Annotated in this window: 51 protein-coding genes; 43 read left to right on the forward strand and 8 right to left on the reverse strand. The window is 50.3% G+C overall.

What is annotated here, in order from left to right:
- Positions 1-197: 197 nt before the first annotated feature.
- From EDM55_RS23905 to EDM55_RS23915, 3 genes are read left to right on the forward strand one after another with little or no spacing between them, the layout of a single operon-like run.
- Complete coding sequence (locus EDM55_RS23905; protein WP_183191745.1) at positions 198-929, forward strand: fumarylacetoacetate hydrolase family protein; 732 nt, start codon at positions 198-200, stop codon at positions 927-929.
- Between the two features lie 17 nt (positions 930-946).
- Positions 947-1,741, forward strand: coding sequence for a cyclase family protein (locus tag EDM55_RS23910; RefSeq protein WP_246071066.1), 795 nt, complete (start codon positions 947-949; stop codon positions 1,739-1,741).
- A 24-nt stretch (positions 1,742-1,765) separates the two neighbouring features.
- The gene (locus EDM55_RS23915) at positions 1,766-2,308 is read left to right on the forward strand and encodes an NADPH-dependent FMN reductase (protein ID WP_122961539.1); all 543 of its coding nucleotides are present in this window, start codon (positions 1,766-1,768) and stop codon (positions 2,306-2,308) included.
- A 166-nt stretch (positions 2,309-2,474) separates the two neighbouring features.
- Here EDM55_RS23915 and EDM55_RS30015 read toward each other — a convergent pair whose 3' ends face one another.
- The gene (locus tag EDM55_RS30015; RefSeq protein WP_141295737.1) at positions 2,475-2,681 is read right to left on the reverse strand and encodes a hypothetical protein; all 207 of its coding nucleotides are present in this window, start codon (positions 2,679-2,681) and stop codon (positions 2,475-2,477) included.
- A gap of 222 nt (positions 2,682-2,903) precedes the next feature.
- Between EDM55_RS30015 and EDM55_RS23920 the strand changes: the two genes are divergently transcribed.
- The 4 genes from EDM55_RS23920 (at position 2,904) to EDM55_RS23935 (ending at position 6,026) form a co-directional block, all read left to right on the forward strand.
- A complete protein-coding gene (locus EDM55_RS23920; protein WP_092277093.1) occupies positions 2,904-3,239 on the forward strand; it encodes a hypothetical protein in 336 nt (111 codons plus the stop codon).
- A gap of 5 nt (positions 3,240-3,244) precedes the next feature.
- Positions 3,245-4,192: an LLM class flavin-dependent oxidoreductase gene (locus EDM55_RS23925; RefSeq protein ID WP_092277096.1), complete on the forward strand. Its 948-nt coding sequence runs from the start codon at positions 3,245-3,247 to the stop codon at positions 4,190-4,192.
- A gap of 168 nt (positions 4,193-4,360) precedes the next feature.
- Positions 4,361-4,774: a RidA family protein gene (locus tag EDM55_RS23930; RefSeq protein ID WP_122961540.1), complete on the forward strand. Its 414-nt coding sequence runs from the start codon at positions 4,361-4,363 to the stop codon at positions 4,772-4,774.
- Positions 4,775-4,844: 70 nt separating this feature from the next.
- The gene (locus EDM55_RS23935) at positions 4,845-6,026 is read left to right on the forward strand and encodes an MFS transporter (protein ID WP_122961541.1); all 1,182 of its coding nucleotides are present in this window, start codon (positions 4,845-4,847) and stop codon (positions 6,024-6,026) included.
- A gap of 2 nt (positions 6,027-6,028) precedes the next feature.
- On the opposite strand, the gene EDM55_RS23940 is transcribed toward EDM55_RS23935, so the two are convergent.
- Entirely contained in the window at positions 6,029-6,973 is a 945-nt protein-coding gene (locus tag EDM55_RS23940; RefSeq protein WP_122961542.1) for a helix-turn-helix transcriptional regulator, read from the reverse strand.
- Between the two features lie 144 nt (positions 6,974-7,117).
- Here EDM55_RS23940 and EDM55_RS23945 point away from each other — a divergent pair, with 144 nt between their 5' ends.
- Positions 7,118-7,987 (forward strand): SDR family oxidoreductase, encoded by an 870-nt coding sequence (locus tag EDM55_RS23945; protein WP_122961557.1) that lies wholly within the window; start codon positions 7,118-7,120, stop codon positions 7,985-7,987.
- Between the two features lie 160 nt (positions 7,988-8,147).
- Positions 8,148-9,314, forward strand: a complete 1,167-nt coding sequence (locus EDM55_RS23950) for a GGDEF domain-containing protein (protein WP_122961543.1) — start codon at positions 8,148-8,150, stop codon at positions 9,312-9,314.
- A 122-nt stretch (positions 9,315-9,436) separates the two neighbouring features.
- Here the strand turns inward: EDM55_RS23950 and EDM55_RS30650 are convergent, their stop codons facing one another.
- The 5 genes from EDM55_RS30650 to EDM55_RS23980 are packed head-to-tail and all read right to left on the reverse strand — an operon-like array spanning position 9,437 to position 15,451.
- A complete protein-coding gene (locus EDM55_RS30650; RefSeq protein ID WP_246071067.1) occupies positions 9,437-10,306 on the reverse strand; it encodes a methyl-accepting chemotaxis protein in 870 nt (289 codons plus the stop codon).
- Positions 10,266-11,501, reverse strand: a complete 1,236-nt coding sequence (locus EDM55_RS23965; RefSeq protein WP_246071068.1) for a benzoate/H(+) symporter BenE family transporter — start codon at positions 11,499-11,501, stop codon at positions 10,266-10,268. The genes EDM55_RS30650 and EDM55_RS23965 overlap by 41 nt, the downstream gene beginning before the upstream one ends.
- Before the next feature lie 23 nt (positions 11,502-11,524).
- Positions 11,525-12,994 carry a sigma-54-dependent transcriptional regulator gene (locus EDM55_RS23970; protein WP_122961546.1) on the reverse strand — a complete coding sequence of 490 codons (1,470 nt, stop codon included), beginning with the start codon at positions 12,992-12,994 and terminating at the stop codon, positions 11,525-11,527.
- Entirely contained in the window at positions 12,963-14,291 is a 1,329-nt protein-coding gene (locus EDM55_RS23975) for an ATP-binding protein (protein ID WP_122961547.1), read from the reverse strand. Before EDM55_RS23975 ends, EDM55_RS23970 begins: the two co-directional genes overlap by 32 nt.
- A gap of 11 nt (positions 14,292-14,302) precedes the next feature.
- On the reverse strand, positions 14,303-15,451 hold the full coding sequence (locus tag EDM55_RS23980) for an iron-containing alcohol dehydrogenase (RefSeq protein ID WP_092277119.1): 1,149 nt from the start codon (positions 15,449-15,451) through the stop codon (positions 14,303-14,305).
- A gap of 254 nt (positions 15,452-15,705) precedes the next feature.
- Here EDM55_RS23980 and adhP point away from each other — a divergent pair, with 254 nt between their 5' ends.
- From adhP to EDM55_RS24095, 23 genes are all read left to right on the forward strand, one after another.
- Positions 15,706-16,719 carry an alcohol dehydrogenase AdhP gene (gene adhP / locus EDM55_RS23985; RefSeq protein ID WP_092277122.1) on the forward strand — a complete coding sequence of 338 codons (1,014 nt, stop codon included), beginning with the start codon at positions 15,706-15,708 and terminating at the stop codon, positions 16,717-16,719.
- A 225-nt stretch (positions 16,720-16,944) separates the two neighbouring features.
- Positions 16,945-18,483 carry a class I adenylate-forming enzyme family protein gene (locus EDM55_RS23990; RefSeq protein WP_092277125.1) on the forward strand — a complete coding sequence of 513 codons (1,539 nt, stop codon included), beginning with the start codon at positions 16,945-16,947 and terminating at the stop codon, positions 18,481-18,483.
- A gap of 16 nt (positions 18,484-18,499) precedes the next feature.
- Complete coding sequence (locus EDM55_RS23995) at positions 18,500-19,264, forward strand: response regulator transcription factor (protein ID WP_092277128.1); 765 nt, start codon at positions 18,500-18,502, stop codon at positions 19,262-19,264.
- A gap of 116 nt (positions 19,265-19,380) precedes the next feature.
- A complete protein-coding gene (locus tag EDM55_RS24000; protein WP_122961548.1) occupies positions 19,381-20,487 on the forward strand; it encodes an XdhC family protein in 1,107 nt (368 codons plus the stop codon).
- A gap of 23 nt (positions 20,488-20,510) precedes the next feature.
- Positions 20,511-20,642, forward strand: coding sequence for an NTP transferase domain-containing protein (locus EDM55_RS31490; protein WP_139228132.1), 132 nt, complete (start codon positions 20,511-20,513; stop codon positions 20,640-20,642).
- Positions 20,643-20,836: 194 nt separating this feature from the next.
- Complete coding sequence (locus EDM55_RS24010; RefSeq protein WP_246071069.1) at positions 20,837-23,263, forward strand: xanthine dehydrogenase family protein molybdopterin-binding subunit; 2,427 nt, start codon at positions 20,837-20,839, stop codon at positions 23,261-23,263.
- Positions 23,260-23,715: an SRPBCC family protein gene (locus EDM55_RS24015; RefSeq protein WP_092277137.1), complete on the forward strand. Its 456-nt coding sequence runs from the start codon at positions 23,260-23,262 to the stop codon at positions 23,713-23,715. The genes EDM55_RS24010 and EDM55_RS24015 overlap by 4 nt, the downstream gene beginning before the upstream one ends.
- Positions 23,716-23,738: 23 nt before the next feature.
- Positions 23,739-24,623 carry an FAD binding domain-containing protein gene (locus tag EDM55_RS24020; RefSeq protein WP_092277140.1) on the forward strand — a complete coding sequence of 295 codons (885 nt, stop codon included), beginning with the start codon at positions 23,739-23,741 and terminating at the stop codon, positions 24,621-24,623.
- A gap of 35 nt (positions 24,624-24,658) precedes the next feature.
- The gene (locus EDM55_RS24025) at positions 24,659-25,174 is read left to right on the forward strand and encodes a (2Fe-2S)-binding protein (RefSeq protein WP_092277215.1); all 516 of its coding nucleotides are present in this window, start codon (positions 24,659-24,661) and stop codon (positions 25,172-25,174) included.
- Complete coding sequence (locus tag EDM55_RS24030) at positions 25,122-26,681, forward strand: class I adenylate-forming enzyme family protein (protein ID WP_122961549.1); 1,560 nt, start codon at positions 25,122-25,124, stop codon at positions 26,679-26,681. The genes EDM55_RS24025 and EDM55_RS24030 overlap by 53 nt, the downstream gene beginning before the upstream one ends.
- Positions 26,681-27,490: an enoyl-CoA hydratase/isomerase family protein gene (locus EDM55_RS24035; RefSeq protein ID WP_092277145.1), complete on the forward strand. Its 810-nt coding sequence runs from the start codon at positions 26,681-26,683 to the stop codon at positions 27,488-27,490. Before EDM55_RS24030 ends, EDM55_RS24035 begins: the two co-directional genes overlap by 1 nt.
- 102 nt (positions 27,491-27,592) lie before the next feature.
- A complete protein-coding gene (locus EDM55_RS24040) occupies positions 27,593-28,933 on the forward strand; it encodes an MFS transporter (RefSeq protein ID WP_246071070.1) in 1,341 nt (446 codons plus the stop codon).
- Positions 28,934-28,969: 36 nt separating this feature from the next.
- Entirely contained in the window at positions 28,970-30,436 is a 1,467-nt protein-coding gene (locus EDM55_RS24045) for an aldehyde dehydrogenase family protein (RefSeq protein WP_092277152.1), read from the forward strand.
- A 25-nt stretch (positions 30,437-30,461) separates the two neighbouring features.
- Positions 30,462-31,610: an iron-containing alcohol dehydrogenase family protein gene (locus tag EDM55_RS24050; RefSeq protein WP_122961550.1), complete on the forward strand. Its 1,149-nt coding sequence runs from the start codon at positions 30,462-30,464 to the stop codon at positions 31,608-31,610.
- 33 nt (positions 31,611-31,643) lie between these two features.
- Complete coding sequence (locus EDM55_RS24055; protein ID WP_092277158.1) at positions 31,644-32,498, forward strand: R2-like ligand-binding oxidase; 855 nt, start codon at positions 31,644-31,646, stop codon at positions 32,496-32,498.
- 18 nt (positions 32,499-32,516) lie between these two features.
- On the forward strand, positions 32,517-33,866 hold the full coding sequence (locus EDM55_RS24060) for a UbiD family decarboxylase (protein WP_092277161.1): 1,350 nt from the start codon (positions 32,517-32,519) through the stop codon (positions 33,864-33,866).
- Positions 33,867-34,226: 360 nt separating this feature from the next.
- Positions 34,227-34,715 (forward strand): tripartite tricarboxylate transporter TctB family protein, encoded by a 489-nt coding sequence (locus EDM55_RS24065; protein WP_092277165.1) that lies wholly within the window; start codon positions 34,227-34,229, stop codon positions 34,713-34,715.
- Between the two features lie 36 nt (positions 34,716-34,751).
- On the forward strand, positions 34,752-36,251 hold the full coding sequence (locus EDM55_RS24070; protein ID WP_122961559.1) for a tripartite tricarboxylate transporter permease: 1,500 nt from the start codon (positions 34,752-34,754) through the stop codon (positions 36,249-36,251).
- A 52-nt stretch (positions 36,252-36,303) separates the two neighbouring features.
- A complete protein-coding gene (locus EDM55_RS24075) occupies positions 36,304-37,323 on the forward strand; it encodes a tripartite tricarboxylate transporter substrate binding protein (protein WP_246071071.1) in 1,020 nt (339 codons plus the stop codon).
- A gap of 160 nt (positions 37,324-37,483) precedes the next feature.
- Positions 37,484-39,403 carry a PAS domain S-box protein gene (locus tag EDM55_RS24080; RefSeq protein WP_170184465.1) on the forward strand — a complete coding sequence of 640 codons (1,920 nt, stop codon included), beginning with the start codon at positions 37,484-37,486 and terminating at the stop codon, positions 39,401-39,403.
- 80 nt (positions 39,404-39,483) lie between these two features.
- Positions 39,484-40,794 carry a transcriptional regulator gene (locus tag EDM55_RS24085; RefSeq protein ID WP_092277171.1) on the forward strand — a complete coding sequence of 437 codons (1,311 nt, stop codon included), beginning with the start codon at positions 39,484-39,486 and terminating at the stop codon, positions 40,792-40,794.
- A 107-nt stretch (positions 40,795-40,901) separates the two neighbouring features.
- On the forward strand, positions 40,902-42,281 hold the full coding sequence (locus tag EDM55_RS24090; RefSeq protein ID WP_092277174.1) for a YfcC family protein: 1,380 nt from the start codon (positions 40,902-40,904) through the stop codon (positions 42,279-42,281).
- Between the two features lie 29 nt (positions 42,282-42,310).
- Positions 42,311-43,429 (forward strand): mandelate racemase/muconate lactonizing enzyme family protein, encoded by a 1,119-nt coding sequence (locus tag EDM55_RS24095; RefSeq protein WP_092277177.1) that lies wholly within the window; start codon positions 42,311-42,313, stop codon positions 43,427-43,429.
- A 97-nt stretch (positions 43,430-43,526) separates the two neighbouring features.
- Here the strand turns inward: EDM55_RS24095 and EDM55_RS24100 are convergent, their stop codons facing one another.
- Positions 43,527-44,435 (reverse strand): ArsR/SmtB family transcription factor, encoded by a 909-nt coding sequence (locus EDM55_RS24100; protein ID WP_092277180.1) that lies wholly within the window; start codon positions 44,433-44,435, stop codon positions 43,527-43,529.
- Positions 44,436-44,569: 134 nt separating this feature from the next.
- On the opposite strand from EDM55_RS24100, the gene EDM55_RS24105 reads away from it, so the two are divergent.
- From EDM55_RS24105 to EDM55_RS24155, 11 genes are all read left to right on the forward strand, one after another.
- Positions 44,570-45,616: a zinc-binding dehydrogenase gene (locus tag EDM55_RS24105; RefSeq protein WP_122961552.1), complete on the forward strand. Its 1,047-nt coding sequence runs from the start codon at positions 44,570-44,572 to the stop codon at positions 45,614-45,616.
- Positions 45,617-45,662: 46 nt separating this feature from the next.
- A complete protein-coding gene (locus tag EDM55_RS24110) occupies positions 45,663-46,199 on the forward strand; it encodes a cysteine hydrolase family protein (protein ID WP_122961553.1) in 537 nt (178 codons plus the stop codon).
- A gap of 144 nt (positions 46,200-46,343) precedes the next feature.
- Positions 46,344-47,168, forward strand: coding sequence for a helix-turn-helix transcriptional regulator (locus tag EDM55_RS24115; protein ID WP_170184466.1), 825 nt, complete (start codon positions 46,344-46,346; stop codon positions 47,166-47,168).
- A gap of 116 nt (positions 47,169-47,284) precedes the next feature.
- Positions 47,285-48,571, forward strand: a complete 1,287-nt coding sequence (locus tag EDM55_RS24120) for an MDR family MFS transporter (protein WP_170184467.1) — start codon at positions 47,285-47,287, stop codon at positions 48,569-48,571.
- A gap of 1 nt (position 48,572) precedes the next feature.
- Entirely contained in the window at positions 48,573-49,688 is a 1,116-nt protein-coding gene (locus EDM55_RS24125; RefSeq protein WP_092277194.1) for an aminopeptidase, read from the forward strand.
- A 36-nt stretch (positions 49,689-49,724) separates the two neighbouring features.
- Positions 49,725-50,309, forward strand: coding sequence for a hypothetical protein (locus EDM55_RS24130; RefSeq protein WP_122961554.1), 585 nt, complete (start codon positions 49,725-49,727; stop codon positions 50,307-50,309).
- A 220-nt stretch (positions 50,310-50,529) separates the two neighbouring features.
- On the forward strand, positions 50,530-51,306 hold the full coding sequence (locus tag EDM55_RS24135) for a DeoR/GlpR family DNA-binding transcription regulator (RefSeq protein WP_258957982.1): 777 nt from the start codon (positions 50,530-50,532) through the stop codon (positions 51,304-51,306).
- Between the two features lie 44 nt (positions 51,307-51,350).
- On the forward strand, positions 51,351-51,626 hold the full coding sequence (locus EDM55_RS24140) for a PTS sugar transporter subunit IIB (RefSeq protein ID WP_092277528.1): 276 nt from the start codon (positions 51,351-51,353) through the stop codon (positions 51,624-51,626).
- A 27-nt stretch (positions 51,627-51,653) separates the two neighbouring features.
- On the forward strand, positions 51,654-52,985 hold the full coding sequence (locus tag EDM55_RS24145; protein WP_122961555.1) for a PTS galactitol transporter subunit IIC: 1,332 nt from the start codon (positions 51,654-51,656) through the stop codon (positions 52,983-52,985).
- A gap of 37 nt (positions 52,986-53,022) precedes the next feature.
- On the forward strand, positions 53,023-53,856 hold the full coding sequence (locus tag EDM55_RS24150; RefSeq protein ID WP_092277534.1) for a BtpA/SgcQ family protein: 834 nt from the start codon (positions 53,023-53,025) through the stop codon (positions 53,854-53,856).
- Positions 53,853-54,449 (forward strand): beta/alpha barrel domain-containing protein, encoded by a 597-nt coding sequence (locus EDM55_RS24155; RefSeq protein ID WP_170184468.1) that lies wholly within the window; start codon positions 53,853-53,855, stop codon positions 54,447-54,449. The genes EDM55_RS24150 and EDM55_RS24155 overlap by 4 nt, the downstream gene beginning before the upstream one ends.
- The last annotated feature ends 583 nt before the right edge of the window (positions 54,450-55,032 follow it).

Raw genomic sequence — 55,032 nt, forward strand, 5'->3', positions numbered from 1 at the left:
GACCAACCAAGACGGTGTAGCCAAGCTAGCTGACTACGCTCTGTTATGCTAAGATGGGAATAACTCATGATTGATTCTCCTGTGTAAATGTGGTGTGGTAACTTCATTTTACACGAATCAATCATGGGCCATTTTTTTGCCTAAGCGTAGGTGTCGCACTTCATATTACAATCCGTCACTCCACACCAGCCGAAGAAGTGCGAAAGAATGACATTGGAGAGATTTTCTTTTCTTTAAATGACGTAACAGTGAAGGTGCCTCTTCAGCCGGTTTCCATTCGGGATACTTTAAATTCTGAGGTTCATTTTAAAAACTCACTAGAAGTGGTAGGGATTTCCGAACTTCCCGCCTTATTTTATGAACGCCCTTATTATTACCGAACGAGCCATACGTCCATCGCTGGGCATGAAGATGTAATTCCTTGGCCAAGTTTTGGAGAACGACTGGACTTTGAGCTTGAATTTGCTGCCATTGTCGGGAAAAAGGGAATCAATATATCTGCGGAAACTGCCCATGAATACATCATGGGGTATACCATCTTCAACGATATCAGCATACGTGACTATCAGCGCAAGGATATGTCAACGTCAATGGGACCTTCCAAGTGTAAAAATTTTTCTCATGGCAATATCCTCGGCCCCTGCATCGTCACAAGTGATGAACTAGACCCTTCCAATATACGACTTCAGGCACGTATAAATGGGGAGGATTGGTCGGATTCACGAAGTTCAGATATGCATTACTCTTTCGCCCAACTCATAGAGTTTATTTCAAAAGAAGAAACCTTGTATCCTGGTGAAATCATTTGCTCAGGGACTATGGCCTTCGGATGTGGCTTAGAAATAAATCGATACTTAAAATCTAACGATATCATAGAACTCGAAGTGGATGGGATCGGCATCTTACGAAATCAAATCATCAAATTTTAAATGGGGGTACAACTTATATGGAGACCTTCTTCAGAGGATCAAAAAAAGTGACGCTTATCGACTTAAGTGATTGTTTAAGTAACAAAACAAGCTCATTTGAACCAAATGCCCATAAAATTGACTATCTTACTCACGAGCAAAGCTTAACAGTCAGCAACAAACTGTTCGGTCTTGAGAAAGAAGATTGGCCAGAAGGACATGGATGGGCTGCTGAAAATGTAACTCTTTCTACTCATTCCGGTACCCACGTAGACGCTCCCTATCATTATGGTCCCACCTCTGGAGGAGAGGCTGCAAAAACCATCGATCAAGTCCCGCTTCAATGGTGTTTTGGCAACGGAGTCGTCTTAAATATGACACATAAAAAAGCCGGGGAAAGTATCACGGATGAAGATGTACTGCATGAGCTGCAAAGAATCGAGTATGAAATTAAACCTTACGACATTATTCTGATTCGCACGGATACATCAAAAAACTTTAGTCAGCCCGGATATGATAAAATGCACGCTGGTCTAAGCCGTAATGCGACTCAACTTTTGGTAGAAAAAGGGGTACGCTTGATCGGAATTGATGCCTGGGGTTTAGATCGACCGTTTGATGTCATGACGGCAGAGGCGAAGAGAGGCAACCGGGAGCAATTGTGGGAATCGCATTTCTATTGGAAGGAACGCGAATACCTACAAATAGAGCGATTGGCGAATCTGGAATTAATCCCGGTTCCTTTTGGTTTTACAGTAATCGCGTTTCCGGTAAAAATTGAAGGGGCAAGCGCCGGTTGGAGTCGCGTAGTAGCTGTTCTAGAAGAAGGATAAACAGAGAATTGGGTTCGGATAAGAATGAAATTACTGGGGATTTCCGGTAGCTTAACGGGTTCGAAAACTCTGGTTACTGTAAAAAAGGTGTTAGAGGAAGTTGGCAGGAAAGATCCAGAAATAGAAACCGTATTACTAGATATAAAGCAGTATGATATTCAATTTTGTGATGGCAGGGATCCTATTCAATATTCCGGGGACACTCGTAGCGTCATTGATATCGTTTGTTCCGCTGATTTTTATGTGATTGGTACACCCATTTTTCAAGCGTCACTCTCGGGGGCTCTCAAAAACCTTTTTGATTTAATTCCTGTTCAAACTTTTCGAAATAAAGTGATAGGATTTGTCGCAACCGGCGGAACTTACCAACACTACTTGGTCATTGAGAATCAGTTAAAACCAATTGCAGGTTATTTTCGTTCGTTTGTCGCACCGAGTTATGTTTATGCACATAATGAACATTTCAATAAAAACAATGAGATTATTGATCAAGATGTAGTCAACAGAATTTCATATTTAGCTGAAGAACTCATATTTATGCAAAGAGCATTAGGTAGGATCAGGTGACGAAGAGGGCAGTAATCATCGGCAGTCATGCCCGGTGGTAAGTGCGTCTACAGTCTTCACACACTGGTGTATGATGGCAAAAATTATTCCATCCGACGGGTTGGTAAGGCGAACCACTAAAGCAGCCGTCATTTGTTCATCCTTGAAAACATGACCCTTGGCCATTTCACAGTTTTGTCCATCGATTTTCCACCCGGTGCCAATACACACCCACGTATTTCATTCCTGCTGTAGATGAGATCGTCCTCGGAGAAGAAGTACACCCTCGCTGCCCAACCTTCTGTTCTTCCTTGCTTAATTGACGGAAATAGGCCGTCTCGTCAAAGGTACGTTTTCGACGATAGGTCAATACCCCTATGATTGTACGTTGCATCGAAAGCATCCTTTCTGGATAAGATTACTTACAATGTTTGTTGTCTGGACGAGCGGGGAATACTGATTCCATTCTGCTAAACCAGGAACGATCGGCCTAAGCGCGAGGCTTAGGTCTTTTTTTGAATTATCACCGTCCACCCATACACCTATCATGGTTCAATTCGAATCAAAAGCCAGATTTAGTGTTATTACATAGGAGTTATGAAGGGAGTCAATTACTTTGAATGTTGAATTGTTTAAGGATTTGATTAAGGATGAGCGGGGCAATTATTACGTAGCAGTCCACAAGGAAGGTAATGAGCTGACTTTGGTTAATGCGATGCTAGAGCGGTCTTACGAAGATTTATTGGAGTTTAATGAGGAATTCAAACAAAAGTATGCAGAGTACGAGCACCAGTTCATTGGCAAAATCATCATGGATAAGGTGCGGCACGACGTCGTATTCGCTTCCAAAGAGGACGGTCATGGCCGAATGCATGATTTGGGTAAGGTAATGAGCGAATACAGGGTTACGTTTATCGATATGATTGAATTTTACCGAAATCCTCGGACATGACGCCTATGACAGCGAAACCGATTAAACTTAGTGTTTTGGATTTGGTCCCCGTTTTTGATGAGGTCGATGCAACCTTCGCACTGGGACAAGCTGTAGAGCTGGCTCAAGCAGCCGAAAGACTGGGATATTTCCGTTATTGGGTGGCGGAACATCATGATATGCCAGGGCTGGCATGCACCTCAACGGATGTGCTTCTATCGCATATCGGTGCAAAAACACAGAGCATTCGTATCGGATCCGGGGCATTGCTGCTGCCGCATTATAAGCCTCTTAAAGTTGCAGAATCCTTTCATTTACTCGCTAGCTTGTACCCGGGACGAGTAGATCTTGGTTTAGGAAGGGCGCCCGGTGGTTCTGCTGAAGTCAGCCTCGCTCTCAGTGACAACTTTCTTGAAAATGTCTGGAAAATGCCAGAATTGCTCCGAGGAGTTTCCGAGTTATTGCAGGGGAGCTATGAATACGAAGGACGTCGGATTACCGCCCGCCCAACTCCATCCGTATCGCCCGAACTGTGGCTGCTAGGGACTAATAAGAAGAGCGCGGCTTATGCAGCTGAGTTTGGAACAGGTTATGTTTTTGGCCAGTTTATGAGCGACGTAGCCGGGGAGGAAGTATTAAGAGCTTACCGCGAAGCGTTTACTCCGTCAGCTCTTTCCCCTGTACCGCGAGCAATCGTTGCCGTTGGTGTCGTTTGCGGGGAAACAGTGGAGGAGGCAGAGAGGCTGGCATCCTCGGGTACAGCTTTGTTTCAACAAGAAGCTTCCGCAGGGGAAAGGGCTCCGCTTTCGGAGCGTAAGCTGCTGATAGGCACGCCTGAGAGCCTAAAGAAAAAACTCGAACAGTTATCTCACGTGTATGGCGTTGATGAATTCATTGTCGTTACGATGATTCCCGACTATCGGAAACGGTTGCGTTCTTTTGAGCTGCTTGCCCATACATGCTCAATGGCTTAATTCGTTTTATTATTACAGCAGGAAATCGTGAGCAAAAGCCCGGATGATTGCCGGGCTTTTGTGCATCCACCGACACTTCCTGCAGTTTGGGGGCAGGATTCCGCTCCCGCTATGTGTAATTATTTCCTGCTATAACAAAACCACAGACGTAACGAGGAGGGAAAGCGCATGTCATACCCTGAAAAGAAAGTCACTTTTACTCATCCAGAGACGATGCCCAAAGGTTTCGGATATTCCCATGTAGTGGAAGCAACTGGAGGCAGAACGATCTACATTTCCGGACAAGTCTCTTTGAACCAAGAGGGCCAGGTCGTCGGGGAAGGAGATCTGGCCGCACAGACGAAGCAGGTCTTTGAAAATATCAAAGCGGCCCTGGAAGCGGTAGATTCCCGTTTCGAAGACGTCGTGAAGCTGACAATTTTCATGACGGACATTACGCAGATTCCAGTCGTCCGGGAGGTTCGTGACACCTACGTGAACACGCTCACTCCTCCAGCCAGCTCAGCCGTTGAGGTGAGCAGGCTCATAAAGGAAGAGTTTCTCATCGAAATCGAAGCCATTGCTGTGGCGAATGCACGCTGACCGGTTGGGGGAAACTACTGGAAAGATGTGGTAGTAAACACGGTACGAAAAGAAGGCAGGGAAAATCAACATGTCAGCGACGTATAAAAAGGTGTTTTGGGCATCCGGATTCGGGTGGATGTTCGATGCGATGGATGTAGCACTTTTATCCTTTATTATGGTAGCACTACGACAGGAATGGGGATTGTCCGGTGAACAAGCAGGCTTGCTTGGGACCGGCAATACCATCGGAATGGCGATCGGGGCGGTGGCTGGCGGATACCTGGCAGATCGGGTCGGACGCAAGCCTGTATTTATGCTGACGCTGCTGTTGTTCGGGGCTGCCTCTCTGGCGAGTGCATTTGCCACAGGCTTTTCGCTCATGCTCCTGTTCCGCTTCCTGATTGGTCTTGGTCTGGGGGCGGAGCTGCCGGTAGCTTCTACCTTGGTGAATGAGTTTGCCCCTCCGGAAAAGCGCGGCCGCACAGTGGTCCTGCTGGAGAGCTTCTGGGCCGTAGGCTGGATACTGGCGGCCATTATATCCTACTTCGTCATCCCTGTTTACGGCTGGCGGGTAGCTGTCATCATCGGGGCCTTGCCGATGGTGTACGCCTGGTACATTCGCCGCAACGTTCCGGAGTCGCCGAAGTTTCATCAGCGTGAGGAACGTGTTCCTTTAAAAGAATTGCTCACCTCCCACAAACGGGAGACGATTACGCTGTGGATCGTCTGGTTTGCCATTACGTTCTCGTATTACGGCATGTTTCTCTGGATGCCCTCGGTGCTGGTCGACAAGGGCTTTACGATGATCAAGAGCTTTCAGTACGTCCTGATCATGACGCTGGCCCAGCTTCCCGGCTATTTCGCCGCTGCCTATCTGGTGGAGAGATGGGGAAGAAAGTACACATTGGCGACGTTTCTGTTTATGACGGGCGTCATGGCGTTTGCTTTTGGGGGCAGCACCGGTACGGGAGGGCTTCTGCTGACGGGAGCCTTGCTCTCCTTCTTTAACCTAGGGGCATGGGGTGCTTTGTACGCGTACACGCCGGAGAATTACCCGACTCCTTTGCGGGCAACCGGAGCAGGCTTTGCCTCGGGTGTCGGCAGGATTGGCAGCATCATCGCTCCTTACCTGGTAGGGCATTATTCGGCGCTTCATTATAGCTACACGTTCATTTTCAGCCTGTTTACAGTGGTCCTGTTGGTGGGGACAGTTGTCTTGCTTGTGATGGGACGAGAAACACGCGAGAAGCGAGTGACGAGTATCGCGTAAGGCTAGTAAAGGGCTAGAATGGCAGTCGCTTCGGCAATGACCCTGGCCTTCAGCTCCTCGGGGTGAATCGCCTTCATGCTTGCTCCATAGGAAAGCACCATTTCACAGGCAGACTCCAAAGTATGAAATTGTACATCGGCATCCACCCATTCGCTATCGACAGGATGGGTGGATTTTATTTGGACGTAACGCTCCTGCTTTAGGCGATCGAGTGACGATTCCCGGATACGTATTTGCGCTGGATAGCGCGGCAAGCTGGCTTGGAAGGCAGCGGTCGATTGCTCCCAGTACAGGCTCAGATCAAAGTCTTCTGGTCTGACAAAGGATTCCTCCAGAATCTTGGCCTCGACAAGCCGGGAAATGCGGTATGTCCGCAAATTATCCTCTACCTGCGCGACGAAATACCACGTGCTGCGCTTGGCGACGAGACCGAGTGGACGAACCGTTCGTTCCACCGTTTCCGTCCCCCTCCCGTACCGAATAAAAAGGACGCGCTCCTGCCACACAGCTTCCTGTACCGTGGACAGGCAGGGAAACGTCTCTGTCGATTGATGCCAGCCTGCACCGTCAATATGGATGCGCTGACGGACGTACTCAGCATTTCGCCTGCTCGTCTCAGGTGTAGCAGCCAACAGCTTTTGCCAGGCGGCTTCAAAGCTTTCCCGCATTCCGAGGTCACCTAAAGGCATTGTAGGGGACACGAGCAGCAAAGACTGGAGTTCACTTTCCTTTAAGCCCGTCAGATCGGTGCGATAACCCTCGGACAGAGCCCAGCCGCCGTTGGTCCCACGCTCCGCATAGACGGGTACGCCTGCCATGCAGAGCGCTTCCATGTCCCGATGAATGGTCCGTTCAGATACCTCCAATTTTTCTGCGAGATCCCTTGCTGTCATCCGTCCATGGTTTTGCAGCAGCAACAGGATCGAGACTAATCGATCAGCTCGCATAAAAGCCCTCCGTTCGTTTGCCATTTCCTCTCCATCGTATCTTACCGAATATGACAGCCGTTGTCATATTGGAACCGATACAATAGCGGTAAGTATTGCAGGGATTCATTTATCCAAAGGAGTGACAAACCCATGAGCCATTCAATCGAGACCATGCAGGGAAAAGTGGCAGTCGTAGCAGGCGGAACGAGAGGAGCGGGCAGAGGCATCGCCGTCATGCTGGGTGAAGCAGGTGCGACCGTCTACGTGACAGGCCGCAGTGTGAGAGGGAACCCATCGGATTTGGGCCGAGTGGAGACCATCGAAGATACGGCGGAAATGGTGACCTCAGCAGGGGGAGTGGGAATACCGGTACGCGTCGATCACTCGCAAGAATCCGAGGTAGTCGGCCTGTTTGAGCGAATCAAATCAGAGCAGGACGGTCAGCTGGATCTGTTAGTCAACGACATTTGGGGAGGAGAGTCTCTGACAGAATGGGGAAAGCCTTTCTGGGAGTGCTCTTTGGACAAAGGAATTCTGATGCAGGAGCGGGCGATTCATACGCATATGATCACGAGCTATTACGCTGCGCCGCTCATGATTGAACGAAAGAGTGGTTTAATCATTGAGATCACAGACGGGACAGACTATCGTTACCGTGGCAATCTGCCCTACAGTCTCGCAAAAATCTCGGTGATTCATCTGGCGCAGGCGATGGCGGAGGATTTGCGCCCGCATGGTATTGCTGCGGTGGCATTGACTCCAGGCTTTCTGCGCTCGGAAGAAATGCTCGATTATTTTGGAGTGACCGAAGAGACGTGGAAGGAAGCGGCAAAACAAGATCCCCACTTTCTGATGTCAGAGACGCCAGACTATATCGGGCGCGCTGTTGTCGCACTCGCTACCGACCCACAAATAATGAACAGGTCCGGGAAAGCCTTCAGTACATGGGGGCTGTCCGACGAGTTTCCCTTTACGGATCGGGATGGAAGCCGGCCGCATTGGGGGAATTACGCAAAAGAACAGGGATTTTAAGGAACCAATAAGCAAGGAAGAGCCCCTCAGAAGGGGTTCTTTGCTTTTGCAAAAAATCTATGATTTCTGGTAACTTTTTTATTTCCTACTGATTTCGTCTCTTTTTTTTTGATATACTCATGATGGTTTTAGCTCATGAGGCAGGAATGGTGAAGCCCTGATGGATTTTTTTCTCGATATGAAAACGATCATCCTTTCTTTGGTTGTTGGCCATTTGTTTACTGTTATCTTGATCAGCGCGTACTGGCGAAACCACAAAAAGGACGCAAAGATCAACGCCTTTTTCTTTGCCAAATGTACGCAGGCTCTAGCATGGCTGTTTTTAGTACTGCGTGGGGGAGTGCCAGATGCGATTAGCATCTCGTTTGCGAACTCCTTTTTGTTTGTAGGGGCTGCATTAGAGACGATCGCTGTTCTCATGCTGCTGCAAGCGTTTAACCCGATTACCCGGAAAATATATGGAATATTGACTGCATGGAATATGATTGGTTTTCATCTGATCATTCTCTTCTTCAACGAGGAATACATCCGAATCGCCTTTGCTTCTTTGGGAACGGCATTGTTTATTTTTATTCCCACGTACAAGCTTTTCAAAGAGAGTGGGTCCTCCCTGCTGATGAAAATTATAGGCTCTCTTTATCTTTTGGTCATAGTGGCTCTTTTGGGAAGATCGGTGGCAGCCGTTTTGTCTGGGAGCTCGATGGGACTTTTCACGCCTGGACTCTCTCAGACACTCTCCTTTTTGTCATTGTATCTGGTGATGATCCTAGGAAACACAGGCTATGTTCTCCTGTTGAAGGAGCAGTCTGATCGTGATTTGGTCCGATTAGCCAGTCTGGATGATTTGACCGGAGTCTTAAATCGCCGAACATTTATTTATCGAGCCAGAAAATGCATCGAGCTTTGCGCCAAGAGGAAGGCTCCGATTACACTGCTGCTTTTCGATGTGGATCACTTCAAGCAAATCAATGACACCTACGGACACGTCGCCGGTGACTACGTCCTGCAGGATTTGACCCAGAAGATCATGCGGCAGCTAGCCCCCGACGACTTATTCGGCAGGTACGGCGGTGACGAGTTCGCCATTATTTTACCAGGACAAGACGAGCTAAAATCATCCCGATTGGTCGAACGAATCAGGGAGGCAGCATTCGAAATGAGCGATGCGAATGTAACAGTACACTACACTTTGAGCGTGGGGATGCTAACAGTAGTACCCGATCGTCAGACCGAGCTGGAGTCGCTGTATCTTTCGTGTGACAAGGCGTTGTATCAGGCGAAGCGAAATGGACGCAACGGAATAGCTCACGCTGTGAGCGAAGCATAAGCATAGATGGAATCTTCGAAAAGATAGCCGTTCCATCCTGCAATCCTTTACCTGGGATACTGATTCTACAGATGCGATACTCTCCCTTCTAGTCAATGAACTGGCAAGCATCTCCTCGTACATTATGCTTGTTCCGCTTTTTGGGATAGTCTTGTTGCCAGAACAGAAAGGGAACTGGTAGTAGCGGCGATTTCCTGTATAGAACGAAGGATAACGTCCAGATCCTTTTTGTTTGCCTCAAACATAGAAATATAGTTGTCTACTTCCAAACTTGTTGCTGTCAAACCGGTTTTCACTTCGTTGACTTCCTTTGCCGTTTGAACAGTCGCTTCTTTCATGACCGAAAGTTTCAGCCTTATTTCCTCCATATTGGAGGTGCTTTCTTCCACTAATTGATTAATATCCTTGTTGGTTTGTTTGGTTTCTTCGGCAAGTTTTCTCACTTCATGTGCAACAACGGAGAAGCCCCTTCCGTGTTCGCCTGCTCTAGCGGCTTCAATAGAGGCGTTTAAAGCTAGTAAGTTGGTCTGGTTTGCAATATTCTCGATGTCTTTGGACATGGCGATGACTCTTGACAAAACACTGGAAAGCTCATTCACCTTTTCAACTGAATGGATCGCCTCTTGTTGAAGGGCAACCATTTTGTCTTCCATTTGATTGATTTTACTGAGACTATATGACGTCAAATTGTTCAAATTGTTGCTGCTTTTCATTGTCATTTCTGTATCTTGCATTAATTTTAAAGCTTTGTCATTCGTAGAGCTGGAAGCGCTCTCCGTATGTTTTACGGATTCGGCAAGTTCTTGGCTGAGGGTCCATTCCCTTGGCAGAGGGCATCGAGTCAAACGAAGACTTTGATTACCTGAAAAAGCAGGGTTTTCAGTTGTTTCAAGGCTACCTCTTTGGAAAGCCCGCTCCTGCGACTTTGCAATCGTTTCGAATGAGAGATTATTATGGATGATTTCCTTTCCTAGCCACCCACTTGCGAACATCACCAGACAGCAGCAAATTGGCAATCACACCCGCAACCAATCCCCAGAAGGCCGCGCCGATCCCCGCGATTGAAATACCGGAGATCGTGACGAGAAAGGTAATGAGGGCACTTTCTCTTTGCGACACGTCGCTCATCGCCGAGGCAAGACTGGAGCTGAGAGAGGCAAACAGTGCGAGGCCGGCGATGACCGCGATCAGTTCCTTGGGAAAGGCGGAGAATACCGAGGCGATGGTCGCTCCGAACATGCTGAAAACGAGATAAAACGCTCCGCATGCAATTCCGGCAATATAGCGCTTGGACGGATCAGGATGGGCTTCTTTTCCTGTGCAGATCGCAGCAGTAATGGCGGCAAGATTAATCCCGTGCGCACCAAAGGGGGCAAGTACGATCGAAGCGACCCCTGTCGTCGTAATGAGCGGGCTGGCAGGCGTATTGTAGCCGTCCGCTTGAAGGACGCCGATACCGGGAGCGTTTTGCGAAGCCATCGTCACGATGCACAGCGGAATTCCCAGACCGATGATGGCATCCAGGGAAAAGGTAGGCAAGGTGAAGATCGGCTGCACGAGAGCGACCTGGATGCCTCCCAGTTCAAAGCGATTCAGCAAGAAGGCGGCGATCAGCCCGACCAGCAGCGAAAAGACGACGGCGTATCGCGGCATCCAGCGCTTTGCCAGGAGATAGCAAACAATCATAGGCAATGCCAAAGCAGGCAGCTCTTGCAAGGATACGAAGACCTGCACGCCAAAGGAAAGCAGGATTCCAGCGAGCATCGCCGTGGTAATCGATGGTGGAACGTATCGCATGATCGTAGAGAAAAGGCCGGATACTCCAAGCAGCGTGATGATCACGGCAGAGAAGAGATAGGCTCCGATCGCGTCAGAGAACGGATAGACAGACAAGCTGGTGACGAGCAGAACGGCACCCGGTGTCGACCAAGCCGTAATGACGGGAGTCCGATACCGAATGCTGAGTACAATCGCCGTCAGGCCGCTGCCGATGGAAATCGCCCAGATCCAAGAGGATAGCAGTGCGTCACTCATGTTGGCTGCCTTGGCTGCCTGAAAGACGATTAATAGAGGTCCCGCATAAGAGACCATGGTGGCGATCAAGCCCACGATAAGGGCAGAGACGGAAAAGTCGGCAGGAATCCTTTTGAAAGGAGAAAAAGACCCATGCTGTTGATGAGAGCTCACGAAAAAATGCCTCCTGATGAGGGTCAGCTCGAGCTGTTGCCGGAACCCTTTTCATTTAAAATGTAGCGAATGGTGCGCTTGGTGATATTGAGCTTTTTGCTGAGCAGCTGGCGATCACCCTTTGTTTCGGTCAGCCCTTTTTCTATAATCGCCCGGCCGATTTCTCCTTCCAGCAGCTTGATCCGCCTGAGCAGATATTCAAAATCGAAGCCGTCGAGAGAAGTGACGTTTCGAGTGATCGCTTCGACAAAACGCTCGCACTCCCGATCAATTTGCTGGGTGAGCGCCAGTGGGGGCTCTTGTACAGGAGAAGGAGAGTGGCTACTCTGGATCGCCTTTTTGTGCAGACTCGCCGGCAAATGCTCTGCCCGCATGGTCTCGCACTCGTGGAGAGCAAGCGTCTGATTAAGCACGTTAATGAGCTGCCGCACATTGCCAGGCCAGTCGTAGCCTTGCAGCAGCTCCAGGGCTTCCTGGTCGATTTCACTTACCTTGCCATTTCGTTTTTGCATATAAGCGTATGCGATCGTCGGGATATCGGCTGCTCGTTCACGGAGAGGGGGAATGGACAGCTTGATTCCTTCAAGTCGATACAAAAGGTCCCGGCGAAAGCGGTTCAGCTCGACCTCGTGCTCCAGATCGCGGTTGGTAGCCGAAATAAATCGAATGTTGCTCTGCCCGACATGCTCTGCGCCAATCCGCATGAACTCACCGGTCTCCAAGGTGCGCAGCAGCTTCACCTGGATGGAGGAGGGAGCTTCTCCGATTTCATCGAGAAATAAAGTCCCGTTGTGGGCGAGCTCGAACAGTCCCTTCCTTGCTTTGAGAGCACCGGTAAAAGCCCCTTTTTCGTAACCGAACAGCTCGCTCTCCAGCAAGGTTTCAGGAACCGCCCCGCAGTTAAACGCAACGAACGGCTGCAAAGAACGTGAGCTGGCACCGTGCAGAAACCGGGCCATCAGCTCTTTTCCTGTGCCAGTTTCGCCTTCGATCAGGATGTGGATCGCTTTTTTTGCCAGCTTTTTTGCGATCGCCATGACCTTTGCCATCGGGCTATCCGGGGCGTACAGGATCCCGTACTGGGCAGCTTCCCGCGATAGCTCGCTTTCTTCCACGGTAGACGACTCCAAAACGGCATCAATGATACGCTCGAGGTCGTCCAGGTCGTCAAAAGGCTTTTCCAAATAGTCCTTGGCTCCCCATTGCATCGCGGTGATTGCGGACTTGATCGTGCTGTAGCCGGTCATGATCAGGACCTCGCAGGAGGGGAAGACTGCCTTGATCCGTTTGAGCAGATCCAAGCCATTGGCATCCGGCAGCTTTAAATCGACCAGAGCGGCATGGAAGCCCTCCGTTTGGACCTGCAAGAGGTTTTCTACCTCTTTGCCCGTATTCGCCACGGTGACCTCGCAGTTTTTTTGGCGGAGAAAGTAGGTAAAAAAGGAAGTGACCTCTGTTTCGTCATCCACGATCAGTATCCGTTTTTTCTCCATTTCGCGCCTCCTCTCGTAAAAGCGGCAGCAGCAGGGTGAACTGACTGTACTCGTTTTCTTCACTCTCGACCATCAGCTTTCCTCCATGGGCTTCGGCAATTCCCAGACTGACAGATAAGCCGAGGCCAGTTCCTTTCGTCCTCTCCTTGGTAGAGTAGAAGGGTTGAAAGATTTGCGGCAGCTGCTCTCCCGAGATTCCTTCGCCGTTGTCATAGACAGACAGTCCTACATAGGCATGAGCTTCGTCCTCAAGCAAAAAAGAGCGCAGCTCGATGCAGGGATTCTCTCGACCTGCTAATGCATCCCGCGCGTTGAGCAGCAGATTGATCACGATTTGCTCGATTTGGTGCCGGCTCCCGTGAAACTGCAGCGGTGGTTGTGTCAAATGCTTGGTGACCGTCAAGCCCGATACGGAGAGCTGATAGCCGATCAGCCCGAGTGCGTCTTCTACTACTTCATCTATCGAAATGGTAGAGAACACATACTCTTCCTGCCGGGAGAAGGTAAGCAGGTTTTGAATGATTTTTTTGCAGCGCACGCCGCATTGGTAAATGTCATTCATTAAAGGAGCTGTCGGTGTTGCTTTCATTTCCCGAAGGAGCAGCTGGGAGTTTCCGAGAATAGCGGTTAGCGGACTATTCAGCTCGTGAGCGATCCCTGCAGCCATTTCCCCAATGGCGGCCATCTTGGCGGATTGGACCAGCTGTGCTTCGATTTTGATCTTCTCGCTCACGTCCTGAAAGAGCAAGATATTTTCGACCGATACCCCCACGTGACTGGCAATCAGCGAAAAGAGCTCGGCATCCTGACTATCACTATCTGCTGACTGCTCAGCTTTCTGCAGCAGGGTAAGATAGCCAAATGCCTGATTGCGCTGACTGTGCAGCGGCACGGACAGAGCGTGATAGTCAGGGAACATCGCTTCAAGCATGTCCTTCAAAAAGCCTTTCAAAGGGTGGGTGGGCTGTTCGACGAATTCCGGGACAACGCTCGTATGTGTATGGCACTGCCATTGCCCATCCTCCTGCGATGCCAGATAGGAAGAGAGATGTCCTCCTTTTGTCAGGGTAAGCACAAAACGGGCAAACGGGAGAATCTGCGTAAGCTGGCTCGCGATGTAGATGCTGGTCTCCGGCCAAGAGGCATTGATTGAAAGCTGCGTCAGCTGGTTGATGACGGCCAGCTGCCTGTTCTTCTTTTTCATTTCCTCCACGAGGTAGGTCAGCTCGGTGTAATAGCTTTTCCGAGAGGATTGGATGCCGGTCAGCTTCTCGAGAATTTCCTGTTTGTTTTGCATAGGCACTCCTCCTACAGAGCTTGACGGAAAAGGGTAGCGACATCCTGTGCATTCATGTCGCGAGGATTCGTGGTCATGCAGACGTCGAGCAGGGCGTGTGCACTCAACAGCTCAATTTGATCGGGGACGAGCCCGATAGCAGACAAAGATTCGGGACAATCCAGATCCCGTGACAGCTCCTTTACTGCTTTCAGGGCCAGTCGGGAGGATTCTGGAAGGCTCAACCCCGCCGTGCTTTCCCCGAGGCATTCGGCGATGTGCCTGTACTTTTCGGGGGCTGCGATAAAGTTGTATTCGAGCACATGGGGCAGCAGGATGGCATTGACCTCGCCATGCGGCGCATCGAGAAAGCCTCCCAGCTGATGGGACATGGCGTGGACGGCACCGAGGATCGCATTGGAAAAGGCGATTCCTGCCTGCAGGCTTGCCATCGCCATCGCCTGCTTCGCCTCCTCGTTGTACTGACTGGCAACGGAAGGGCGCAAATGCTTGGCGATCAGACGCATCGCCTGCAGGGAATGGACTTCGGTCAAGGGGGTAGCGGCGAGAGAAATATAAGATTCGATGGCATGCGTCAAAACGTCCATGCCTGTATTTGCCGTGAGCTGCCTGTCCTTTGTCATCAGTGTTTGTGGATCGATGATAGCGATGTCAGGGATCAGAGATTTGGATATGATGGCCATTTTTACTTTTCTTGCACTGTCTACAATGATGGAAAATTGCGAAACCTCTGATCCGGATCCAGCGGTAGTTGGAACCATGACCATGGGAGGAAGCGGGTGAGTGATCTTGTCTACGCCTTCATAATCGACGATGCTGCCGTCATTGGTCCCGAGTAGCGCAATCGCCTTAGCTGCATCGATCGCGCTGCCGCCGCCTACCCCGAGGATGGCGTCGCATTCCAGCGCCCGATACTCGGCGACACCTGCGTGAATTTCGTAATCCTTGGGATTGGCAGTCACGTTGGTCCACAAGTGGTACGCGAGCTTTTGCTGACTGAGAATCTGCATGATTCGCTCGACCCAACCCGCGTTTACGACACCTGAATCGCTGACGAGAAAGACGCGTGTCGCTCCCAGCCTGCGCAAGCTTTCGCCGATCTGAGCAATGGACTGGTTGCCAAAGATGATTTCCGGTGTCATGAATTTGGAAATTTGCATGCATTCGTCCCCCTTTTTCCACTAACTAGTAATACCGCAAAGGTGAACAAATCCCTCTTCTGGCCAAAAGGTTGGCAAATGGGCCGATTTTTCGGCTAGTCTGGCCGAAAGAATGGCTCGCTTTCAGGAGAGGGGCGTCAAAAGATAGGGAAAATAAAGCGCTTTCAGTTTGGCATGACGCTTGCTATAAAGAATGGCATCACACAAATCCATGCGGCTCATGCCGAAAGTGGGAATAAGGGAGGAAATAAGGGATGAAGGCAGCGGTAGTCAACGAGTTTCAAAAAAAGCTGGAGCTGAAGGAAGTAGCGGTGCCTGAAGTAGGGTATGGGGAAGTCCTGGTCAAAATCAAGACGTGCGGGGTGTGTCATACCGACCTGCACGCAGCCCATGGGGACTGGCCTGTGAAACCGAAGCTGCCCTTGATTCCAGGGCACGAAGGAGTTGGGGTAGTCGAAAAGCTGGGTGAAGGCGTTACTTCTTTGAAGCTGGGAGATCGGGTAGGGATTCCGTGGCTGTTCTCTGCATGCGGGGAATGCGACTACTGCCTGACTGGCTGGGAAACGCTTTGCCAACAGCAGCAAAACGGAGGCTATTCCGTGGATGGCGCCTACGCTGAATACTGCGTGGCACCTGCAGCCTACGTGGCGCGTATCCCAAGCGAGCTCAGTGACGTGGATGCAGCTCCGATCCTGTGCGCAGGCGTGACCACGTACAAAGCGCTGAAGGTCGCAAACGTGAAGCCAGGGGAATGGGTGGCCATCTACGGAATCGGCGGCCTGGGACACGTCGCGCTCCAGTACGCAAAAGCGATGGGGTATAACGTAGTCGCAGTCGATATCCACAAAGAAAAGCTGGACCTGGCAAAAGAACTCGGCGCCGATGTAACCGTAAACAGCAGCGAGGTAGATCCGGTGGAAGCGATCCAAGAGAAGGTCGGCGGTGTACACGGAGCGGTCAGTGTGGCCGTTACCAAAAAAGCGTTCGAGCAAGCGTACAAATCCGTCAGACGCGGGGGCTCCCTCGTTGTCGTGGGATTGCCAAATGCCGAGCTGCCGATCCCGATTTTCGATACCGTTTTAAACGGCGTAACGGTAAAAGGCTCGATCGTCGGTACGCGTAAAGACATGCAGGAAGCGCTGGACTTCGCTGCCCGCGGCAAAGTGCGCGCGATCATCGAGACACAGCCGCTCGACAAGATCAATGAAGTATTGGAGCGAATGGAAAAAGGCCAAATCAACGGTCGGGTTGTTTTAACGATGGAGTAGGAAATCAATCAATTAAGGCTGTCACGCTGGTAGAGACCAGGCGTTGGCAGCCTTTTTGCATCGTTCATCCTGCACGGATTTGACGTATTCATCATGATCATATTTCAAAAGTGGAGATATCAAAAAAACGAAAACGAGCTACCTGCACCTATAGTATGATTTTTCAAAAAACAAGATTTTGATACCATAATAGAGAGTCGGACAGACGATTTAGGGGTGATTGGATTGAATCTCGGTACGGTTTTTGATTGTGCGGTAAGTCGGTACCCGTTCCATGTCGCTCTCGTCGAGAATAACGAGCGATACACATTTGATGAAATAAACGAGGAAGTAAATCGGTTGGCGACTTCCATGTTGAAGCTCGGTGTAGCTAGAAGAGACCGAGTGATGATGCTACTCAAAAACAGGAAAGAAGCTGTATGTATGTTTTGGGCGACTCAAAAGCTCGGGGCGATATTTACCCCGATCAGTATGAGGCTATCGCCAGAGGATACCCAGTATTGCATCAACGATTCAGAGCCCAAAGTCGTCGTATATGAGAGCAATAGCCGTCGGGCGGTGATGGCTGCGAAATTTAGTGAGCGCCCCATTTTTATCGGGTTGGAACAAGGAGAGGGGGATCTTTCCTATGCCGACTTGGTGAAGAGAGGGACGCATCCGTTTGAAAGTGTAGGGGTGGACGATGAGGATATCGCTATCATGCTGTACACGTCGGGAACTACTGGATTTCCAAAAGGGGTGCCTCGTTCCCATAAGAATGAATACGCTTCCACGATCGCGCACATCATTCAAAATTCATATGCAACCTTCGATAGCACACTGGGCGTGATGCCTTTATACCACACGATGGGAATGCGTTCTTTGTTGGCCATGTGCGTGTTGAACGGGAAATACGTGCTGGCTCCAAGCTGGGATCCTCACTCTGCACTCACGCTGATTGAAAAAGAACGGATTAGCTGCTTATACATGATTCCCCGGCTGTACCATGAGTTACTGGAAGATTCATCTAGTTCCCAATCAGATCTGTCGGCACTCAAGAAGATCGGCTATGCGGGCGCTCCAATGTCAGAAGCGTTGATCACGAAGTGTTTTCAGCGAATACAGCCAAAACATTTCGTCAATCATTACGGCAGTACCGAAATCTATACTTTCACTACTTGCTCCACACTGGACAAAAAGCCTGGTTGTGCTGGTAAGCCAGGCATTCATCAACGAGTAAAGCTGGTCACACCTGATCCTTCGGGCGGTTCTACTCCGCAAGACGAGGTACCTGCTGGTCAGGTGGGGGAGATCATCATTCATGCCGGCTCGGACGAAGCGTTCAAAGGATATTGGAATCGGCCTGACGCTACACGAAAGGCCATCCGAAACCAATGGTACTTCACAGGAGATCTTGGGAAGTTCGATGAAGATGGGGATTTGTACATTGTGGGCAGAATTGACGACATGCTGATTTCAGGAGGGGAGAACATTTCACCGATAGAGGTAGAAAAGGTGCTTTCCAGTCACCCGAAAGTAGCAGAAGCAGTTGTGATCGGGCAGGAGGACGATAGATGGGGCCAGATTGTTGTTGCATTCATCGTTCCCCTCGATCCGGCGGTAACGGTGCAGGAGCTCGACCAATACTGCAAACATCACGCGAAGCTATCCAATACAAAACGACCACGGAAGTACCTGTTTGTCGACGAACTTCCGAGGAATGCTTCTGGAAAGATTATTCGACGAGAGCTTTCCAACGGTCTGACAGGAAGAAACGACGCATGAGAAAGAGGCGATAATTTTGTCTGGACTGCTCATTATCGATGATGAAATAGAAAGCAGTGAAGATATCCGATCGATTCTTATGGGAAGCCAGTACAATTACCTTCCAATTTATGAATGTGATAGTGCGCAAAAAGGATTGGGACTTGTTCGTAACTATCACCCGAACATGGTGATACTCGATTTGTCATTGCCTGATTTGGACGGGATCGAATGCGGTAAGATGATCCTGGAACAAAGTCCGCATATTCCCGTCGTCGTTCTCACGCATATCCAGATGTTCGAGGTAGTACAAGCCGTCATCAACGCGGGTTTTTCAGGGTATCTGTTAAAGCCGGTTTCGAAGATAGAGTTCCTTGGCACCTTAAACCGGCTATTGATACCGCAGCTGTTTAAGGAAACCCAGTCGGTGAGAAAACCAGGCGTTTCCCAAGAACCGGTTGAGATCGATTTCGGAAATCCGATTCAGAGCGCCATCCACTACATTCATAGCCAATATCACGAGCCAATCACTCTGAATGATGTCGCAGACCGCGTCTATCTCAGCGGGTCCCATTTTAGCCGATTATTTAAAGCGGAAATGAGGATCACATTTATCGAGTACTTGACCAAGCATAGGGTGGAGCAGGCAAAAAAACTGTTGAAAATGACATCGCTACCCATTGAGGTCATTGCAAACAACGCTGGTTTTACCAACGCTGGTTACTTCGCGACCACTTTCAAGCGTTTGGAAAATATAACCCCGAGTGAATACCGGCAGATGTTTTCCAGTCTTCTTTCCTAAAGGGAAGATTGAGCAAAAATGTGGAAACGAGATTGGAAAAAATGTAAAACCGCACAATTCAAAATATTCCTATGATAGAAGCATGCACTTCCAAGATTTGAGGTGATACAGAATTGATGGAGATCTATGAAGGGTTGAAGCACTGCCTGGAAAACAAGCAACGAGCAGTCCTAGCGACAATCATTGAAGTAGACGGGTCCACCTACAGGCGTGAAGGGGCGAGCTGTTTCATTACAGAAGACGGCAAAGTGCTGGGGACCGTGAGTGCTGGGTGCGTCGAAGGGGATTTGTTTGAGCATGCTAGGGACGTTCTCGAATCGGGAAGAGCGCGAACGCAGCATTATGATTTCCGGTCGGAGGAAGATTTGCTCTGGGGCATGGGAGTAGGCTGCAATGGCGCTATGAAGATTCTTCTGCAGCCATTTGATCCCGTTCGATACCCTGCATACACCAATCATGTGTTCCAGATGTATGAGAAGAAAGTCTTCTGTCGGAAGGAGTTTATTGTAGGTATCGTAATTGATACGGCTGATCCTTCCACACATCAAATTGGAACCCCTTACATTTTTGAACAAGATGAGCGAAGTACGCCGAGGATACGCAATGGATCCAGGGGGCTCGTCCATTGGGAGTTGAAAGATGTTCAAGTCACCCTGTACGTGGAGACGGTTCAGCCTCGCCCCATGCTAGTGGTATATGGAGCGGGTCCGGATGCAATCCCACTGGTTCAGGGAGCGAGCAGGCTCGGATGGCATGTGACGCTCATTGATCATCGAGAGCATGCACTCTGCCATCAGGCCTTTGCATCAGCAGACCGATTGCAGCTAATCAGTCGAGAGGATTACGGGAATCTTTACGTGGACGAGAATGCGTATGTCGTAGTGATGACTCACAATTACCTGCTGGATGCAAAGGTAGTGAAAAGAATGATTGACTCTACGATCCCTTATCTGGGCGTACTCGGTCCACGCAAAAGAATCGAGCGGATTCTCCAGGAAATCCACACAGAACAGAAAAGGCCTATAGTCGTTGATTTTGCAAAACTGCATGCACCGATCGGATTGGATATCGGAGCTGATTCACCCGAGGAAATCGCCTTGAGCATCTTGGCAGAGCTCACAAGCTGCCGGAATCGGCGAGGTGGCCAGTCCCTGAGATTACGCAACGAACCGCTGCATGAGCGACACGAGTTTGTCTCAGAGAAGGTACTGGCACAAAGGTGAATTCTAGAGTCGGGATTGTCATAATGGCTGCAGGTTTTTCTAAGAGGATGGGCTGCCAGAAATTGCTCTTGCCCTATGGACCCCAAAGCCTGTTGAGGCACGTAGTTAAAAAAAGGGTTGAATACAACAGCAAGCGAGGCCGTTGTTGTACTTAATTCTCAGTTTGAAGATTTGTTTAGTGAGATATCGAATTTGCCTATCTGGGTAATCGACCCGTTGACGGTGGACTTGTGTTGCTGGCAGATCAGCCGGGAATCGAGCCAGCCGTCCTAGAAGTGGTGATTGACCGGTTTGGACAGACAGAAAAAGGAATCGTTCAAGCAGCAATCCAGTTTGGAGGGAGCGGCAAGTGAACAAGCAGCATATTGGCAAACCGATGGCGCGAGTAGAGGATGCGCGGCTGACGTCTGGGCAAGGCAGCTTTATCGAGGATATGAACCCGCTGCCCAACATCCATCACGCCGCCATCCTGCGCAGCCCTTATCCCCATGCCCGCATCAAGGCGATTCGCACGGAACAGGCCGAACAGATGCCTGGCGTGAAAGGAATCGTGACGGGCAAAGATGTGGTGGAGTTGACCCATCCGTTTCCAGTAGGGGTAACCGCTCCGGTCAAGTATTACTCCTTGGCGGTAGACAAAGTCCGCTATGTAGGAGAGCCAGTGGCCGTTGTCGTGGCGAAAAACAGGTATCTCGCAGAAGATGCGCTGGAGCGGATTGAAGTGGAGTACGAACCACTCCCTGCCGTCGTCGATATCGAGACGTCCCTTCTTGCGGACAGTCCCATTCTTCACGACGAGGTAGGCTCCAACATCGCCAACCACCGCACATTCTCGTATGGAGACCCCGACAAGGCTTTCCGCGAGGCGGAGCTTGTGGTGAAGCACAAATTCATGTTTCCCAAATACAGCGCCACACCAGTGGAGACGTACGGAGTCATCGCCCACTATCAATCAAGCAGCGACAGCCTGACGATCTGGTCTAATTTCCACGGTCCGTTCACCTTGCAATCGGTCATGGCGGCAGCTTTGCGGATCAACAGCAACCAGCTGCGAATCATGATCCCCAAGGATGTGGGGGGAAGCTACGGAATCAAGTCGGGGGTATATCCCTACATGGTGCTGATGGGGGTCGTCTCGAAAAAGGTAGGCTTGCCCGTGAAGTGGATCGAGGATCGCCAGGAACATCTGATGGCGAGCTCGAGCGGAACGGACAGGGTGACCTGGATCGAGGCAGCCGTGAAGCGAGATGGGACCGTGACTGGCTTGCGGATGAAAATGGTGGATAGCGTCGGGGCTTATGTCCGGGCACCTGAGCCAGCTTGTCTGTACCGGACGCACTCCAACAGCACCGGCGCCTATCGGATCGAGCATCTTGCCATGGAAACCATCGCGGTCATGACCAACAAAAGTCCGACCGGGCTGATCCGGGGCTACGGCGGGCAGCAGATGTACTTTCCGTTGGAGCGGATCATGCACATGGTGGCGACGAAGCTGGGGCTGGACCCGGCTGAGGTCCTGCGGCGGAATTTGATAGCCAAAGAGGAATTCCCGTATCAGACACCGTCGGGTGGAATTTACGACAGCGGTGACTATCGGCAGGCGTTTGAAAAGCTGATGAGCATGGCGAAGTACGAGGAGTTTCGAGAGCGTCAGGCAAAAGCCAGACAGGAAGGCAGATATTTGGGGATCGGTTTGGCTTGCATCGTCGAACCATCCGGCTCCAACATGGGCTACATCACTGTCGCATTGACCCCGGAAGAGCGGGGAAGGTCGTTGCCAAAGTCAGGGTGCGCGGAAGGTGCCACAGTCTCGATTGATCCGATGGGCGGCATCAGTGTCCGAATCAGCACGGCCCCTACTGGGCAAGGTCATGAAACCGTCTCGGCTCAGATCGTGGGAGAAGTGCTTGGAGTGGACCCGCGAACGGTCAAGGTGATCGCGGAGATGGATACGCTGACCAGCCCATGGTCGGTAGCCTCGGGCAGCTACTCCAGCCGCTTTGGCCCTATCGGATCGAGCGCCGTTTATCAGGCGGCGGGAAAAGTCCGGGAAAAGCTGCTTCGGATCGCAGCCGATCAACTGGGGCGCTCGCCTGATGAACTGGTCATGGAAACGGGCAAGGTTGTGGTGCGAGACGACCCAACCAAACAAATCTCGCTCAAGCGGCTTGTCGGTTCCGCCCACTGGAACCCGCAAGGATTGCCGGCGGGAACGGAGCCAGGCATTCACGAGACCGCCTTTTACACGATTCCGACTGCGCTGCCTCCCGATGAAAACGATTTGATCAATGGTTCGGCCACCTACGGATTTGTCGCCGATGCGGTCACAGTCGAAGTCGATCCCGCGACCGGCGATGTGCAAATCCTGGACTATTTCACCATCCATGACGCAGGCGTGCTCCTGAATCCTCTTATCGCCGACGGCCAGATCATGGGCGGGTTGGCGCACGGATTGGGCGGCGCGCTTTACGAGGAGCTGGCCTACGACAAGAACGGTCAGTTTCTGGCAGGGAGCTTTATGGATTACCTGTGTCCGACAGCTACAGAGATTCCAAAGGTGACCATCGCACACATCGAGACGCCATCGCCATTGACGCCTCTCGGGGCAAAGGGCTTGGGAGAAGGCAATACGATGAGTGCGCCAGTAGTGATCGCCAATGCGGTTGCAGACGCCATTTCCCCATACGGTGTCACGATCGACACGCTGCCCTTGTCGCCAAACCGGATCTGGTCATGGATACAACAAGCGAAGAGCAAAGAGGAGGAATTGGTATGAACGGAAATGGATCTGTCGAGCTGAATGCCTCGGTCGAGCAAGTATGGGCAAAAATCCTCGATCCCGAGGTGCTGGCCGAGTGCATCATGGGGTGCAAGGAATTGGTGCTGCTAGAGGATGGGAAGTACCGCGCCGACCTGGCAGTAGGAGTTGCCGCGGTGAAAGGAAAGTATGACGCGACGATTCAGCTGACCGATGTGGAAGAGCTGAAAAGCTACAAACTGATCGTACGCGGAGAGGGGGCCCCGGGCTTTGTAGAAGCAGAAGGCCTAATCGAACTGATCCCGGCAGAAGAGGGAACCACCACACTCACCTATGCGTATCAAGCAGAGGTCGGGGGGAAGGTAGCGTCGATCGGCCAGCGGATGCTTGGCGGGGTCGCAAAGCTGTTGATCTCAGACTTTTTCAAAAAGATGAAAAAACAAGTGGAAAATGAACAAAAAACAGCCTGACATCAGATGCGGAGGGGTTTGAGGTGAAACCGGCAGCTTTTGATTATCTTCGTCCCTCCAATGTGGAGGAGGCGTGTCAACTGTTATTGGAGTACGGGGAGGAAGGAAAGCTGATCGCTGGCGGACAAAGTTTGCTTCCGATTCTCAACATGCGGCTATCCACTCCTGAGTTCCTCATTGACATTAGCGGATTGCAAGAATTGAAGTACATCCACTCGGAAGGGGATTGGCTGAACATCGGGGCATTGACACGGCAGCGAGATGTAGAGAGATCGGCCTTGGTGAAGGAAGCGGCACCGCTCCTGTCGGAGGCACTGCCGTACATCGGGCACATGCAGACACGCAATCGCGGGACGTTCGGCGGCAGCCTGGTCCATGCCGACCCGACCGCTGAGATTCCCTTGTCACTTTTGGCATTGAACGCGTCGGTCGTCGTTCAAAGCGCAGAGGGGGCCAGGGAGGTCGAGCTGAACGATTTTTTCATCACGTATTTGACGACGGACATCATGCCTGGAGAGATTTTGCGGGAAGTGAAGATTCCTGTGGGGTCGATTCCCATGGGCTACTCGTTCCAAGAGTACAGCAGAAAACACGGAGATTTCGCGCTGGTGGCGGCAGCATGCGTATTGGATACCGACGAACAAAATCGGATCACGGGGGTCAGACTCACGCTGGGCGGAGTAGATGCTGTTCCGGTGCTCGCAGCGGATGCAGCGGACTTGCTCATCGGTGAAAAACTGACAGACACCCTGCTGCAGGAAGCCAGCCGCGCAGCCTCCGCACACGTCGATCCCGAGGGTGACCTGCACGCTTCGCGGGAATACCGCCTCCATCTCGCGCAGGTGTTTGCTGCAAAGGTAATGGAAACCGCATACAACCGCGCAGTAGCAAAGGGGGGGACAGCGTGATCAAGGTAAATCGGAACGAATGGTTCAACCTCCGTATGCAAGTAAACGGCAAGCGCTATGAGGAGCGTGTCGAACCGCGGAAGCTGCTGAGCGACTTTTTGCGGGAGGATTGCGGCCTGACTGGGACTCACGTCGGCTGCGAGCATGGCGTCTGTGGCGCATGTACGGTGCTGGTGGACGGCAGCGCCGTCCGCAGCTGCCTGATGTTTGCCATTCAGGCGGAGGGAGCGGAAATCACGACGGTGGAGGGACTCGCCCAAGGCGGCATACCTCATCCTCTGCAAGATGCGTTTTCCGAGTGCCATGCCCTGCAATGCGGTTTTTGTACACCGGGAATTCTGATGTCCTCTGTGGAGTTTTTGGAGACCCATTCCAATCCAGGTACAGAAGAGATCAAAGACATGCTCTCGGGTCATTTGTGCAGGTGCACGGGGTACAAGGGAATTGTAGAAGCTGTGCAGAGAGTGGTACACAGACAGAAGGAAGGTGAAGAAGCGAGTGGATCTGGGGACGCTGTTTCAATTTGCAGTCGAACGACACCCGCAGTTTGAAGCATTGGTGCAGGGCGACAAACGCCTCACGTACGAAGAGCTGAATCAGGAGGTGGACCGGGCGGCATCTGGTCTGCAGGCTCTCGGTATCAAACGGCGCGACCGCGTGGTACTCGTCCTGAAAAATCGGATGGAAATGGTCATCCTGTACTGGGCCATCCAAAAAATCGGTGCCGTGTTCACGCCGATCAATTTCCGGCTGACGTCGGAAGAGATTGAATATTGCGTCAATGATGCCCAGGCGAAAGCAGTCATCTATGAACCGGTCAGCGAAAGTGCTGTCCTGCAGGCAGTAGGCGGGGTGCAAACGCTGAAGATCGCCGTGCTGGGGGCGAGGGGGGCGGATGTCAGCTACGAAGACTTGCTGACCAAAGGCAGCGGCGAGGTGAAGCTGGAGGCAGGGAATGGCGATGACTACTGCCTGATGCTGTACACGTCGGGAACGACGGGGAAGCCCAAGGGCGTGCCTCGCACTCATCGCAATGAGTACAGCGCGGCGGTAGCGCACATCATTCAAAATCATTACTCCGTCCAGGAAAGCACGATTGGCGTCATGCCCTTGTACCACACGATGGGCATGCGTTCCCTCCTCTCGATCGCCTTCCTGAACGGAAAGCTGGTCATGACACCCGATTACGATGCTCGACTGGTCCTCGAGCATCTGGACAAAGAAAAGATCACGTGTGTCTATCTGGTGCCTACCATTTTTCATGATCTAGTATACCATTCCGATTTTGCCAAGTATAACCTGTCTGCGTTAAAAAAGTTGGGCTACGCAGGCGCCGCCATGACGAAGGCGTTGACCGAGGAGATCATCGCCAAGCTTCAGCCGGTGGTTTTCGTCAACCACTACGGTTCGTCGGAGGTGTATACCTTCTCCATCTGCAATTATTTGGATCGCAAGCCAGGTTGTGCAGGCAAGCCTGGATTCCACCAGCGGCTTCGTGTCGTGGTGGCGGATCCGGAGGGCGGCTCTGGGCCTGACGATGTCTTGCCACCCGGTGTTCCCGGAGAAATCATTGTCGACCTGCGCTCTCAGGAAGCCTTTCAAGGTTACTGGAATCGTCCCGACGCCACAGGCAAGGCACTTCGTGAGGGCTGGTATTTTACCGGTGACATGGGCGCGATAGATGAAGATGGGGATTTGTATGTCTTGGGGCGCGTGGACGACATGATCATCTCCGGGGGAGAAAACATCCATCCACTGGAAGTGGAAGATGTCATCGCCAAGCATCCAAAGGTAGCGGAGGTCGCCGTCGTCGGCTTGCCGGATGTACGGTGGGGGGAAATTGTGACAGCGTTTGTCGTGCCCAAGGACCCCCGATTGACGCAGGAGGAGCTGGACGAATACTGCAAGCAATGCAGCTTCCTGTCCAACTTCAAGCGTCCCAGAAAGTACGTGCTAGTCGAATCCATTCCGAAGAGTCCGGTGGGAAAAATCCTGCGGCGGATGCTGCGGGATGGCCAATATGAAGCAGGATTGACAAAAAAGGAGAGTGTATCGTAATGGACAAACACACACAAGCAGGCGCAACGCTTAACCAATGGGATCATCTTCGCGTTGAAAAGAACCTTGAGAAGAAAACGGCGACGATCGTTCTGGACCGCCCGGAAAAAATGAATACGCTCAGCTTTATCGCCCGTTCGCAGCTGAATCAGATTTTCCAGCAGCTGAATGAGGATGATGAGGTCCGCATCATCATCTTGAAAGGCGAAGGAAATCAAGCGTTCTCCTCTGGCGGAACCATCGCGCAGTTCATGGAACGCCATCCGGAAGAGCTTTCGGTCCTCCACAAGAATGTGGCTGCCCCCGAGCGTTCGTCGAAGCCGGTGATCGCCCAGCTGCAAGGCTATACCTTCGGGGTGGGCTTGGAGATTGCGATGTCCTGCGACTTTAGGATCGCTTCGGACACCACCTTGCTGGCGCTGCCGGAAGTCAAGCTGGGGATGATCCCTGGAAGCGGCGGGACGCAACGCATCGCCAGAATCGCCGGTTTGGGCCGCGCCAAGGATATGATCATGCGCGGACGCCGGATTCCTGCGGCCGAGGCGTATCAATGGGGGCTGTTGACGACGGTCGTTCCTCAGGAAAATCTGGATCAGGCAGTGGCTGACCTGGTCGATGAGCTGCTGGAATATTCGCCGCTAGCCCTTCGTGTTCTCAAACAAGTATTGAACGCTTCGCAGGAAGGACCGCTCAGCGCAGGGCTGGAAATCGAGGGATACGCGTACGGCATGCTGCGGAGCACCCATGATTTCCGCGAAGGCGTCGATGCCTTTAATGAAAAACGCAAGCCCAACTTTATTGGCGAGTAAAGCCTCATGAAATAGCCCGGGGAGTCCCCGGGCTGCAATAGGCTCGCATATATCTGAATATTTCGTGAGTTATTTCAAAAAGACGTTCTTGGAGGTATGAATATGTCCATGGTGAACGATACGAGCGCGCCTACACTGACGCGCCCGCCAAAGGTCGAAGTGAGCCGTCGCCAGATGATCAATGCGTCACTGGCCTCACTCTTGGGCTGGTCACTAGATTTGTTTGATTTGTTTGTCCTGCTGTACGTTGCTCCCGTGATTGGTCAGCTCTTTTTTCCGGCCGATCTTCCTACGCTCTCATTGGCCGCCGTCTATGCTTCCTTTGCCGTCACACTCTTGATGAGACCCATAGGCTCAGCGCTGTTCGGTTCCTATGCAGACCGGCTCGGGCGAAAGCGGGCGATGATTTTTGCGGTTACAGGTGTCGGGATCTCCACCGCCTTGTTCGGTGCTTTGCCGACCGTACAGCAGGTAGGCGTGACAGCAGCCGTCTTGTTTCTCATCCTGAGACTGATTCAGGGAATATTCGTCGGTGGTGTCGTGGCGTCTACACATACGATCGGCACGGAGTCAGTCCCTCCGAAATGGCGCGGCTTCATGTCAGGGTTGATTGGTGGCGGAGGTGCCGGCTTGGGCGCCTTGCTCGCTTCGATTGTGTACTTTATCGTTTCGGAAGCGTTTCCAGGTGAAGCCTTCAACGAGTGGGGCTGGCGGTTCATGTTTTTTGCGGGAATTCTAAGCTCCATCCTGGGGCTGTTCGTCTTCAAATCACTGGAGGAGTCCCCGCTGTGGTTACAGGCGAAACAAAAGCAAGCCAGTGAGGCGAAACCCGAGGCCTCTCCCGTAAAAACGATCTTCTCCCAATATTTATCCGTCCTGCTCGTGAATCTGCTCCTCGTGATCGGCGGGGGCACCGCTTATTATCTCACCTCTGGATACTTGCCTACCTTCCTCAAAGTAATCAACAAAATCCCCAGTGGTACAGCATCGCTGATTCTCATGGGCGCAAGTGTAACCGCTATCATTTCCGCTGTCTTGTTTGGTTACCTGAGCGATGTCATCGGCAGGAAGAAGACATTCATCATCATTGGCATCATCAACCTGATCGTCCTTCCGGTACTGTATCTTGGCCTGGGGAGCGCAACGACGATTCCAATGATTACTGGTTACGCATTTGCCCTCGCCTTTTTGGGAAATGCTGCATATGCACCGATCCTGATATTCCTCAATGAACGCTTCCCGACATCCATTCGCTCGAGCGGAACAGGACTTTCCTGGAACATAGGTTTTGCTGTGGGAGGGATGATGCCCACGTTTGTCACCCTGGCCAGTGGCGCTACGGAAAACATCCCGTTTTCGCTGATGTACTTTTCGATCGGAGTCTTTGTCCTGTATGTGATTGGTAGCTTCATCGTTCCGGAAACGAAAGGGAAGTTCGAGTAGCACCCGAGCCAAAGAGAGGGAAGGTGGATAGAGACGATGGCGTACGTGACGGAGCAAAAACCTGCAGATTACTGCAATTATGTAGGGGGAGAATGGACGAAATCATCCTCTGGCGAAACGCTGCCATCCTATAATCCGGCAACTGGGGAATGGGTCGGCACCGCGCAAAATTCCTCAGTATCCGACGTGGAACAGGCGATCGACAGGGCTTACGATGTTTTCCAAAAAAGCGATTGGGGCTATAACCCGAAACGGCGCTATGAAGCATTGCTCGGCTTCGCACAAAAAATCGAGGAGAACCTGGAGCGGCTGGCCACGGTTTTGACCCGCGAGCAAGGGAAAACCATCAAGGAATCGCGGCAGGAGTTGGCTGGATGCGTGGATACCCTGAAGTATTTCGCGGGTGCGGCCAGGACGGTATTCGGTCGCTCCGTCCAGCTTGAACCGGGCAATTTTGGCGTGATTGCCAAGGAGCCAATCGGCGTGGTGGGGATCATCTCCCCATGGAACTGGCCCGCGCTTCTGATGATTCGCGAGCTTGCGCCAGCTCTGGCAGCGGGAAACGCGGTGATCGTAAAGCCGGCCAGCCTGACTCCGGTCATTTCTGTCGAGCTGTTCAAACTGATCGCGGAAGTGCCGCAGTTCACCAAAGGCATCGTCAGCATCATCACGGGTCCAGGGCGCTCGATCGGGGCAGCCATGGGTGTCAGCAAAAAAATCGACATGATCAGCTTTACTGGAGATACCTCGACAGGCAAGACGATCATGGAGCTGGCTACGAGCAATATCAAGAAGCTGGCACTGGAGCTAGGGGGCAAATCTCCCAATGTGCTGTTTGCGGACGCCAATTTAGACAAGGCGATCCCACTCATCGGCCGATCCATTTTCATCTCCGCCGGACAAATCTGCATGGCCGGCTCGCGGCTGCTGGTACACGAAGCTGTCAAAGACGAGGTATTGGCCCGCTTGAAGCAGTACGCCGAGAATCTTTGCGTCGGCAACGGGCTGCTAGAGTCTACCGACATGGGGCCTGTGATTAATCAGGATCAACTGGAGCTGGTTACCGAGTATTGTGAAATTGGCAAGCGCGAGGGGAAAATGATTACCGGCGGACATCGTTTGAGCGGGGGAGAATTTGATCGAGGAACGTTTTTTGCGCCAACGATCATCGATGAGCTTTCGCCAAGCTGCCGCGTAGTGCGCGAGGAGATTTTCGGTCCTGTCCTCGCCGTTCAAAGCTTTGCGAACGAAGAGGAAGCACTTGCGATGGCGAATGATACCGATTTCGGATTGTCAGCGGGAGTGTGGACGAACGATCTGAACCGCGCAATGCGCATGTCCAAGGGTATCAAAGCGGGGACGGTATGGATTAATACGTACAACAAAAATTTTCCGGAGGCGGAATTCGGTGGCTACAAACAGAGCGGCCTAGGTCGGACCCGCGGAGTCGACGGGCTGATGGAATACTGTGAAACCAAGCATATCCATTTCGAAGTGGAATGAACCGGCATCGAAAGGAGACTTTGCGATGAATGGAAACCAAGTCGTGCAGGGAGCTGATTTTTCCTTTCACCTGCCGACCGCGATTGAATTCGGCTTAGGAAAAGCAACCCGTCTCGGAGAAATCCTATTGCCGCTGGGCGTGAAAAAAGTGTTCATCGTTACCGACAAAGGCGTCGTTTCCGCTGGTTTGCTAGAAGGCGTGACGTTCTCCTTACAGCATCAGGGGATCGGCTACGACATTTATGCGGAGGTGGAGTCTGATCCGAGTCTTGAAACGATTGATAGGGGTGCCGAATATTTTCTGAAGCAACCGTACGATTGTGTGGTGGCCATAGGAGGCGGCAGTCCGATTGATACGGCAAAGGGAATCCGAGTCGTGGCCACAAATGGTGGAAGCATCGGCCAGTACGCAGGCGTTCACCGGGTGCCGACAGCCTCTCCCATTCCGCTGGTCGCGATTCCAACTACGTCAGGGACGGGCAGCGAGGTGACAATCTTCGGGGTGTATTCGGACTGGCACAATCAAGTGAAAATTACCGTGACCAGCCCTTATATGGCGCCTACCCTGGCCTTGATCGATCCGGCCTTGACGATTGGCCTGCCATCAAAAATGTCAGCGGCCACCGGGATTGATGCCCTCGCGCATGGAATCGAAACGTATTTTTCTCTGGGGTCGAGCCCCGCGTCTGATGCCCTGGCCCTGCAAGCCATGGAAGTGGTGGTTGCGAATCTGCGCAGGGCGGTTCATGACGGCTCTGACATGACAGCGCGAATCGGGATGTCACACGGCAGCTTGCTCGCTGGGATGGCGTTCAACAACGGTTTTTTGGGATTGGCTCATGCGATCGGCAGTGCCCTATCCGGACACTGTCATGTGGCCCACGGTGTCGCCATTGGATTGCTTTTGCCGCACGTCGTAGCGTTCAACACACCAGTGTGTCCGGAGAAAGCGGCAAAGCTCGCCGTGTTGATGGGCGCACAGGAGAAGGCAGCGGAGGCCGTCGCCCAACTCGTTTGGGAGATTGGGCTTCCCACTCGAATGCGCGAAGTAAACGTGAAGGAAGAAAAGCTTGTCGATATCGCAAGGGATTCCTTCAAGAGTGGGATGATGAAATTCAATCCGCGTAAGCCGACCGAACAGGAGGTGCTGGAGCTTTTACAACGCGCGTTTTGATAGCCAAATGAAATCGCAAGGAGGCAGCTGATTATGGGTGAACAGCTGAATCAAAATACGGTTGATGACTTCATTCCCAGCCTTAATCAGACAACGGATGAAGTGGCATGGGATCTGTACCGCAAAGCGATCCGTTTTGGAACATGGGATCCTGCGGCGATTGACCTCGGTCAGGATAAAAAAGACTTTGAAGCGATCGATGACGATTTGAAAGGGTACCTCATCCATTTCTGCACAGGATTTCTCGATGCGGAGGAGAACGTGGCACTGAAATTTTGCCCATGGATCATGCTCGGTTCTTCCACGGAGCAACAGGCATTTCTCAGTACGCAGCTGGTAGAAGAATTCAAGCACACCGAGTTTTTCATGCGCTATTTCCAAGAAGTGTTCGGTAGGGAGCGAATCGTTGGCGTGAAAAATATCGTCCAGCAAAAGCTTGATGATCGCGTGAAAATGATGCTGGCTGCCCTTGAAAAAGGGGAAGAGGAACGCGAGGCCGCATTGGTGGAAGGATTGACCCATTACCAAGGCATCATTGAAGGCGTTCAGGCGATGACAGGATATGATGTGTACGAAGCGGTGTTCGGAAGCAAAGGGCTTTTTCCCGGATTGGCGGAGGGCTTTGCCCGAATCAAAGAAGACGAGGGGCGTCATGTCGGTTTCGGTCTTCGCATGCTGAAGCTGCTTGCCCGTAATCCGGAGCATGCAAAGCGCATTCGCGGACTATACGACGAATACTTACCGTACATTTTGATCCGTTATGATCAGCCGGTCATTGTGGATGGACGGGAGTACCCGACGCCGCCGGAAGTTCAGGGGCGTGAACGGTTGACGAAAATGTTCGAGCGCAGGCTGAAGGATATCTTCGGGAAACCAGTTGCCAGATAAGGGGGGACACCACTCGACATGAGGGCAAAAACGTTGCGGACGTGGCTGGAATATCTTCAATCAACAGACCGGCTTGCTGTCATTGAAAAACAGGTTCATCTGGAGTATGAGATTGCCGCCGTCGCCAAAAAATTGGATGGGAGAAAAGCAGCCTACTTCACTCGGGTGGAGGATTATCGGGTTCCCGTTGTTTCCGGCATTTGCTCGACGAGAGAGCAATTTGCGGAAGCTTTGGAAACGGATCAGTTTGGGTTGATACCCAAATTTACAGATGCCGTCAATTCCCCGCTCCCCTGCAGGCAGGTGCAAAACGGGGAAGCTCCGGTAAAGGAAAACATCGTATTAAAAGAAATAGATCTGATGAGGATGTTTCCGATTCCAGTGCATCATGAGAAAGACTCGGGCAACTACATCACCGCCGGTCTTTTTATCGTGCGCGACCCAGTCACTCGGAAGCAAAATGTGTCCATTCACCGTCTGCAAGTATCGGGGAAGAATCGCCTGGGGGCCTTGCTTCTGCCACGGCACACCTTTCATCTGTACAAACAGGCAGAGGAGGCGGGAAGACCACTTGAATGCGCCATCGTCATCGGCGTGGATCCGGCCACGCTGCTGGCGTCGCAAGCGAGTACGCCGTTCGGTGTGGATGAACTGGAGATAGCCGGTGCCCTGCGCAATGAACCGCTGGAAGTAGTGAGGTGTGAAACGGTCGACATCGATGTTCCTGCTTTTGCGGAGATTGTACTGGAAGGCAGGATACTACCTCATGTCCGGGAGCCGGAAGGGCCGTTCGGTGAATTTCCCAAATACTACGGCCCGAAGAGCGACAAGGAGGTAGTGGAAATCACGGCGGTTACCCACCGCAACAATCCGATATTTTACACGATTGTGCCGGCTGCTTATGAGCATTTGCTGCTGGGCGGGATTCCGCGCGAGGCCAGTCTGTTCCAAACCGTCCGGCAAACGGTTCCGAGTGTGAAGGCTGTCCACATGAGTTCTGGGGGGACCTGCCGTTACCATGCGATCGTCTCGATCAGCAAACGAAACGAGGGGGAGGCGAAAAACGCGATCTTGGCCGCGCTTGCAAACAGTTTCGATATAAAGCATGTGGTTGTCGTCGATGAAGACGTGGATATCTATGACATGGAAGAAGTCGAATGGGCCATCGCCACCCGTTTTCAGGCGGAACGAGACTTGGTCGTCATTCATGGGGCACAGGGATCTAAATTGGACCCTTCTACGAACGAAGGAGTGGGTTCGAAGCTAGGATTTGACTGCACCGTACCCTTAAACAGCGAACCTATGCGGTATCTTCGCATAAGGATTCCTCAGTACGACGAGATCAAATTGGAGGATTACTTGAAATAATGAGGAGGCATCACTCCTAAGTCCTCTATTCGCTCAGGCCTTTTTTTGGAATGACGGTGGGTATTGGGGATTTCAATTTCATTCCTCTACATGGGTCAATTGGGCGCTGGGTAGCCGCAGCCGCCCTATATGCGGCGGGGCGCCCCAGATTGGCCTTTCTGTTTGGGCTGTTTGTCCTCGTGTCACATGGGATGGACTACAGGTTAGCTAAAAAATAGTCGATCGACGAAGAGACCGTCCGGGTAGTGCACCCCGGGCGGTTTTTTCTGTCCGTGCATGGCCTACGCACACAATGGGCATTTGTGCATAGGCTGTTGATAGCTTTTTGTACAGATAGGAATGAATTAAAGAGGTGATGAGGTGATACGCCCGAGAAACCTGCCTGACCTGATCGCGTCGCTCCTGTGCATAGCTTTCGGTTTCATCGTGAGCAGGGAGGCTTATCGGCTGGAGAGCTATGCCGGTTCCGTGTACGTCGGAGATCATACGTTGCCGTTTCTATTGGCAATCGTGTTTGTCGTGCTTGGCGCAGCCCTGCTGTTCCAATCGTTTCGGGCCAAGATCGGAGAGGGAGAAGGCGCAGCCCATGACCCCGAGTCGCTGGCGGGGAACAGGGAAATATCGCGGTTGATCCTTTGCTTTGTCACCCTTTTTCTCTACGTATGGCTGCTGGATTGGTTTGGTTACGTACTGGCTACTCTGCTGGCTTCCTTTGTTTTGTTTCGCCTGATCGGATTCTATCGATGGCTGACTTCTCTCTTCTTTTCCATTCTGCTCACCGGATGCTTGTATGTGGTGTTTATCTATTGGCTGCAAATTACTTTTTCGCGTGGATCTTTTTTTGATTGAAAGGAGGGGAGAACCGTGGATACCATTCAGCTTTTGATGGATGGGTTCTCTTCAGCGCTGTCGCTGGAGAATCTGCTCATGGCTGCGGTGGGTGCCTTGGTAGGAACCTTTGTAGGAGTGCTGCCCGGCCTCGGCCCCACTTCAGCTATCGCGATTTTGCTGCCATTGACCGGGGTACTTGAGCCGACACAGGGCATCATCATGCTAGCGGGCATCTACTACGGAGCGATGTACGGAGGGTCGACGACAGCTATTTTGCTCAATATTCCGGGAGAGATATCATCCGTGCCTACATGTCTGGACGGATATCCGCTGGCAAAGAAAGGGAAAGGTGGCCCAGCCTTGGGGATATCGGCGATCGCCTCATTCGGCGCTGGGGTGCTGGGTGTGATCGGTCTGGTCTTTTTTGCGCCGATTTTGGCAGATCAGGCTTTAAAGTTTGGGCCTCCCGAGTATTTTGCGCTCATGCTGCTCGCCCTCACACTGATGGTCAGCTTGTCAGGAGGTTCTTTAATCAAGTCATTTTTAATGGGGGCATTCGGCTACTCGCTCTCGCTGGTCGGTTTGGGTCCCTCGTCCGGTATGCCCCGATTTGATTATGGCGTCTCACAGCTGATGGGCGGTTTTGATATGATCAGCATCATTATAGGGCTTTTTGCTGTGACGGAAGTATTGAAAGGAATCGAGGAAAGGCGCTCGGGAGCAACCATTGCCAAAACGGGAAGCGTCTATCCAGGCAAAGAAGAGCTGATGAAAAGTGCGGCGCCGATGCTTCGGGGAGGGCTGGTCGGTTTCTTTCTCGGGCTGCTGCCAGGCTGCTCAGCGGCGATTACCGCCTTTCTCGCCTACGATCTAGAAAAAAAGGTATCCAAGCATCCGGAGCGTTTTGGCAACGGTGCGATTGAAGGAGTCGCTGCTCCGGAGGCTGCCAATAACGCAACAAGCAGCGCAGGCTTTATTCCCCTGTTCTCGCTGGGAATCCCCTCTTCACCCCCACTGGCGATCCTGCTTGCGGGCTTGATGATCTATGGTCTCACACCGGGACCTGTGCTGTTCGAGCAGCATGCTCCGTTTGTCTGGACGGTCATCGCTTCCATGTTCGTAGGCAACACCATGCTCCTGATCCTGAATTTGCCCATGGTATGGGTGTGGGTAAAGCTGACACGAGTGCCCTACGGGATTATGGCACCGATCATCCTGATGTTCTGCACGATTGGGGCATACAGCGTGCGAAACAGCCTGTTTGACGTTAGCACCGCTTTTTTGTTTGGGGCACTTGGATACTTATTTCATAAATACAAATGGCCTGTCGTCCCACTCGTCCTGTGCTTTATTTTGGGTCCTCTTCTGGAGGAGTCCTTCATTCAGACGATGGCGATGGGAGCAGGCAACATAGCGATTGTTTGGAGTCGACCGATTTCATTGGTGATTTTGGTTGCGGCCGCCGCGCTGCTGGTGATTTCCATCCTGCTGAACAGAAGGACCAACAAACGGGTAAGGGAAGAGCAGGCGCATGGGATCGATGTCGCAAGCTAGTCAAGTACAGGAGGAGTCAGGGTTGAAAGCATATAAGCAATGGGCAACGGTGATGATGTCTTTTTTGATGGCGGTCTCGATCAGTGCATGTGGCGCAAGGGAAGCTCCCCCTGCTGAACAAAGTGCTCCGAAGCCGGCACCTGCAGCACAAGCTCCTGCAGCACCACCATATCCGACCAAACAAATTGAGTATATCGTGCCTTACTCCGCAGGTGGCGGCGTCGATCTGGTCGCGAGGGCAACAGCAGACTATTTGAGCAAAGAGTGGGGGCAGCCCATCGTTGTAGTGAACAAAGCAGGCGGAGGGGGAGCAGTCGGAGCGGAGTATGCATTGAAGCAGGCAAAGCCGGATGGCTACACAGCGCTGGCGGTCAACGTCTCGAATACGACGATGCTGACGGCTGGGATGGTAAATTCACCGGTGAAAAATGAGGATCAGATTTATGCAGCACGGATTGGGAAAGGAACGCTGGCTTTTGCAGTCAAGGCGGACGCTCCCTGGAAGGATTTCGCCGAGTTTTCCCAATGGGTCAAAGAAAACCCTGAGCAATTGACCTGGACATCGGTTGGGCCAGCAGGATTTTCGGCCTTTGGCGTAGCGGAATGGATGGATACCATCGGCGCTGATTTTTCCAAGTCGAGGATGATTGTGACCAAGGGTGCTTCGGATTCCGTACCAAAAGTGGCAGGAGGACATGCGGTTTTGGCCGTGCATACGATAGGAGAGATCATGCCGATGGTGCAGGCTGGAAAGGTGAAAATTCTCGCGGTATCCGGCACAAAGAGAAGCCCCTTCCTGCCAGATGTTCCTACGGCAGAGGAGCTGGGAATCAAAGGACTGACTGTTTTCTGGTGGACGGGAGTATCGTTTGCCAAAGGAACGCCTGATTACGTCGTGGAAAAATGGCAGGAATCGATTGCCAAGATGGAGCAGGATCCAGAGTTCGCGAAGAAGCTGTCGGAAATCCAGGTGGAAGCCGCCTATGCGAAAAGTGCAGATTTTATCCAGGATGTCAATCAAGAGACGGGGTATTACACCGATCTGGCCACCAAAAAGAACATTCGCAAATAAGATTTTTCCAGAATGAAATAGCCGGGCTGCCGTTCAAATGAATGGCAGCTCTTTTTGGACGTGGACGGAAAAGGTCGTAAAAGGGTGGGATAAAGAGGATTTTTCAGTATTTTACAGAAGTCCATAATGATGGATAAAAATGAACAGGAGGGGGGAGAAAATGGCGCTGCCAGGAGTGTGGGAACGATATAAGCAACAATTTCTAGAAAATATCAGTGATGGATTTATTTCTTTTGACCGCCATTGGAACGTCCTTCACGTGAATACGAAAGGAAGTCTCCTATTAACTAGCGAACGCGACGTACAGCTCGGGACAAACGTCTATGAGCATTGGCGCTTCAATGAGCCGGAATTTTTTGCGCAGCTCCGTCAAGTATCCGAGAGTCGGGTGGAAGCTTTTTTTATTGAATATTCACAACGATTGCAGGCGTGGTTTGAAGTAAAAGCCTTTCCGTCCGAGGAAGGGATCTATGTATTGTTTCGGGAAGTCGCAGCTTTTGTACAAAATGTGCAGCTGGAAAAGCAGTATTTTCATTCGCTCTTTGAACAGCATCCCGATGCCATTTACGCCATGAATTTATCGGGCTATTACATAAACGTAAATCCAGCAACAGAGAGATTGACCGGATATTCCCGGACGGAGCTTGTGAACCAGCATTTTCACATGCACATTCATCCACAGGATTTGCCGCAAACGAAACAATGCTTTGAAGCGGCAGCGAAAGGAGCTTCGCAGCGATTCGAAGCGAGGATTCGGACAAAAACGGCTGAAATCATTCGGATGAAGTTTACGAACATGCCGATCATAGTCGAGGGATCAATCGTTGGCGTGTACGGGATTGCCCAGGATATCACGCAGCAAATCAACTGCGCGCGTCATGGTCATCCCCTGCGTGTGGAATATCGGATTTTGCGTCCAGATGGAGAAGAACGCATCGTGCTGTCCCAACGTGAGGTCAATCCAGATAAAGCCGACCCGACGAAAATGTTTGGGATTATTCAGGACATCACGGAGCAGAAGCGTACAGAGCAATTGCTGATCGAAAGCCAGCAACGGTATCAGTCGCTGATGACGTACAACGCGGATGGAGTAACGGCGATTGATTTGACTGGTGCGTACATCGAGGTCAATCCGGTGTTTGAACGAATGACAGGCTATCGAAAAGAAGAGCTGCTGCAGCTCTCGTATAGCGATTTGCTTGGGGAAGACGAAGTGGCGCAAGCAGGAAGGATTTGGGACTCTTTTGTCAAAGAAGGCGCTCCGTTTACTTTATCCTCAAAGCTGGTACATAAAGAGGGACATCTGATCGAAGTGGCGACACACAATATTCCCATCATCGTGAATCGAGAGGTGACAGGCTATTTCACGATCTGGCGAGATACCTCTGGGCAAAAGCAGACGGATGAAATCCTGCGGCAGTCGGAAAAGCTGGCAGCAGTAGGACAGCTGGCAGCAGCAGTCGCCCATGAGGTGCGCAATCCGCTGACCTCTTTGAAAGGCTTTACCCAGCTGCTCCAGCATCAGTTCCCCACAGCGGACCAAAGCTATTTTGACATTATGAAGGGCGAGCTGGAGCGAATCGAGCTGATCTCGGGAGAGCTGCTTGTATTAGCCAAGCCCAAGCCGGAGCAATTTGAGCAAAGATGCGTCAACCAGATCGTAAACGATGTGGCTTTGCTGTTGGAATCGCAGGCCAATATGAGTGCCGTGGAGATCGAGCTGTCTTTGGAAAGCGAGCTGCCTCCTATTTTTTGTGATGAGAATCAGTTGAAGCAGGTCTTCGTCAACATCATGAAAAACGGGATTGAGTCGATGAAGGACGGCGGAAAAATGAAAATCGCTTCGCAAAGACGCGCCCAGCATCTCGCTCTTTCCTTTACCGATGAAGGATGCGGGATTCCGAAAGAAAAGCTGGATAAGATCGGGGATCCCTTCTACACCACGAAAGAGCAGGGCACGGGACTGGGCATGATGATTACCCAAAAAATCATTCAGCATCACAAGGGTGTCATGCAATTCGAAAGTGAAGTAGGGAAAGGGACTACCGTAACCGTCTTATTGCCAATAGAAGATATGTGAATGATTTTAATTTTCTGTTATAATTAAAAAATATTTGCTGTAGTGACTGACGCAAGCTGGATGGAAGGCGGTAGGCATTCATGTTGATACGAGTAGCCGTAATTACACCTGAGGACTTTGCCCCGCGTATTACGGCGCACGCGGAACATTTCAACGACATTAAATTCACGACATACATATATCGGAATCCAATGGAGTGCGAGACGCTGGTGCAGCAAATTCAAGACTGCGACGTGCTGCTGTTTGCGGGGCCGCTTCCCTATTATTATGGGACAAGACGTTCTACCCGAAAGCAGCAGCTGCCTTCTGTCTATATTCCCTCAGATGAGTATACGCTCACCTTGAACCTCGGTCATATCTTGCTGAACCGCGAGGAAGGTTTGCGCTTTTTATCCGTGGATACTCCCAAACAGCGGTATTTGGAGCAAGCGGTTGCAGAATGGCAGCTGGATAGCAGCGGCTGGCACGTGAAAGATTACAGCCAAATCGTCGATGGGGAGGGCACGCCTTTTGATCCCGAGGATATGATCCGTTTCCATCGTGAAAACTTCGAGTGCGGCAGGAGCAATCTGATTCTGACCAGCGTCGATTATGTCTATGAACGGCTGCGATTGCTAGACATCCCGTGTATCAATATGATCGTACCGGAAAAGAGCATTCGCGAAACGGTGGCGAGAGCAGCTCACTTCGGACAGCTGATGATCAGCGAGAATGCCCAAATCGCGGTCGGGCTGGCGGCGATCAACCAGCTGGAGGAAGGAGGCGGCACTCAGCCGAACGCAGGAATAATGCTGCAGCAGATGCTGCTTGATTTAGGGAAAGAGACAGATGCCTCGATCCAGCAGCTCGGCTTGGACCAATTTATCATTTATGGGACCAGAGGAAGCATTGAACAAATGACACGCAACTTCACGCAAATGCCTGCGATGGGAAACATGGAGGATCTATTTGGCGTGAGCATCAGTATGGGGTTTGGCTTTGGCATGACGGCAAAAGAGGCGGAAGCTCACGCACGGATCGGGTTGTTTCATGCTCGAAAGCAAGAGAGAAACAGCAGCGCGTTTCTGGTCACTCACGAAAAAGAGGTCATCGGTCCCTTGAGTGCAAACAGCAAGACCTTTCATTTGAAGAGCGAAAATCGGGATTTGCTGCACGTGGCCGAGCAAACAGGGATGAGTGTGGCGACGATCAGCAAGCTATCTGCGTTTATTAAACTGCGTAGAGAAAACAGCTTTACCGCAACGGATCTCGCGGAATATTTGCAGCTGAGCAGGAGAAGTGCGGAGCGCGTTTTGAAGAAAATGGTGAACCATCAGTTTATCGTACCTGTTGGCGAGGAGCAGCCTTATCGTCAGGGAAGACCAAGAGCCGTTTACCGAATCAATTTTTAGAAAATTCTCTTGACTGCCGTGTTTATTTTTCGTTATATTTTTTAATAATTAGCGACAAGATAACGACGTTTGTCGATAATGGATGAAAAATAAGGGGGGATTCCGACATGGCTTCAAGAGTACCTCACGTTTTTGTTATTTTGTTTTCCGTTATTTTACTAGCGGCAATCGCTACGTACGTGGTAACGCCTGGTGAGTATGATCGGGCAGAAGATGCCAATGGCCGCATGATCGCCGTGGATGGCAGCTATCATCCAGTCGAAGCAGATCGAGCAGGCTTCATGGATGTCTTTCAAGCAGTCTATACGGGAATGACCGGGGCAGCGGACATTATCTTTTACATTTTTATTGTAGGTGGCTCGTTCGGTATTTTGCGCTCGACGAATGTCATTGAAGGCGCAGTAGGGAGTATCTCGAAAAGGATGGCGGGCAGGGAAAAGCTCATCATTCCGGTGCTCATGGTGTTCTTTGCGCTAGGTGGAGCGATGCTGGGTCTGGCGGAGGAAACGATTCCGTACATCACCATTCTCGTACCGCTCATGCTGCGGCTTGGCTTTGACTCGATGACCGGGGCTGCTGTCGTTCTGCTCGGTACTTCCGCAGGCTTTGCCTCTGCCTTTATGAATCCATTTACCGTCGGGGTCGCACAAGGGATTGCGCAGATCCCGGTATTTTCGGGATTGGGTCTGCGCTTGATTATGTGGGTGGTGTTTGTCGGGGTCAGCATCTGGTTTGTGATGCGTTATGCAGATAAAGTGAAAAAGGATCCGAAGAGCAGCATTACTTACGACAGCGATCTGACACTGAAGGAAAAGCAGTCGCCTACCGAGCAGTTTGTCGGCTTGACCGGGAGACAGAAGCTGGTTTTGACGATCCTTTTGGCTACGCTGGTCGTACTGGCGATTGGAGTTTCCAAGCTCGGCTGGTACCTGACGGAAATCGCTGGCTTGTTCCTTTTGATGGGTGTTCTGATGGGGATTGTTTCCAAGCTGTCGTTAAACGATATTGCGGAGGCGTTCATCGAAGGCTGCCGTACGCTGGTGATGGGAGCATTGGTTGTCGGGGTCGCTCGTGGGATTCTCGTCGTTTTGCAGGATGGCAAGATCATGGATACCATTCTGTACGGACTGGCAAATGCGGTAGGCTCCCTGCCGACCAGTCTGACTGCGATCGGGATGTACATCGTGCAATGTCTGATCAGCTATATTATCCCATCTGGCAGTGGACAGGCTGCTGTCACGATGCCAATCATGGCTCCGCTTGGCGACCTGGTTGGTGTGACGCGTCAAACAGCTGTACTTGCTTTTCAGTTAGGAGACGGGATCTCCAACATTTTCACGCCGACTTCCGGCTATTTCATGGCAGGTCTCGCATTGGCGGGCGTCTCATGGGTGAAATGGGCCAAGTGGCTGCTGCCGTTGATCATCTGCCACTATATCTTAGGTGCCGTTTTCGTGACGATTGCGCACTTGATTGGCTATCAGTGAGTCCTTGTAAATAGAAAGGCGGATCCACAGTGAAAATTACATCGATTACCGTCTCAGGCATCAAGCTTCCCCTGATTCGGCCCTTTATCGTGGCTTACGAAACGTACTACGACATGCCCACACTGCTGGTCAAGGTGGAGACAGATACAGGGATCACTGGGTACGGAGAAGCGACTCCCGACCAGCATGTGACGGGAGAGACCTGGGAGAGCACGTACAGCACACTCGTTCATCATCTGGCACCGCTCGTGATCGGGGAAGACCCGTTTGCAATCGAGCATCTTCACGAGAAAATGGCGGAGACGATTTACGGTTCTCCCTCCGCCAAAGCAGCGATCGATCTAGCCTGCTATGACATCATGGGCAAAGCGACTGGTCAGCCTGTCTACAACCTCATCGGAGGGCGCTATCACGAAGTCATGGCTGTCCCGTTTGTCGTCAGCATTTTGGAGCCGCAGGTCATGGCACAGCAGGCTGCAGAGGCACTCAAAGACGGATACTGCACGATCAAGATCAAAGTTGGAACAAATCCAGCCGTTGACGTGGAAAGAATCAAGGCGGTGCGAAAAGCGATTGGGGACAAAGTACAGCTGCGGGTCGACGCCAATCAGGGGTGGAGAAACAAGGCGCTGAGCATGTGGGTGCTAGAGCAGGTAAAGGACTGCAATATCGACTGGATCGAACAGCCGGTGGTCGCGGATGACATAACAGCGCTGGCTGAGATTCGCCGCCAGATTCACATCCCGGTGATGATTGATGAAGGCGTGCACGGAGACCGCGAAATGCGAGAAACGATCGTCAAGCAGGCTGCTGACAAGCTGAACATCAAGCTGATGAAATGCGGGGGCATCTATCCCGCACTGAAGCTGGTTGCCCAGGCCGAAATGGTCGGCATGGAATGTCAGGTCGGATCGATGGTCGAATCCGCCGTCGCCAGCGCGGCAGGCGCCCATTTGTCTGCGGCGAAAAAGGCGATTATTTCCAACGAGCTGGTCGGACCTTTCATGTTCGCACGGGATGTAGCTGAGTTCCCATATGAGAAGAAAACGATCAGGCTGACAGATCGACCGGGCCTGGGACTCGACGTCAACGAGCAGACCATCGCGGAACTGACGCAGATGTCCGCTGTCATTTCCGGGGAAAAGTAGAAGAGAAGGAGAAAGAGCGCGGGATCTGAGCCCTGCGCTCTTTTTGTGATTGGGGGCATGGATCCGCTGCCTTTTTTATGCCTACTAGAATACGCAATCATTTCAGGTATGCTTTGAGTTGGTCATTCATCCAATCAAGTGCTTCTTCACGCAAGCTATACGAAACCACGCTTGAACCAAGAACATGACCTCGAATCAGACCGGCAGAGCGTAGATTCAATGTATGCTCATAGATCGTGCTTTTGGCCATCTGCATATGATTCACAATTTCCATGTAGCTTTTGGGTCCGGACTTCAGATAGTGCAGAATTTGCAGGCGGGTCTTGTCTGCTAAGCTACGTGTAAGGCGGTATAACGAGGGGGAAGGCAAATTATCTTCTATGACAGGTAAATGATCGGAAGAATATTGACAGACGGCAATTCCTCGGTAGCAATGGAGCAACGTAACGGGCTGAGAGTGATATTGCGGGATCAGCAGCACACGGTGTGCTTGATCAACCGGTTCAAAATACAGTCCGTTGGTAGCAAGCTCTATTAACTCCACCGGTCCACGTGCTGCTTTCCATTGGAGCTTCTCGTTTGCATCGGTTATCAACGGATCGACAATCATAGATGATACGGATTGAAAATACTGCTGGTCCCATTCGGAAAGAAAGTAGCTTACTCTGTCTCTAACAACCCCCAGATCCTCGGGAAAAGTAGAAATCCAAGGAGAAAGCCGCTCAAAGAGTTCCCCTACAGATAAACTCTCCAGCCAAAGTAGAAACTGAGTCGTCGTTTCTTTTTTGGGACACTGCCAAACTAAAAGTTGCAATTGCCCCCAATCACTCCAATATTCAAGCTCTTTCAATTCGGCTGCAAAGCGCTCCGATAATTGTTCAGTTGTGTTCTTTACCCAGTTTGGACCTAATTCCAATCTTTTGTGTGCCTTTGTGCAAAGAAAGGTATAAAAACTGGTAATCAGTTCATTGGCTGGAGCAAAGGAAACTTCTACCGAATAAGTCATGAGTTCGTTCCTCCTCGAACTTTGAAAAAAAGGAATGACAAAATAGTAGCACTCTCCTATAATCGAATCAAGGTTTTAGTTCGTTTTGTAACGAACTTAACTATCGGTTCAAAAAACGGAAAGTGGTGTTTTGCATGAAAGCCTTGTTAGTCGATGAAAGAACATTAACCTTTTCCAAAGGGGAGTTACCCATCCCTCAAATCGGTCCAGATGAAGTCTTAGTAAAAGTTCATGCAGCGGCTTTGAATCATAGGGACTTGAACATGCCGCTTTTTTATAAAAGGATGAGGGAGCAGGATGCGAGCTTTCCTGTGTCCACCTATGCAGTGGGAGCGGATGGCGCAGGTATCGTTGAGTCCATCGGATCAAATGTTAGGAGCTGGAGCATCGGGGATCCAGTTATTTGGAGCTCGCTTGCTTATTGTGGTGTTTGTTCAGCATGTTTGCTCGGGCAAAATGTGGCTTGTTTAAAAGGGAACATCATGGGGAGCACTGGGTTAAATGGGACAGTTGCACAATACGTTGCTGTTCCTGCCAAACTATTAATACCAAAGCCTGAACACTTGGATGTGAAGGAATCAGCTGCTTTGTCAATGGGACTGGGTACCGCTTGGCGGGCGTTAATTACCCGTGGAGGGCTGCAACCAGGTGAAACCGTCCTGATTCAAGGAATTGGTGGGGGAGTTGCGTTATTTGCTTTGCAGATCGCTGTTTCTATGGGGGCAAGAGTGATTGTCACTTCGTCGTCAGATGAGAAATTGAAACAAGCAATGGCTCTCGGGGCTGCTGCGGGAATCAACTACCAGAGCGAGGATGTCGTGGAACGTGTGATAGACTTAACAAATGGAAATGGGGTGGATCTGGTCGTAGATGGCGGTGGTTCCAAAACAATGCCTATAGCGATTCAGTCGGTACGGGATTTAGGTAGGGTAGTAAATTATGGATTTGTTACGGGAAGAACCTTTACGTTGGACACCTATCATCTGATGATTAGACAAGTATCGCTAGTTGGCACCGCCATGCATACATATTCTGAGTTGGTCTCTGCGGTACGGTTTTTTAGTAATGCCAAACTACGTCCTGTCATCTCAAAAGTGTTCTCGCTGGAAGACTCATTGCAAGGGGTGGAGCATCTAGAGAGTGGTTCTCATTTCGGCAAGATTGCGATTCATATGGATTGATCGAAAAATTCCTGAAAATCAAATCAAATCCGGGGGAGAGCGAAAGATGCAAGATCAGCAAACAGCACTGGTTGTGATCGATGCCCAAGTTGGACCGCTTTTAGGAACCTATAAGAAAGACGAGACCCTGAACATTATCCAAAAAATGATAGGGAAGGCAGAGAGGGAAAATATCCCTATCTTCTATATCCAACACGAGGGGGAGTCAGGGGGACTGATGGAGAGGGGGACGCCATTTTGGAAGTTTGCTGTGGGTATCATTCCACGCAAAGCAGATATCATTATTCACAAGCAGTTTGCAGATGCCTTTTATCAAACTTCATTGAGGAATGATTTGAAGCGACGGGGCGTTTCTACCTTGGTAGTTGTGGGAGTGAGGACCGAGTATTGTGTCGATTCGACTTGTCGCAGCGCCATAGCGTTAGGCTTTGATGTGACGTTAGTAGAAGACGGCCATACGACCGCTGATGGGGTCATCTCTGCAGCAAGCATCATTCAACATCATAACCGTACCCTCAGTAACACATTTGCAAAAGAAAGACGCATTGCTGTAACAATGTCCCATAATGTGTTGCTTTGTTAAGGAACCTCTCAGCTTGCAAGCGGGAATATGCAGGAATTGTAAAAAGTGAATCAATCTTTCGGATGCACAGAGTATAATCGTTACAATGGGTAAAACCGATCGTGGTACCTGTGCTTTGCAAAGAGTATGGCTGGGGGAGTAGCAATGAAACTGTTCGAATTAAATCTAGAGCAAAGCAAGCTGATGATGATTCAATTTTCCCCGAAAACAGCGGATCCCAAAATTCATGGTCATGGATCAGATTTTCAGCTAAGCATTCCGCTTATTGGAACTCCTTTCATTCAAATCAATAACCAGGATCGAAAGTTTCAAGAAAGATGGTGGTGTATTACTTCTCCTGATGAAAAACACTATCATTATTCGAATGAAGCGGGATCGAGGCTATTACTGATCAACTTGAAAAAGTCATTCTTGGAGAGAGTGTTGGCAGAGCGGCTCGAGCGGACTGTGGAGCGGCTCGAATTTTCACCTTGGGTCGAAGGCTCCGCGGAAGGCTTTAAAAAAATGGTTACCCGCATGATGAAACATACCCTGGATAGTTCTCTTCATCTAGAAGAGCTACAAGAGTTTGAGTACGAGTTGGCATCTTTACTTTTTTCACACACGAGAGGGACCCATTCCAAGGATTGGAGAATGGAGGCTTCCTATAATGACCACCCCTCTTTGCGAAAAGCCATGGATTATATACACGACGATTTTTCCAATGAGTTGGATCTAGATACTTTGTCGAACGCTTCTGGAATCAGCAAATATTATTTGATTCGACTGTTTAGAGAGTATGTCGGACAGACGCCTAGCCAATACATTGCGGACTATAGACTTCGGCATGCTGAGCAGTTATTGAGAAAAACCTCTTGTGAGGTCACGGACATTGCTTTTGAAGTAGGTTTTGGTAGCTTGAACACGTTTGAAAGATTATTTAAAAAGAAGTACGGAATGACCGCGAGCGAATTCAGGAAAAGCGTCTAATAGAATCAAATAGCACCCCTAGTCATGAAGCATTTTAATGGATGAATCCATCAAAATGCTTTTTTCTTTTCGCATTCAAAAATTGTTATTCTTTCACCTACAATTTCTGGGGAGTCATGTCAAAAATAGTGCGTTATATTACCCAAAGAATCCAATTTTCCCCGAAGAAAGAGCAGGTGAATGATATGGCTCGTTTTCATCCAATCGTTTGGTGCATGATATCCGGGACCTTTTTATCGAGGTCAGCGACATACATGACGATGCCGTTCTTGGCGATATTCCTCTACAAAAGTAAGGGAATCGACGCAGATATAACTGGAGCCATTATTGGTGTAAGTTTCCTCGTTGGTACCTTTAGTAGCTTCTTGGGAGGTGTTTGGTCAGACAGATACGGACGTTTTCCGGTATTAATCCTATCTTTACTTGGGTGGTGCCTGACGTTCGCTGGCTATGCATTTGCTGATTCCATCACCAGTTTCTTTCTGATCAGCGCACTAAATGGATTTTTTCGAAATATTTTCGAGCCAACTTCTAAGGCATTACTTTCAGATATCACCAAACCTGAAGATCAACTGACCGTTTTCAATGCCCGGTATTTTGCTATCAATGCCGGTGCGGCAATTGGACCGATTGCAGGTGTTTACCTCGGGAGCGCTGAATCAACAGCTCCATTTTTTATTACTAGCAGTGCATATGCCTTGTTTCTGATGTTGGTAATCATACTGAAAGCAACGTACCCAATGACTTCCGCAAATGAAGGACAGAAAGCACGAATTGGTTTTCAGCAAGCATTCGGTGTTGTACTTCGTGACAGGGTGTTCCGTTCCTTTTTGATTGGTACGATGTTCTTAACGGCTGCTTATGCCCATATGGAATCTACACTTGTTCAGTACATGGGAAACGCACCCGGATTTATCAATGGGGTTCAACTGTTGTCTTATCTGATCACAACCAACACAATCGCAGTCGTGACACTGCAGGTGCCTTTATTGCGATTTGCCCGACGTTTTTCTTCCATGGCTTGTTTGCAGATAGGCACTGTATTTTTTGCTGTTTCTTTGGTTGGATTCGGTGTGTTCCATTCACTTATACCGCTCATTCTGTCTATGGTGATGTTCACGATTGGAGAATTGCTGTGTTTTGTGATGGCAGAAATGGTTATTCAAGAGATTGCACCGGAACATCTTCGAGGGACTTACTTTGGTGCGAGTGGTTTTCAATTTATTGGACAAAGCATGGGTCCATGGTTTGGCGGAGTGCTTCTTACTCATTTTGGGTTTTCGCAAGGACCGCTTGTTTTTAGTATTTTGATGATCATGACACTGTTGGCGGTGCCCATGTTTGTAGCTGCACAAAAGGAACAGGTGAAAGTAAAAACAGTTCATGTGAACGGAGGAATCTGACATGTTTCAATCCCGAATAGAACGCCTTGCGGAAATCATTGTAAATTATTCCATTCAAACACAACCAAATGAAAATGTTCTTATTGAGGCAACAGATATACCGCGCGAGCTTATACAAGCAATTACACGAGAGGTTCACAAAGTTGGTGGGAATGCATTTATCAACCTTCGGGACAGACAGGTGATGCGTGACTTGCTTATGAACGCTCCGGAAGAACAAATACGTCTATGGGGGGAAGCCGACTCTCGTTTCATGAGCATGATGCATGGATATGTTGCCGTGCGGGGAAATAGCAATCTATATGAGTGGTCAGATATACCGACACAAAAAATGCTTCAATATGAACGACTCTACATCAAACCCGTGCATATCGAGCAGCGGGCAAAACATACGAAATGGGTGGTTGTGCGCTATCCAAATGAAGCAATGGCACAGCTTGCAGAAACAAGTACAGAAGCGTTTACACAATTTTTCTTTGATGTCTGTACCATGAATTACGAGAAAATGAATCTTGCTATGGATGCATTGGTAGAACTGATGAACCAGACAGATCAAGTAAGAATCGTAGGTCCCGGTACTGACCTGCGTTTTTCGATGGATGGAATGCCAGCAATTAAATGTGCGGGTCAACTAAACTTGCCTGATGGCGAAGTGTATTCTGCACCAGTAAAAGATTCTGTGAATGGCGTAATCACTTTTAACACCCCAACTCCGTATAGTGGGTTTGTTTTTGAGAAGATTCAGCTGACCTTTGAAAAAGGAGTAATTACGAAAGCTGCTGCCAATGATACTTCACGCTTATGGGAAATCCTTCGGACGGATGAAGGTTCAAGCTCAATCGGGGAGTTTGCTATTGGCATGAATCCATTTATTAAAAAACCGTTAAAGGACATTTTATTTGATGAGAAAATCGATGGCTCTTTACATGTAGCCTTAGGAAATTGCTATGATGATGCATACAATGGCAATCATTCCGCCATACATTGGGATATGGTGTTAATTCAACGACCGGAATTCGGAGGAGGAGAAATCTGGTTTGATGACCGACTGATACGAAAAGACGGTAAATTCGTTGTTCCGGAATTATTTTGCCTAAATCCTGAAGAGTTAAGATAAGAAGCATGCTCTCGGAGAAATTTGGAAGGTGATACCGTGAAAAAAATGAGTCTAATGCTAACGGGAATTCTAGTTTCAATCTTTTTCTTAGGAGGGACACCTGGTTTTGCAGACAGTGTACTAGGAAAAAGCAATATTACTAAGATGGAAACAAAACAACTTGAACCTGAATATGCAATTAATAAACCAATGGGGTTTGGTAATGTTAATCTTGTTGTAAATATACGATTACCATTTGGAAAAGGCTTCTGTTTGGAGGATAATGGGAAATATGTAGAGATTCCTAACTCAGGAGATACGATCATTACTGAAATAACCTCTTTTCTGTATTTAACAGCTTTTGGCTATCCACATGACTTTCTGGTCATTGAGCACGATAAAAAGGACAAATCAATTATATTCGTTAGCGTTTATAACTATTTTCAAGGCCAATTAACAAGAATTACTTCCTTTAGAACAGAGCCTGTAAAAGATCCTGAAATTGATGTCCATGTAGCCCATGAAAATGGATTTAATCTCTATATTAATGAGCACAAAAACCACGAGTTTGTTTCTTCAACCGCTTATGAATTTGATGTGGAGGCAAAAACTTATAAAAAAGTAGGAGTTCTTTCCAAATAAGCCCAGTCATGGTGATGGCTTAAACGGGGAATTTGCAATACAATCTTACCCTTACGAGACACTAGAATCTCGTAAGGGTATTTTTTTTGCAAATCAGTAAGTATCAAATCGAATCAAAGTTAATAAAAATGAGTCAGAGTAAATCATCAACCTTTCCTTTCATGACTGGCTGGTTTTAGAGGAGGAGTTTGCCATCCTGCAAGCGGAACGCTACGAAAAGATTACACAGTACGTGAATCAAAAAGGATTTGCTTCCATTGCTGAGTTGACGGAGTTGTTGGATGTATCGAAACCAACTGTGTTGCGAGATCTGCTGAAGCTGGAAGAACAGCAATTGATCATTCGCACCTATGGAGGAGCGGCAAGTCTGCACAAAGGAACGAATTTCGAGCCTCGGCACTCCGAAAAAGAAAGGCAAGCAGCGGAAAACAAGGAAATGATCGCGCAGCTGGCGCTCACCTTTATCCATCCGGGGGAGACGATTCTGCTCGACAGTGGTTCGACGGCGCTGATGCTGGCAAAGCAGCTGGTCAAGTCGAAAAACATCACGGTCATTACCAATGACATCAAAAGCGCGATGTGCCTGTGTGAAAATGAGGCCATTGATCTGGTCGTGCTGGGAGGCCAGAGGCGCAGAGGTGTATACAGCCTCGTCGGTCCGTTTACAGAGATGCTTCTGCAAAATCTGAACGTGGATAAAGTGTTTCTGGGAGCAGACGCTGTCGACATTCAAAAGGGAATTACGAACTCCAATATCGATGAACTCAACATCAAGAAAGGGATGATAGCTATAGCCAAAGAGGTGATCTTATTGGCCGACAGCAGCAAGTTTGAACAGGTTGCGTTTTCTCACATTGCCAATCTGGACGTGTTGGATGCCATTATCACAGACAGACATATTGAGCAAAAGGGCGTACTCAAAGTGCTGCAGGAGAAGGGAATTCACGTTCACATTGCTGGAAAAGTCCAGAGAGGAGGGAAAGAAGACCTCAAATAAAAGGCACGAGAAGCGTTGCGAGTTCATTTGGGAGGGTGAAGCAGATGAAGACAGTGATTATCGCCTGCGGGGCAGGCATTGCGACATCTACGTTGATTTGCGACAGAGTGAAACATTTGTTGAGTGAAAACGGGATTGCTGCGGACATCATTCAGTGCACGGTGGCGGATATCGCCGGACACGCGGCCAGGGCAGATCTGATCATTACCTCCATGAAACTGGAAAACAGATACGACAAGCCAATCGTGACGGCGATCTCTTTTTTGACCGGCATTGGGCGTGAGCAGACGGAACAGGAGATTTTGGGGCATCTCAAATAAACGTGCTGACGAAAAGGGGGAAGAAGAATGGAAGCCATCCTGCAAGTTTTTACCTATCTTAGCGATCTTGGCTCCATGGTGATGATTCCGATCATCATCGCGATTGTCGGTCTCTGCTTTCGACTCAGTTTTTTGCGGGCGATCCGTGCAGGTGTCACGGTAGGGATCGGATTCGTGGGTTTGAACCTCGTGCTCGGCATTATTTGGACGTATATTGGCCCCATTACTACTATTTTCGTCGAGAAATTTCATCTGCAATTAACGGTGATCGACGCTGGATGGGCGGCAGCGGCAGGCGTCGCCTTTGCTACCAAGGTGGGGGCCGTGATTATTCCCTTTACCCTTCTCGTCAACGTCCTGATGCTGATCTCCAAACAGACGCGTACGGTCAATATCGACATCTGGAACTACTGGCATTTTGCTTTTACGGGTGCAGTCGTCATGACTGTCACTAGTAGTATGTTCTATGGCTTGTTGGCAGCGGCAGCCCATTGTATTGTCGCACTGAAGATGGCGGACTTATCCGCAGAGCGCGTCCAAAAGGAAATCGGCATCCCTGGAATCTCCGTCGCGCAAGGCTATGCGATCTCTTCTGTCCCTGTTTACATGCTGTTGGAAAAGCTGTATGACAAGATTCCTGGACTGCAAAATCGCAAGACGGATACCTCGTCCATCCAAGCCAAGCTCGGAGTGATGGGCGAGCCGATGATGATCGGCTTAGTTTTAGGTATCTTGATTGGCATCTTTGTCGGCTACGATCTGAAAAAAGTTCTGGAGCTGGGCATCGCGATGGGCTCCCTGATGCTGCTATTGCCACGGATGGTTAAGGTCATTATGGAAGGATTGGTCCCGATCTCGGAAGGGGCTCGTTCGTTTATGGAAAAACGCTTCAAAGGCTCGGAGTTTTACATCGGTCTTGATTCTGCTGTGACGCTTGGACACCCGACGACCATTACGGTGGGCATTTTGCTCATACCGATTACTCTCGTGTTGGCTATGATTCTTCCTCTTAATTCCACGCTTCCTCTGGGTGATTTGGCAGCGACAGCCTTCTTTATCTCCATGGCAACACCCATTCATCGTGGGGATTTTGTGCGCACGCTGATCAGCGGCACGATTATGATGGCGATTGTCCTCCTGTTCGCCAGCTATTTTGCCCCTATCATCACGGATACGGCAAAAAATACGGGCTTTACGTTCCCAGAAGGCGCGACGCAAATTACTGCACTGTCCGCGGGCAACTGGGTGGCGTTCGTGATCAGCAAGCTGATGTCACTGCAAGCGCTGGGGGTAGCGATTATTGTGGTCTTAGTGGGGGCTTTGCTGGCATTCAGCAAAAAGCTCGTGCTGTCCAAATAAAGGAGCATCAACAGGCTGGAGAGAGAGGAGTCGTGCAATGACCTGGCTAAAAGATGTGATCGGGACGGAGAAGGCGATTATCGCGATGTGCCACATCCTGCCGCTGCCGGGAGACCCGTACTACGACAAAGGAAAAGGGATGGATTACGTCGTCGAGATGACCCGCAAGGACTTATTGGCCCTACAGGAGGGTGGCGTCGATGCCGTCATGTTTTCCAATGAGTTCAGTCTGCCGTATCTGACGGATGTAAGAACGGAGACGGTCGCCGCAATGGCACGGATTATTGGAGAACTGAAAAAGGAGATTACCGTACCGTTTGGGGTGAACGTCCTATGGGATGCGAAAAAATCACTAGATTTGGCTGCTGCCACCGGAGCAGGGTTCGTCCGTGAAATCTTTACGGGCGTCTACGCGAGCGATTTTGGCATATGGGATACTAATGTAGGAGAGACCATTCGGCATCAGCATCGGATCGGAGCAGAACAGGTGAAGCTGTTGTTTAATATCGTTCCGGAGGCTGCCAAGTACATGGCTGATCGTGATATCGAAAGCATCTCCAAATCCACAGTTTTTAACAATCGTCCGGACGCGCTTTGTGTCTCGGGGCTGACAGCGGGAACCGAGACGGATGCACAGCTGCTGCAGAGGGTAAAGGCCATCGTACCGCACACAGTCGTACTGGCCAATACGGGGATGCGGCTAGAGAATGTGGAACAGCAGCTCGCGATTGCAGATGGGGCTGTTGTCGGAACCACCTTCAAGGTCGATGGCAAATTTGAGAATCACGTCGATCCGAATCGCGTTCAAGCATTCATGGACAAAGTCAAAGCATTCCGCGCTCAATGGCAGTCGGAGGCCGAGGTACGATGATCATTTCCCCCTCGATTGCGTCCGCAAACCCGCTGCGCCTGGAGGAGGAAGTCAAACGACTGGATGCGACTCTGTACACAGACCTGCATATTGACATCGAGGACGGTCACTTTATTCCCAACATCACATTTGGCATGAAAACCGTGAAAAGCCTGCGCGAAGTGACCGACCTTCCGTTTTCGTTTCACTTGATGGTGTCCAATCCATTCGACTATCTGGAGGAAATCTGCGCCTGCCAACCAAGCGTGATTTTCGTTCATGTCGAAGCACTGGATTACCCCAGCTCGTTTGTTGAAGCCGTGCAGCGTCGAGGAATAAAGGCAGGGCTGGCATTTAACCCCAAGTCAACGATTGCGCCTTTTCAATATGTGTTGAGCCGCGCCGATGCCGTCCTGATCATGACAGCCGAACCGGATGGGCAGGGACAGCAATTTATCCCTGCTATAATAGAAAAAGCGAAGCAAGTAGGAATGGCTGTTCCCTCCATTGAACTGTGGGTAGATGGGGGAGTCACTACTGATCGACTGGAGGAGTTGGAGCGTATCGGGGTTACCCATGCTGTGATGGGTAGGGCTGTGTTTGGGCACAAATAGGAAAGCTCCGGCAGGCAAGTCGCGGAGTAACTTAAATCGGAAACGATCTAATAAAAGCGATATGCTCATTTAATGGAACGAACAAGAATCGTTAAGTCAATGAATCAGAGGCAGTCTAGGACTTGCTTATTGTGCCCTGGATTGCCTCTGGCTTTTATTAATTCCTAATACTACCATTGATTTTGACCTCTATACCTGCTAGTATTCTAACTCTGTGACGCAGAATTGGACCTATAGCTCGGTCAATAAGAGCGCTTCTATGATCAGGAAAGGGAAGCATGTTCGATTCCGTCGCGAGCCACCATAATAAATGTGCCGGTGTAGCTCAATTGGTATAATTCTAAGTACAAGAGTGAAAAAAAGTATTTGAATTACTGATGGATTCATGTTATATTAATGTTCTGTCCGCGATAAGTTTAATGCGACAGAATAAATTAAGTGGAATTGAAAAAAGCGTTGACTTGTTCCTCTTGATTTGATATTATGAAATTCCGCGGTTGAGACCGCTGGACAAAATGCTCTTTGAAAACTGAACAGCGAAAGCGTTGATGAGTCTATCATGAAATGATTTGCCAGCTTTGAA

This window comes from Brevibacillus centrosporus (assembly GCF_003710815.1).
Taxonomy (GTDB): Bacteria; Bacillota; Bacilli; order Brevibacillales; family Brevibacillaceae; genus Brevibacillus; species Brevibacillus centrosporus.

What these genes read in the sequence shown, in the direction of transcription:
- EDM55_RS24115 (WP_170184466.1), top strand. Translation starts at nt 46,344, where the DNA reads ATGAAACTGTTCGAATTAAATCTAGAGCAAAGCAAGCTGATGATGATT.
- adhP (WP_092277122.1), top strand. Translation starts at nt 15,706, where the DNA reads ATGAAGGCAGCGGTAGTCAACGAGTTTCAAAAAAAGCTGGAGCTGAAG.
- EDM55_RS24085 (WP_092277171.1), top strand. Translation starts at nt 39,484, where the DNA reads ATGTTGATACGAGTAGCCGTAATTACACCTGAGGACTTTGCCCCGCGT.
- EDM55_RS24145 (WP_122961555.1), top strand. Translation starts at nt 51,654, where the DNA reads ATGGAAGCCATCCTGCAAGTTTTTACCTATCTTAGCGATCTTGGCTCC.
- EDM55_RS24050 (WP_122961550.1), top strand. Translation starts at nt 30,462, where the DNA reads ATGAATGGAAACCAAGTCGTGCAGGGAGCTGATTTTTCCTTTCACCTG.
- EDM55_RS23970 (WP_122961546.1), bottom strand. Translation starts at nt 12,994, where the DNA reads ATGGAGAAAAAACGGATACTGATCGTGGATGACGAAACAGAGGTCACT.
- EDM55_RS23910 (WP_246071066.1), top strand. Translation starts at nt 947, where the DNA reads ATGGAGACCTTCTTCAGAGGATCAAAAAAAGTGACGCTTATCGACTTA.
- EDM55_RS24060 (WP_092277161.1), top strand. Translation starts at nt 32,517, where the DNA reads ATGAGGGCAAAAACGTTGCGGACGTGGCTGGAATATCTTCAATCAACA.
- EDM55_RS24150 (WP_092277534.1), top strand. Translation starts at nt 53,023, where the DNA reads ATGACCTGGCTAAAAGATGTGATCGGGACGGAGAAGGCGATTATCGCG.
- EDM55_RS23975 (WP_122961547.1), bottom strand. Translation starts at nt 14,291, where the DNA reads ATGCAAAACAAACAGGAAATTCTCGAGAAGCTGACCGGCATCCAATCC.
- EDM55_RS24125 (WP_092277194.1), top strand. Translation starts at nt 48,573, where the DNA reads ATGTTTCAATCCCGAATAGAACGCCTTGCGGAAATCATTGTAAATTAT.
- EDM55_RS24040 (WP_246071070.1), top strand. Translation starts at nt 27,593, where the DNA reads ATGTCCATGGTGAACGATACGAGCGCGCCTACACTGACGCGCCCGCCA.
- EDM55_RS23935 (WP_122961541.1), top strand. Translation starts at nt 4,845, where the DNA reads ATGTCAGCGACGTATAAAAAGGTGTTTTGGGCATCCGGATTCGGGTGG.
- EDM55_RS24000 (WP_122961548.1), top strand. Translation starts at nt 19,381, where the DNA reads ATGGAGATCTATGAAGGGTTGAAGCACTGCCTGGAAAACAAGCAACGA.
- EDM55_RS24025 (WP_092277215.1), top strand. Translation starts at nt 24,659, where the DNA reads ATGCAAGTAAACGGCAAGCGCTATGAGGAGCGTGTCGAACCGCGGAAG.
- EDM55_RS24105 (WP_122961552.1), top strand. Translation starts at nt 44,570, where the DNA reads ATGAAAGCCTTGTTAGTCGATGAAAGAACATTAACCTTTTCCAAAGGG.
- EDM55_RS30015 (WP_141295737.1), bottom strand. Translation starts at nt 2,681, where the DNA reads ATGCAACGTACAATCATAGGGGTATTGACCTATCGTCGAAAACGTACC.
- EDM55_RS24055 (WP_092277158.1), top strand. Translation starts at nt 31,644, where the DNA reads ATGGGTGAACAGCTGAATCAAAATACGGTTGATGACTTCATTCCCAGC.
- EDM55_RS24035 (WP_092277145.1), top strand. Translation starts at nt 26,681, where the DNA reads ATGGACAAACACACACAAGCAGGCGCAACGCTTAACCAATGGGATCAT.
- EDM55_RS23980 (WP_092277119.1), bottom strand. Translation starts at nt 15,451, where the DNA reads ATGCAAATTTCCAAATTCATGACACCGGAAATCATCTTTGGCAACCAG.
- EDM55_RS24110 (WP_122961553.1), top strand. Translation starts at nt 45,663, where the DNA reads ATGCAAGATCAGCAAACAGCACTGGTTGTGATCGATGCCCAAGTTGGA.
- EDM55_RS23940 (WP_122961542.1), bottom strand. Translation starts at nt 6,973, where the DNA reads ATGCGAGCTGATCGATTAGTCTCGATCCTGTTGCTGCTGCAAAACCAT.
- EDM55_RS24155 (WP_170184468.1), top strand. Translation starts at nt 53,853, where the DNA reads ATGATCATTTCCCCCTCGATTGCGTCCGCAAACCCGCTGCGCCTGGAG.
- EDM55_RS24070 (WP_122961559.1), top strand. Translation starts at nt 34,752, where the DNA reads ATGGATGGGTTCTCTTCAGCGCTGTCGCTGGAGAATCTGCTCATGGCT.
- EDM55_RS23915 (WP_122961539.1), top strand. Translation starts at nt 1,766, where the DNA reads ATGAAATTACTGGGGATTTCCGGTAGCTTAACGGGTTCGAAAACTCTG.
- EDM55_RS30650 (WP_246071067.1), bottom strand. Translation starts at nt 10,306, where the DNA reads ATGTTCGCAAGTGGGTGGCTAGGAAAGGAAATCATCCATAATAATCTC.
- EDM55_RS24015 (WP_092277137.1), top strand. Translation starts at nt 23,260, where the DNA reads ATGAACGGAAATGGATCTGTCGAGCTGAATGCCTCGGTCGAGCAAGTA.
- EDM55_RS24120 (WP_170184467.1), top strand. Translation starts at nt 47,285, where the DNA reads ATGTCAAAAATAGTGCGTTATATTACCCAAAGAATCCAATTTTCCCCG.
- EDM55_RS24045 (WP_092277152.1), top strand. Translation starts at nt 28,970, where the DNA reads ATGGCGTACGTGACGGAGCAAAAACCTGCAGATTACTGCAATTATGTA.
- EDM55_RS23950 (WP_122961543.1), top strand. Translation starts at nt 8,148, where the DNA reads ATGGATTTTTTTCTCGATATGAAAACGATCATCCTTTCTTTGGTTGTT.
- EDM55_RS24075 (WP_246071071.1), top strand. Translation starts at nt 36,304, where the DNA reads ATGATGTCTTTTTTGATGGCGGTCTCGATCAGTGCATGTGGCGCAAGG.
- EDM55_RS24090 (WP_092277174.1), top strand. Translation starts at nt 40,902, where the DNA reads ATGGCTTCAAGAGTACCTCACGTTTTTGTTATTTTGTTTTCCGTTATT.
- EDM55_RS31490 (WP_139228132.1), top strand. Translation starts at nt 20,511, where the DNA reads ATGGCTGCAGGTTTTTCTAAGAGGATGGGCTGCCAGAAATTGCTCTTG.
- EDM55_RS24100 (WP_092277180.1), bottom strand. Translation starts at nt 44,435, where the DNA reads ATGACTTATTCGGTAGAAGTTTCCTTTGCTCCAGCCAATGAACTGATT.
- EDM55_RS23930 (WP_122961540.1), top strand. Translation starts at nt 4,361, where the DNA reads ATGTCATACCCTGAAAAGAAAGTCACTTTTACTCATCCAGAGACGATG.
- EDM55_RS24080 (WP_170184465.1), top strand. Translation starts at nt 37,484, where the DNA reads ATGGCGCTGCCAGGAGTGTGGGAACGATATAAGCAACAATTTCTAGAA.
- EDM55_RS24140 (WP_092277528.1), top strand. Translation starts at nt 51,351, where the DNA reads ATGAAGACAGTGATTATCGCCTGCGGGGCAGGCATTGCGACATCTACG.
- EDM55_RS23925 (WP_092277096.1), top strand. Translation starts at nt 3,245, where the DNA reads ATGACAGCGAAACCGATTAAACTTAGTGTTTTGGATTTGGTCCCCGTT.